Origin of the sequence: Alkalitalea saponilacus (assembly GCF_900168165.1) — a bacterium.
Taxonomy (GTDB): Bacteria; Bacteroidota; Bacteroidia; order Bacteroidales; family Marinilabiliaceae; genus Natronoflexus; species Natronoflexus saponilacus.
The window spans coordinates 57,672-115,342 of the sequence record NZ_FUYV01000014.1 but is presented as its reverse complement, the minus strand read 5'-3'; the positions used below and the strand labels follow the sequence as shown (position 1 = coordinate 115,342).

Sequence of the window (57,671 nt, the reverse complement as noted above, 5' to 3'; positions counted from 1 at the left end):
TTGAACTTAGAAAAAAGGGGCCAAAGAGTCGTAGGATTTTTGTGAGTTGTGTCAATAAGGATAAGGGAGCTCCCGCAAAGAAAGCTTGTGCAGTGGCATGTATCGGATGTTCAAAATGTTTCAAGGTATGTCCGCATGATGCCATCGAAATGAAGGACAATCTTGCTTATATTGATTATGAAAAATGTAAGTTGTGTCGCAAGTGTGTTCCTGAATGTCCTACAAAAGCCATTCATGAGTTAAATTTTCCGCCGCCAAAACCAAAGGTGAAGAAGGAAGAACCGGAAACAACACCGGCAGAGTAATATTAGATTAGCGAACATAGAAAATTAAAATGAACTGGTGACAAAAGGTTGGATTATTTTCCGACATAACCTGTTCAGACAAAAATAAGGAGGATTCATCGTGTTAAAGACATTCTCACTTGGAGGCGTTCACCCGGCAGAGAATAAGTTATCTGCCGCAAAAGCCACAGAGATTTTGCCGGTTCCCGCAGAAGTGGTGATCCCAATCAGCCAGCACATCGGCGCACCCGGTACGCCGGTTGTGAAGAAAGGGGACGAAGTAAAGGTAGGTCAGGTTATTGCCCAATCTTCAGGGTTTGTATCTGCCAACATTCATTCACCGGTATCGGGAAAGGTGTTTAAAATTGATGACATTCTGGATGCATCAGGGTATAAGCGGCAAGCCATTATTATAAAAACCGAAGGAGATGAGTGGATGGCCGATATTGATAGATCTGACTCTATAAGAAAAGGAATAACACTTTCGGCGGAAGAAATTGTTAAGCGCATTGGAGAGGCCGGTATTGTTGGTTTGGGAGGTGCAACATTCCCTGCTCACGTAAAATTGTCGCCTCCGCCCGGGAAAACCTGCGAGGTCTTAATCATAAATGGTGTTGAATGTGAGCCTTATCTCACCAGCGATCATCGCCTTATGCTTGAAAAGGGAGAAGAGATGCTGGTTGGTGTTAGCCTGCTGATGAAAGCTCTTTCTGTAGATCGTGCCATTATTGGAATTGAAAACAATAAAAAGGATGCCATTGAGCATATCCGAAGACTCGTTTCAGGATATAATGGAATTTCCGTTCAACCATTAAAAGTTCAGTACCCTCAGGGAGGTGAAAAACAGCTGATCGATGCTTGTATTGGCCGTCAGGTTCCTTCAGGGAAACTGCCCATTGAAGTAGGCGCTGTGGTTCATAATGTTGGAACTGCATATGCTGTTTATGAAGCGGTGCAGAAAAGTAAACCCTTGATTGAGCGAATTGTAACCGTAACCGGATTGTCGGTAAAGAATCCCGGGAATTTTCTCGTAAGAATCGGAACTCCCATTTCTGCTCTGATAGAGGCAGCTGGTGGACTACCGGAAGACACAGGTAAGGTGATAGCTGGTGGTCCAATGATGGGTAAAGCTTTGGCATCATTGGATGTTCCTGTAACCAAAGGGACTTCAGGTGTGTTGATTGTTCCTGAAAAAATTGCAGGTAGAGGAAAAACTGAGTATTGTATCCGTTGTTCAAAGTGCGTATCTGCTTGTCCCATGGGGTTGTCGCCATATTTATTGATGACACTGGCAGAAAAAGAGATTCATGACCGGGCTGAAGAGGAAAAAATTATGGATTGTATTGAATGTGGATCATGCAGTTTTACATGTCCATCTAATCGTCCTTTACTGGATTATATTCGATTGGGTAAGGGAAAGGTAGGACAGATTATGAGAAGCAGAATCAAATAATCTTTATCAAGAAAACGCCAAATACTGCGTTTTACTCGTCAGAAAAATACTCGTTTACACAAGTTAAACTCCGTTTTTTCTGACTTCGCAGGCCTTGTCTTTGACGCCTTCTTAATATAGATTTCCGATTTGCAGATTTTTTATAATAACGAAATAGAAACAGGGGTTTCCCGATAATTGATATATCTGTTATGAAGAGACTAATCGTATCGCCATCACCACATGTTCATAGTGGCGATTCCGTAAAAAAGAATATGTATGGGGTGGTTATTGCAATGATTCCTGCTCTGGCTGCTTCTGTATGGTTTTTCGGAATTGGTGCATTGGTTGTAACACTTACATCCGTGTTGGCATGTGTGTTGTTCGAGCATCTGATCCAACGATTTATACTAAAAAAGCCAACAACCATTACCGATGGGTCAGCCATTGTAACTGGTATTTTATTGGCTTTTAACCTGCCAACCAATATTCCGTTGGCTTTAATCATAATTGGAGCTGCGGTTGCTATCGGAATGGGAAAAATGTCTTTCGGAGGACTGGGACAGAACCCTTTTAATCCGGCTCTGGTTGGCCGGGTGTTTTTGCTGATATCTTATCCTGTTCAAATGACCAGCTGGCCAAAGCCAATCGATTCGCGTTTCAGCTATCTGGATGCAGAAACTGGCGCCACACCATTATCAATCATGAAAGAAGGACTGATTACCGGAAAGCCTTTCTCTGAAGTATTGGCTGAAGTCCCATCTTATCTTGAATTGTTTTTAGGTGTGATGGGAGGTTCAGCCGGAGAAATTGCCGGTGTGGCTCTCGTGATAGGATTGATATATATGTTGGTGAAAAAGATAATTACCTGGCATATTCCGGTGGCTGTGGTCGGTTCTGTTTTGGTGTTTACCGGGATTCTTCACCTTGCAGACTCTGATGCTTATGCATCACCAATGTTCCACATGTTAACCGGAGGTTTGCTTTTGGGTGCCATTTTTATGGCCACCGATTATTCCAGCTCTCCCATGGCCACAGGTGGAATGATTTTGTATGGAGTGGGAATTGGAGTAATAACCGTCTTGATTCGTGTATGGGGTGCCTACCCTGAAGGAATATCATTTGCCATACTGATTATGAATGCATTTGTTCCTTTAATTGATAAATACATGAAACCCAAACATTTTGGAGAAAAGGTAGCAGCAAAAAAAGCGTAAAACTAAAAAAATAACAGTAAAAATGAGCAAACGCGCATCTACATTACCCAACATGGTACTTACGCTTATACTGATTACGTCGGTTGCGGCAGGTTCACTTGGGTTCATATACGAGGCTACAAAAGCACCCATTGAGGCGTCTGCTGTGGCCAAACAGCAATCGGCGATTAAACTGGTTGTACCCGGATTCGATAACGACCCGGCTGCCGAAATGTACGAATTGGAGTCGGCCGAAGGATTTACCTTAAAGGTTTTTCCTGCAAAAAAAGGAGATGAGTTAATAGGAGTAGCCATTGAGACCATGACCAACCGCGGTTTTAGCGGTGATATTAAAGTTATGGTTGGCATGGAGACGGATGGAACCATCATCAATTACGAAGTTTTGGAGCACAGGGAAACTCCGGGCTTAGGTACAAAAATGTACGACTGGTTTAAACCAGCCGACGATGCCGAAGGCGAGGGTGAAGTTGGGGCCGTGAGAGCTTTTTTCAACAGATTATTCGGAATATCACAGGATGATGGCGACGACAGCAAAAATATTCTTGGAAAGAACCCGGGAACTTCAACTCTTCTTGTAAAACAGGATGGAGGAGAGGTGGATGCCATTACCGCGGCAACCATAACGGCACGTGCATTTTTGCACGCCATTGAAGTGGCTTACACAACATATACTCAAAATACTGATGCAGCAAGTTCTGCAACGACACAAAACGAAAATTGGGAAGGAGACGAACAATGAACCAACTGAACAATTTTACCAAAGGATTTTTCAAGGAAAACCCTGTATTTATTCTTCTATTAGGACTCTGTCCGGCATTGGGAGTAACTTCCTCGGCCGTTAACGGCCTTGGAATGGGTTTGGCCACCACTTTTGTACTGGTAATGGCAAATATCGTTGTATCGCTGATTAAGGGTTTTATTCCTGATAAGGTAAGGATTCCTTCTTTTATAGTGGTTATTGCTACATTCGTTACCATCGTTGAGATGGTTATGGAAGCCTATATTCCTGCACTTTTTGATGCATTGGGACTGTTTATTCCTTTGATTGTGGTAAACTGTCTTGTGTTGGGACGTGCGGAGGCTTTTGCTTCAAAAAACAATCTGATTTCGTCTATTATCGACGGCGCCGGGATGGGACTTGGGTTTTCCATGGCTTTAACCATGCTTGGAGGCTTGCGTGAACTTTTGGGAAGCGGGATGCTATTTGGGTTAAGTATTTACCCGGAAGATTACGGAATGCTTGTGTTTGTTCTTGCTCCCGGAGCATTTATCGGATTGGGATACCTCATTGCCATTCTTAACAGGGTTAATAAAGCATAAAAATTTAGAACTATGACCAGCTATTTTTTGATTATAATAGGAGCCATTTTTGTAAATAATATAGTTCTGGCTCAGTTTCTTGGGATTTGTCCATTTTTAGGAGTTTCCAAAAGAATTTCGACCGGTGTGGGCATGACCGGGGCTGTTACTTTTGTAATGGTTATTGCTACCATTGTTACTTATTTTATCCAGAATTTGATTCTGATTCCGTTCAACATTGGGTTTATGCAAACCATATCCTATATTTTGGTTATTGCATCCCTGGTGCAGCTGGTGGAAATCGTGCTAAAAAAAGTGAGTCCTCCTTTGTATCAGGCTCTTGGTGTTTTTCTGCCATTAATCACAACCAACTGTGCCATTCTTGGTGTAGCCATTATGACTGTAAGTAACAATTACAATATAGTTGAGGCTGTTGTATTCTCTATTGCTTCGGCGGTTGGATTTGGAATAGCTTTGGTTTCTTTCGCTGGAATTCGCGAACAACTTGATTTGATGAACGTGCCTGAAGGCATGAAAGGAGCTCCCATTGCTCTTGTTGTTGCCGGAATTATGGCATTGGCATTTATGGGCTTTGCCGGAATGGTGTAAATGTAGGAGACATGAGAACAGAACCCGGAGGTTGGAATGTAAATCGATTGATGTACATTTTTGTTAAGAAAACTGCTTCTGATGTTTATTTTTACGTCTGAAAGTAAAAAATAGGAGTTTTAATAAGAAGCTAAATCGAGGAGTTTTATCATAAGACAAGCCGTGAAAGGTATGATCAAACCGGGATGAACATAATTAGTTTTCCCGGTTTTTTATTGTGTTTTTGTAGGCTTTTGGTGAATTGCCAAATTTTGCTTTAAAACTTTTCGAAAAACTTGAAAGGCTTGTAAAACCAATAGAGTACATGATTTCAGAGATGTTTCCTTCGTTGTTTTCAAGCATGTGTGCAGCCTTTTGCAGCCTATAGTTTATGATGATCTCTTTTGTTGAGTATCCCGTTGATTCCTTAAGTTTTCGATATAGGTGAGTGGCACTCATGTTCATTTGAGAACTGATGTCTTCGACTGAAAAAGAAGGGTTAGCCAAATTATATTGAATGATTGCCATAACTTTTTTAAGGAATGCCTGTTCACTGTTATTTTTTGGTTCTGAGGTATCTGCAGGTTTTAGCTTTAATTGTGTTTCAATGTGCCGTGCCACTTGTTGCTCCCGTCTAAAGATGCTTGAGATACACGATTTCAGGTAAAATATATCGAATGGTTTGGTTATGTAAAAGTCGGCACCTTTGCTCATGCCCTCAGTTTTATGAATATCTAAATCTCGGGCAGTTAAAAGAATAATTGGGATATGAGCCGTTACTTTGTTCTTCCTTAAATTCTCACATAGAGAAATGCCGTCCATTACCGGCATCATTACATCTGAAATGATAAGATGGGGTTGCACTGTTTTTACAAGTTCAAGTGCTTCCTGACCATTTAATGCATTATATAGATGGTATTCATTTCTGAGATTGATTTCAATAAAATCAAGAATGTCGGGATTATCGTCTACCAATAAAAGGCGTTTAGCATTTTGTGGTATTGAGCTGTTTATATCCTGTTTTCCATTGTCGTTGTTGTTTCCTTTCGCGAAAGAGAAGAGAGATTGCTCTATTGAAAATTCAATTTCGCAACTATTTTCATGTGGTATGGAAAGTGTGAAGCAACTCCCATTGCCTGGTTTGCTTAAAAGCGTGATTGTACCGTTATGTAGTTTGGCATATTCCTGTGCTAACGTGAGGCCAATGCCAGACCCGGCTTTTTTAATCGAATGATTGGTTTGGTAAAAGTGTTGAAAAATTTGTTTTTGCTCTCTTTCAGGTATTCCTGGCCCTGTGTCTTTAACAGATATAATTATATATTTCTGATGATTAATAGATCTATTTTTTACCGTTGCTTTTATCACACCTTTGTATGGTGTAAATTTAAAGGCGTTTGAAAGTAAATTAAACAGGATTGTTTCAATCTTTTCACAATCTATATCTACAATGATTTCATCCCGATCCGAATGAAAAGAATAATCAATTTCATGTCGGGCCGCCATATCATCAAAGGAGTTGAAGATTCCTTTACTGAAACTTACGATGTTGACTTTCGATTTTTGTATTTGTAGTTTAGATGACTCTATTTTTCTGAAATCTAATAGCTGATTAACCAATTTGTATAACCTAATGGCATTCTTATTGGCCAGTTTAAGCATTTTCTCATGGCTAGGATTTATTTGTCCGTTTCTAAGCAATTCCTGGATGGGTGGAATAATTAAACTTAAGGGGGTTCTGAATTCATGGCTGATATTTGTAAAGAAACCGATTTTAGTCTGTGCCAGTTTTTCGCTGTGCTCTTTTTCAAGTTTTACAATTTGAAGTTCGTTCTTTAGCCTCTGTCTGAAATGATAAACCTTAAAGATGACATAAGTTAAAGAAAGAGCTATCAATACATATAGGAATAGGAAACTGTTACTGAGCCAGATTGACGGTGTTATTTGAAAATCAAGGCTTTTTGTTTCGCTCCAGGTTCCAAATCGATTTGTTCCTTTTAACTCCAGGGTATATCGACCGGGTTTTAGATTTGAAAATACGGCAAAGTTTTTATCGCCTGATGTGGTTATGTGATTGTCTTGTATAGGTAATAACCTGTAGCTATAACTGCTGGCTTTTGGAAATAGATAATCAAGGGTGGTAAAGTCGAATGTTATAGAATTCTGATTATGCTTAAGGTTTATATTTTTATTGAAGGAGATGTCCTTTTTTAAGATTTCAACTGTGTCGTTTGGGAGAACTGGTTGATGATTTACGTATAAACCGGATATATATATATCCGGTTTTTTCTCAGCATTTTTTATTCGATTGGGTTCAATGGCTATAAAGCCATTGTCACCTCCAAAAAGGATATTCCCTTCATGCGTAATGTCTGCACAATATGCATAAAAACCTTTTAGCGGAGAACCTTCCATGATTGGGATTGATAATATCTGAGAAGTGTTTGGATTAAATCTGATTATTGAATTTATAGTCGTTGCCCAAATATTACCTTTACTATCTTCTACAATATTGATTATTTTTTGCGGTCGTCCTGCCTTAATGTCTATGGATTTAATTGAATCATTTGATGGATTATAGCGAAAAAGAGAATTGTCAGAGCCTATCCATACTGATCCGTCATCTGCAGCCATCAACGCGGAAATCTGCCTGTTGAATATTCTATTGTTCACAGCTATTACTGGTCTTTTTTCAAAGGTTTTGTGGTCAATTATCCATAATTGGTTTGATGTTCCGTAGTAAATATTGTTTTTGGTTGTTATTAGCCGGCCATCCCCATCGGGATCAATTAGGATGAAGCGGGCGTTTTCCGGATTATTGTTATCCTGTATCATTTTAAAAACGCCTCCCTCCCAGGCAGAGATCCATATGGTTCCATCATTAAACTGAGCAAATCCACTGATGTAGTTTGATAAAAGACCATTCTGCTGATTTGCAGTAATGGCATACATTTTTTCTTCTATGGGATCCCAGATGTTTATACCTCCCGCAGTTCCAATCCAGATTCTGTTTTGGTTATCTTCCATTAAAGCGTAAACATTATCGAGAAGTATTTTTTTGTTGTCAGCAGAGGTTGTTGAAAAAAAAGTTTTATGCGGGGAAGCAATATTTTCACTGCGTTTTATTACTCCATGAATCGTAGCCAACCAAATATCATTGTTTCGAGTCACCAGTATATCTTTAACCTGGTTTCCTATACGAGGATTTTCAGTTGAAAAATACTCTTCATAAAAAGTATAATATGACTGGCTAACATCTGTAACACTTACTCCATTTGATGTGATCAGCCATAATCGATTCTGCAAATCATTATAAATCTCCCAAATAACGTTGCTTGAAACCGTATGATTAATAAGTGGATCGTGATAAAAGGTCTCAATTTCTTTGGTTTTGGTGTTGAACAAATTCAGCCCAAAATCAGTTCCAAGCCACAGTGTTGAATCATTTTGCCTATAAATACACTTAATTACTTCGTTGCTCAGTTTTGTGTTTTCTGAATTGTATAGTTCAAAATCTCCATTGAATGTATTAAAAAGAGCCAGACCTGTTTCAGTTCCTATCCATAACAAGGAGTCACTATATTCAGAGAACCTTTCAATGTAACATATTAAATTGTTTTCCAATAGAGGTTTGTAATCTCCTTTGAGATTGAATTGCTTAAAAACGCCGTCTCTGTATCTGTTCAGCCCGTTGTAAGTACCAATCCAGATATCTCCGGAATCGGACTGATAAAAACTTCTTATGGTGTTATGTGAAAGGTTGCTATTGGAGGAGTTATAGTGTATGAATTTATTTTCCTGTGAGTTGTAAATCAAAATTCCACTGGCGGTTCCAATCCAAATTAATCCGGAATTGTCGCGAAAAAGTGTTCTAATAACCCTAATCGTTCCTGTGTTTATTCTTTGAACTTTATAAGTATGAATGTTTATGACATTAAGTCCATCCCAGGTTCCTATCCAGATGTGGTCATCATCCAGAAGGAGGGAGCTTATATTGTTGGATGATAATGAGGCGGGATGGTTTTCGTTCTGAAAATAGGTCATTTTATAGCCATCGAATCTGCACAAGCCTTCTTGCGTTCCTATCCAAATAAATCCATATTCATCCTGAACAATTGAGTTGGTCATATTGGAACTTAAACCGTCCTCAATGTTGAGATTAGTGAAGAACATATTTTTCTCATTTACAGATGCTTTTATGTTGCCGGAAAACAATAAAGACAACCCTAAACAGAAACAGACAAGGATAAACTTGGTGTTATTAATCACGGTTGAGTGTTTAATGTTATTATGGTTAAAAATAGTAAAATATTATGGTTTAAAATGGGTATGTAGAATTTAAACAATAAAATGTATGTTTTATGCAATGTTTTAAGTTAAAGATAAACAGGATTATAAAAGTTAATTTATGTGATTTGTAAGAAATGGACAAAACGTGGTATTAAAATGAAAAGCGTAGTTATTATTGTTTGTTTACATTTGAATTGATTTATTAAATAATATTGAAACTATGAGAAAAGCAGGAATTTTCGTGATGTTGATTTTTGGAGTTTTATCAATGGTTTTATCACAAGCATGCTCTGATGATAAAAAAAAATTGGTGGATGTTATTGATGATGAAAATGAAAATGATAATTCTTCCAAGGAATTTATGATGGGAGTTGATCTTTCTTATGTCAATCAGATAGAGGATAACGGAGGCGTTTATTTGGAGAATGGAATAGCTACAGATCCTTATGAAGTATTTAAAAAACATGGAGCCAATTATGTCCGATTAAGATTATGGCATAACCCCGACTGGGTTTTTGATTTGTATGATAATAACCCGCCTTTATATAGTGGATTTTATGATGTAATGAGAAGCATCCAGAGAGCTAAAGATGCAGGAATGTCTGTTCTTTTGGATTTTCATTATTCAGATACATGGGCAGACCCCGGACATCAGGACGTTCCAAAAGCCTGGCAAGACATTACCAGTATTGAAGTTTTGTCTGATTCTGTTTACAACTATACCTATCATATTCTGAACCGATTACATAGTAAAGGACTTTTACCGGAAATGATTCAGGTTGGAAATGAAACCAATTGTGGAATGATGTTCACCAACACAAAACCCGGATTCCCTTCATTAAATGTTTGTCAGGGTAACTGGAGCCATTTTGGACAGGTCATAAATTCTGCCATTAAAGCCATCAGAGATATAGACTCACGTGTCGGACAAGAGACCATTGTTGCTTTGCATGTTGCCGATCCGGCAACCATGCAGTGGTGGTTACCCGATGTAATCCAAAAAGGAGGCGTAATGGATTTTGATGTGATGGGGTTCTCATATTATCATATCTGGCATACTACTATAAGTTTTAACCAGATTTCCGGAGTGATTGAAGATTTAATTAATCGATTTAATAAAGATATCGTTTTGCTTGAAACAGCCTATCCTTTTACTACCGCTAACAATGACAATTATCCGAATATTTTTTACACGCAAAATGTTGTACCAGGATTTCCATACACCGTTGAAGGACAAAAGAATTTTATGATCTCTTTGGTACAAAACTTAAAAAATGCCGGAGCAATTGGAGCATTCTATTGGGAACCGGCTTGGATTACATCAGATATGAGGGACTTGTGGGGAACTGGTTCATCTTGGGAGAACTGTGCTTTTTTTAATTTTTCCGGTAACCTAACTGAGGTTGTGGAATATTTCAAATATGAATACGAATAATAAAGATATTATTTTATGAGGACATTTTTAGGATTGATTTTAACGATATCTGTTTTGTGGTCATGCAAAAATGGAGAAACCTCGCATTATTCAAATAGAGAGAATTTGTTTAATGACGGTTGGGAGTTTGTTAAAGATGTGGAAGAGGAGGATTTATGGCAGAATAGAGTGGAGTGGGAAAGTGTAAATTTACCTCATACTGCACACGTTGAGCCCTTGGTAATAAAAGGACGTCAATGGATGGGGACAAGCTATTACAGAAAAAGGTTTACAGTCCCTTCCGAACTTTTCGGAAAGCATCTTGCATTACATTTCGAAGGAGCCATGCATCTTTCAGATATCTATATTAATGGAAATAGAGTTAAGACATCGTACAGTGGTTATCTTCCTTTTTATGTAGAGTTGACCGAACATTTAAAATATGGGGAAGAAAATACAGTTCTTTTAAGAGTCAATAATGAGGATAATCCACAGGTTCCTCCCGGGAAACCTGTGGATGAGTTGGATTTCAATTATTTTAGTGGAATATATAGAAATGTATGGTTTCTCGTTAAAGATAGGCTTCATATATCAGATCCCATTGGAGCCAAACGTGTTGCCGGAGGTGGGGTTTTGGTGACTTACAGTGATGTGTCAATTGACAAGGCAACAGTGAATGTTCAGGTGGATGTAAACAACGAATACACAGAAGAAAAAAGTGCTCAGATACGTTTGAAATTGCGCAACGAAAACAACAGGATAATTAAGGATGTAACATCTGATGTTGAAATCATTTCCGCAGAGGGAAATGGGTTATTTGAATTATCATTTGATGTTGAAAATCCTGATTTATGGTCTCCCTCTTCTCCTAGTTTATATCATTTGCACGTCTCCTTAATCAAAGATAATCAATTGATTGATAAAGTTAGTGAGCGCATTGGCATCAGAACTTTCACTTTTTCGACTGATGGCTTTGAATTAAATGGTGAACCATTATTTTTGAGAGGAACAAACCGTCATCAAGAGTATCCTTATGTTGGTTATGCTATTTCGGATAATGCAAATTACCGGGATGCTTACAAAATTCGAAAAGCCGGATTTAATTTTGTGCGCCTATCACACTATCCGCATACAAAATCTTTTATAGATGCTTGTGATGAAATTGGTCTGCTTGTAATGAATGCGATTCCTGGCTGGCAGTTTTTTGGGGATGATGTTTTTTATGCCAACTCCATAAATGATGTTCGAAAAATGGTTCGTCGCGATAGAAACCATCCATCAATTGTGCTATGGGAGGCTTCTCTCAACGAGTCCGAAATGCCAAAGCAATATATTTTGGATGCTCATAATGCAGTTTATGAGGAGTTGCCATCCAGCGACCTTTATACATGCAGTTGGTATGAAGACATTTTTGATGTTTTTATTCCTGCCCGTCAACATGGTTATCCACCTCATTATTGGAATCATTATGACAAGAAACCTATTTTAATAGCAGAGTATGGAGATTGGGAGTACTATGCGCACAATGCGGGTTTCAATCAAACAGCATTTGAAGATTTAACTTCGGAGGAGCGCAATTCTCGTCAATTGAGAGGATTTGGTCAGAGAAGACTGGCTCAACAGGCTTTGAATTATCAGGAAGCTCATAATAGTAATCTTATAGGGAGTCCTGCAGGTGATGCAAATTGGTTAATGTTTGATTATAACCGCGGTTATGCTCCAGATCTGGAAGCTTCAGGAATTATGGATATATTCCGGCTACCAAAATTTGCATTTTATTTTTATAAAAGTCAGGCAGCTATTGGCGAATTTCCTCAGAAGGAGTTTAATGAGCCATTTGTATACATTGCTAACTATTATAATGACCCTTCTTTTTTAGAAGCAAAAATATACAGCAATTGCGAAGAGATTGAACTATTTGTAAATGGCCAATCCCTCGGAAGACAACTTCCCGATGAAGATGCAAACAGCACTCACCTAAATCAGCCACCATTTACGTTCATCCTTAGTAGTTTTTCTCCCGGAGAGCTAAAGGCGGTTGGATACATAAATGAAAAGGCGGTGGTTGAATCAATAAGAAGAACTCCGGGTAATCCAAAAGAGGTTAAACTTTGGATAGATGAAAGCAACCGGCCATTGACTAAAAATGTAAATGATCTTGTTTTTCTCTACGCAGCGATTGTTGATGATTATGGCGTCATCATTCCGGAAGCTGTCAATTCTGTGGAATTTAATGTGTCTGGCGATGCAAGTTTAATTGGAATGAATCCTATTGAGGCAGAGGCTGGTATTGCCACCATTTTATTACAAGCCGGACAAAAAGGAGGAGTTTTGAACTTAACTGCCACTTCCAATGGTCTTTTAAAAGGTGAACTTTCCTTGGAAGTAAGATAGATTTGAGAATTATAGAGTATTCTGTTTTTATGAATTAACCAAAAAGTCTAATGAAGCAATCAAGAAGAATTAAATTAAAGTGGCTGGGACTGCTATTTCTTTTATGGGGAGTTGTTTTCCCTGTTATATCCCAGCAACGTACCGTTACTGGTTTGGTGGTTGATTCTCAATCTGGAGAATCAATTCCCGGAGCTACAGTGATGGTTCAGGGCACCCAACGAGGAACCGTAACCTCTACAGATGGAGACTTTTCTATTTTGGCTACCAATGAAGATGTTTTGAGAATATCTTATATTGGTTATGAATCTCGTTTTGTGAGTGTTGGAGAGAGATCCCATCTGATAATTGAATTGAAACTCGAAACTTTTAGTTTCGATGAAGTGGTGGTCATTGGATATGGCCAGGTAAGAAGGGACGATGCAACCGGGGCATTGGTTTCTGTGAGTTCCCGGGACTTTAACCGGGGAGCCATTACATCACCTCAGGAGTTAATTGCCGGTCGGGTTTCAGGTGTGCAAATCACCAGCGCCGGGGGAGCTCCTGGAAGTGGTGCGGCCATTCGAATCAGAGGGGGATCATCACTATCGGCAAGCAATGAGCCTTTGATCGTAATTGATGGGGTTCCCGTTGACAATGATGGCGTTTCAGGAATGCGAAATCCTCTTAGCACCATTAACCCAAGTGATATTGAGAGTTTCACAGTCTTGAAAGATGCTTCTGCAACCGCTATCTATGGATCAAGAGCTTCAAATGGTGTGATTATTATTACAACACGCTCAGGCCAACATGGCAAAATTCGTTTTAACTATGATGCCAATGTTTCAGTTGGAATAAAAACCAATCAAATTGAAGTGTTTGATGCTGAGGAATATCGCCAGGTTATTTATGATCGGTTTGGGGAGAATTCCAATGCTGCAAACCTTCTTGGAAATTCCAGGACTAACTGGCAGGATGAGATTTTTCAGACAGCAATTGGTCATGACCATAACTTTAGCATGGCAGGAGCATATATGGATGTTCCATATCGTTTCTCTGTTGGTTATTCCGATCAGTCAGGTTTGTTAAAAACCTCAGACATGAAACGCTATACAGCCTCAATGAACCTCACTCCAACTTTTTTTGACGATCATCTTAAAGTTACTTTAAGTTTGAGAGGAATGTTTAACGAAAATCGTTTTGCACCTACCGGTGCAATTGGAAACGCAATTTTATACGATCCTACCAAACCTGTTTTCGATGAGAATAGTCCTTACGGAGGTTATACAACCTGGATGGATGGAGACAGACCTGCTTCTTTTTCTCCCGTCAACCCTGTTGCACAACTAAATCAAAGAGACGACACTTCAGAGGTGTTTCGTAGCATTGGTAGCGCAAAGTTTGATTATCGATTCCATTTTTTACCTGAATTGGTCGCAACGCTAAATTTGGGGTATGATTATTCCAATACCGATGGGACTGTAGTAATCCCGGAAAATGCAGCTTTTGCATACAGGAGAGCCGCAGACGGAACAGACATCAGCGGAGAACATCGTGTGTATACCCAGGACAGAAAGAATCAGTTATTAGATTTTTATCTGAATTACAATCGTGATTTACCAACCATTCAAAGTCGTATTGATCTAATGGGTGGTTATTCATGGCAGCATTTTTGGCGTGAAGATTATGTACATGCTACCAGCATTAACAGGCAATACCTTATTGCTCCCGAAAGAACCATTCCAACGGAGAATTATCTTGTATCTTTCTTTGGACGTATGAACTATTCTTTGATGGAAAGATATTTGTTAACGCTAACAGTGAGACATGATGGGACTTCTCGTTTCTCTAAGGATAATCGTTTTGGAACTTTCCCTTCATTGGCTGCTGCCTGGAGAATTAATCAGGAATCTTTTCTACAAAACTCTTCAGTAGTTTCAAATCTTCGTTTGAGATTGGGATATGGAGTTACAGGTCAGCAATATATTACCAGCGATAACTATCCATACCTGGCAAGATACAGTTTAAGCCAGTCAACTGCCCGTTATCGGTTCGGAGACGATTGGGTTACCATGGCACGTCCATCTGGATATGATGCAAATTTGAAATGGGAAGAAACTACCACATACAATGTGGGGGTTGACTTTGGTTTTTACAATGAAAGAATCAACGGTTCTATTGAACTCTATCATCGGGAGACAACTGATTTAATCAATGAAATTCCTGTGGCTGCCGGAACCAATTTTACAAATATCCTTTTAACAAATGTGGGTAGTCTCGAAAATCGTGGGGTAGAGTTTAATCTGAATCTGCGTCCGGTTGTTACCAGCGACCTGTTTTGGGAGACAGGGTTCAACTTTACTTATAACAAGAATGAAATTACAAAACTTACTGTTGTCGATGATCCCGGATATCAGGGCGCATATACCGGAGTAATTTCCGGTGGAACTGGAAATTATGCCAAAATCCACAGCGTAGGCAAGCCAGCTAATTCATTTTTTGTCTATCAGCAGGTATATGATGAAAATAAGATGCCGATTGCAGGCCTTTACGGTGATCGCAACGGGGATGGCGAAATTACCATAGATGATCGATATCATTTCCATTCCTCAGCACCAAAATTCCTGCTTGGTTTATCTTCAAGAGTTGAATATAAGGATTGGGATTTTTCTTTTGCAGGAAGAGCAAGCATTGGAAACTTTGTTTACAACGATTTTGCTGCCAGCAATGCCAATTACAGGTACACATATAGCAATACCTACATTCAGAATTTACCCAAAAGTGTACTGGATACCAATTTTGAATCACAAGAATTATTATCTGATTTCTATGTAAGAGATGCCTCTTTTTTCAGAATGGATAACATCTCGCTTGGATACCGTTTTGCAGATTTGATAAATCAGAATTCAAGCCTGCGACTATCAATTACGGTACAGAATGTTTTTGTAATTACCGATTATGAAGGGTTGGATCCTGAGGTTTTTAATGGAATGGACATAAATGTTTACCCCCGACCAACCACATTCTTGTTGGGTGTAAACCTGGAATTTTAAAACCATGTTAGTATGAAGAATTATAATTATATAGCAGCATTGTTGTTTGGCGGAATTTTATTGTTTAATTCCTGCATAAACGACTTGGATACCGTTCCTCTGGATGAGAATGTTATCACTTCTTTTACAATTTATGAAGATCCCGCTGCCTATCGGAACGTGTTAGCGAAAATCTATGGAGGGTTATCATTAACCGGGCAGGTAGGTCCCGATGGAGATCAGGATGTATTGGGAATTGACGAAGGAACTTCCAGTTATCTGAGAACATATTGGTATATGCAGGATGGAACTACCGAGATGGCTTTATGGATTTGGAATGATCCGGGAATTCCTGAACTCCAAACGAATTCATGGACTCCTTCCAATGAAATTAATATGGGAATGTATTCAAGAATTTTTTATCAGATTACACTTGCAAATGAATTCATTCGAGAATCAGCACCCGGCAGGCTTCAGGATAGAGGCTTTAATCAGACCCAGCAAAACGAAATAGCTCTTTACAGAGCGGAGGCACGTTTTTTAAGAGCTCTTAGCTATTACCATGCAATGGATTTTTATAGAAGTGTCCCCTTTGTAACAGAAGACGATTTGGTAGGTGCTTTTTTACCTGATCAAATTTCAACTCAGGATTTATTTGATTACATCGAATCTGAATTGCTTGAGCTTGAAGATTTACTGGTTGAGCCACTGCAAAATGTCTATGGCAGAATAGATAAAGCTGCGGTGTGGATGTTGTTGGCCAAACTTTACCTGAATGCTGAAGTTTATATCGGAACGGCGAAATATACAGAAACCATTACTTACGCCAAGAAGGTAATAGACTCCCCTTACGAGTTGGAATCAAATTATGAGAGACTTTTTATGGCTGATAACGATCAGGCGAAGGGAATAATTTTCCCTGTTGTGGCAGACGGTATTAATGCTCAAACATGGGGTGGAGTTACAATGATAGCATGTTCATCATGGGCTTCGGATATGAACGCACAAGCATTTGGGATTAATCCCTGGGGAGGTAATAGAGCACGACGTCAATTAATTGAGAAATTTCCCGATTACTCAGGAGAAACAGATCAAAGAGCAATGTTCTTTACTCAGGATAGAATTATGTCTGCCGAAGTCATAGCTGAATTCAGCAACGGATTTTCTGTGATGAAGTATAAGAACATCGACATCAACGGAATTCCAGGATCCAATATTGAGCATTTAGATATTGATTTCCCTTTGTTTCGAATCGCAGATGCATATCTGATGTTGGCAGAAGCAGTTCTCAGAGGCGGCTCCGGTGCCTCTTCCTCCGATGCTCTTGCTGCTGTTAATGCTATTCGAGACCGAGCTTTCGGTGATGAATCAGGACGAATTTTGGCTTCTGAATTGACTCTTGAATTCATTCTTGACGAAAGAGCACGTGAATTCTATTGGGAAGCTTACCGAAGAACCGATCTGGTTAGATTTGGTAAATACACCAGTGCAGATTATTTATGGGAGTGGAAAGGTGGAATCTATGAGGGACGTGAGTTGCCAAATCATTTCAATTGGTTTCCAATTCCAGCTTCTGACATGGCTGCAAATCCCAATCTGAGACAATCAGGATATTAACATTTGAATTCAAACAATAAGCTCATGAAGTATAAAGTATTATCTATAGCATTGTTAACCTTTGTGTTAACATCATGTTACGATCGTGAGTATTTTCAGCTTGCCGAAACAGTCCAACCTGTTCTTTCAAGCAGTGAAAGTATTTCTGATGTCGTAATTGAGGAAGATGCACTTGACCAGAATTTTACCGTATTTAGCTGGACAGCCGCTAGTTTCGGCGATGGCTTGCCCGATGCCGAATATGCATTAAGGATGGATTTGGCAGGAAATAATTTTCAAAACCCAATTTCATTGGGCAGGACAAAATCCTTAAGTATTTCTGTTTTAAACTCTCGTATGAACCAGAATTTGCTTTCAATCGGCATAGAGCCTGGAAATCCTGCCAGTATAGAGTTTCAGTTACATGCATCCATAAATCCTGATGTGTCAACAATCTCAAATATTGTAACTTCAACCGTAACTCCTTTGGAGGTTGTAATTGAATATCCCACGATTTATCTCGCGGGTGATCATAATGGTTGGAGTTTTAACGATCAGCTCTACTCCATGCGTAGTGACGAAATATATGAAGGCTTCATATATATGGACAATGGAGATAATTGGATTGGTTTTAAAATGTCATATGAACCTGATTGGATTGAAGATCTTGTAATTGGTGATCCTGATGATAGCGGTACCTCGGGAACTTTGCAAGTTGGTAATTGGGGTGGAAGTAATATTTATGCCACCGAAGGACCGGGTTATTACCGAATCAGAGCCAATCTTGTAAACAATACCATCTCTATTTTGAAAACAGAATGGGCAATTACAGGAGATTTTAATGGTTGGTCTTTTACGCCTTTGGTTTATGATACCGATGACAAGGTTTGGTCTGCAACAATTGATATGACAGCAGGTGGATTTAAATTTATTGCAAACGAAGATTGGTCTTTGGTCTTTGGTGATGATGATTTAAACGGTGTTCTCGATCCCGGACGTGACGACAATAACATTCAGATCACTGAAGATGGGAACTACACCATTATCATGGATTTAAGCGGAGCACCTTATGTTTATTCAATTGTAAAGAATTAGATTTTTGATTTTTATGTGTGTGGTGATACCTCCATTTGGAGGGCAGTTGGCAGCATTGCTGCCAACTGCTTAAATTCTGCTTCTCCAAAATTTGGAGTGAGATTTATTATAAACAGTTTATTCATTTACAATGCGAAGAATTATTTTAGCTATTATAGGTTTACTTACAACATTTTGTTTGGTGGGAAATGAGGCAAATATTAATCGTTCCTATGTTGACGACGAGGGTGTTTTAAGATGGAGTGCCGATGACAGTGAAATCACGGGATTTGGAGTGAATTACTCACTTCCCTTTGCTCACGCCTACCGCATGGCAAATAGATTAGGGATTACACACGAAGAGGCCATTAAACAAGATGTTTACCATTTTGCCCGACTTGGATTGGATTTATACAGAGTACATATTTGGGATGTTGAAATTTCTGATGTGGAAGGAAATCTATTGCAAAATGAGCATCTTAGATTATTTGATTTTGCAGTTTCCGAAATGAAAAAGCGGGGAATGAAATTCGTCATTACGCCCATCGCTTTTTGGGGTAATGGGTGGCCAGAACCCGATTTTGATACCCCAGGCTTTGCCACAAAATATGGGAAGGAGGGATGTTTAACTCACCCGGACGCAATAAAAGCACAAGAAAACTATTTGTATCAGTTTTTAAATCACATAAACCCCTACACAGGATTAGCTTATAAAGACGATCCTGACATTATAGCTTTTGAAGTTAGCAATGAACCGCACCACGATGGAACGGTAGATGAGGTTATCAATTATATAAACCGATTGGTTGGTTCTATGCGAAAAACAGGAACCCAAACACCTATTTTCTACAACATGAGTCATAGCATTCATCTTGTGGATGCCTATTTGAATGCCGACGTTCAGGGAGGCACTTTTCAATGGTATCCGGCTGGTCTTGTCGCAAATCGCCAAATTAACGGCAATTTTCTGCCGCATGTTGGAGAGTATTATATTCCATTTGCAGATCATCCTCTGTTTAAAAAAATGGCAAAAATCGTTTATGAGTTTGATCCTGCCGATGTTGGAGGGAATTACATGTATCCTGCAATGGCTCGCAGTTTTCGTGAGGCTGGCATCCAGTTAGCCACACATTTCGATTATGATGCCATGTTTTTGGCTCCTTATAATACCAACTACGGTACTCACTATATGTCATTGCCTTATGCGCCTCAAAAAGCTTTAAGCCTGAAAATTGCTTCAGCCGTATTTCACGAAGTTCCAAGATATTCCAATTACGGTGGCTATCCTAATAATAACCATTTTGAAGATTTCAGAATTGATTATGAAAACGATTTGGTGGAGTGGGTTACCAATGAGACTTTTCTTTATTCAAATAATACAACTTCAACACCTGATAATCCTGCTCTCCTAAAAAAAATTGCCGGATACGGTAATTCTCCTTTGATTAATTATGATGGTAAAGGTGCCTATTTTCTTGACAGAATTGGTAAAGACTCATGGAGATTAGAAGTGATGCCTGATGCGCATTGGATTGATGATCCCTATGGTAGGGTTAGTTTAGAAAACCAGGTGGCGGCTGTTAGTTATAACATTCGAGAAATGAAGGTGGATTTGTCGTGCCTGGGAACAGATTTTACCATAGCGGCCATAAATGATGGCAATGATTATAATACCGAAGCAAAAGAAGGGACATTTGCAATTGTTCCCGGCGTTTTTATTCTTCAGAATAAAAACAGTGTTCTGGAATTTTCTCCCTATCAAACATTAGGCAATATCCGCATGAACGAGTTTGTAGCACCTGAAGCCGATTTGTCTGAGATCATGATAAAAAACAATACCGTATCTCAGGCTTGCGCAGGAACTAGAACATCGATTCATTTCGAGGTAATATCTCCTGAACCCCCACAAAAAGTGGAAGTTATTATGTACGGAAACGGAGGCAGCTCGAGATCTGAGGCTGTTTATATGGGAGCAGATATTTACAAAGTTGATATATATAAAAATCATCTGGTTCATGGAATATTAAACTATTACATCGTATTAACTTTTAATGAGAAAATTAAAAGCTTTCCTGCTGGTTTGGAAGGACAACCAGGCGATTGGGACTTTTATGATCACTCGTTGTATACCATTAAATTTATTCCTGATGGAGAGCCTGTTCTTGTTTGGTCTGCCTTAGATGATTGGAGCGAAACTCTACGCATCTGGCACCCGGGAGTTTCACTAAAGCCATTGGGAAATAGAAATGCTGCGTTGCATTTGAAAATGGATGAATTACCGGATCGCAATTTGAAAAAGGGAAGCCGAAAAGATTATTCATTCAAATTCTTCTTCGGTGATTTGTTGTCAGGCAGGAGTTCCCGAATTGCAAATTCAAAAAATTTGGTATTGAAGGCATATACCCAATTAAACGATTCTCAGCCAATTATTGTGGGATTGGTTGATGTCAATGGTATTGCTTATTCTGTTGAAGTGGATATCATCCCAGGAAAGTTAATTTATAATATTTCGTTGGACAGTTTGATTCAATCAGAATTTGCTGTCACGCCTGGAGCATATCCCGAATATCTGCCACATTTTCAATCCTCAGAATATCAATTTCAGTTCAAACCGGAAAAGGTGGAATCTGTTCAGGTCTCTATACGTCAAGGTAAACTTGATGAAGTGGATTTATGGATTGAATCCATCTGGATGGAGTAAATGGCTGGAAGCCAGTTGTAAAAAATGAATAAGTAATCTCTGTTTTTAATCATTCAAACAAAAAAAATGCGTCAGTTTATATACATTTCATTATTGTTATTAATCTCCGGATTTGTTTCAGCACAAACATTTTATAGAGGCAATGATCTTTCATATGTTAATCAAATGGAGGATTGTGGTGCTGTTTTTAAGGAAGATGGAATACCCAAAGACCCTTTCCGGATTTTTGCTGATCAGGGAACCAACTTGGTTCGTGTACGTCTTTGGCATAATCCTGATTGGCAAAACCGGTTGTCGCAACCCGAAGGGGTAAAATCGCAATACAGCGATTTTGAGGATGTAAAACTCACCATTATGCGTGCAAAGGCTGAGGGAATGAAGGTTATGCTCGATTTTCATTTGTCCGATTTTTGGGCCGATCCGGGACAACAATTAATCCCGTCGGCATGGCTTAGTGTAGCAAACAATGTTGATTTGTTGGCCGATTCGGTTTATAATTATGTTTCAAAGGTTTTGTTGGCTTTGGATGAAGATGATTTAATGCCTGAAATTGTTAAAATTGGAAATGAAAATAACGCCGGTATTTTACGTCATACCACGTTGTCGGATAATTTTCAGGTATCAGGTTCGGTTTCTGATAATTGGTCGCGTCATGCCAGGCTCTTTAATGCAGGCATCCGAGCCGTGAGAGATGTTGGTGCTGATGCTTCAGTCAATCCCCGGGTTGCACTGCATTTTTCCAACATCCGAAATTCAATAAACTGGTATCAGCGACTGATAGATAACGGCGTAACTGATTTTGATATCATTGGCTTGTCTTATTATTACGCCTGGCATGGATTTAGCATAGCCGATCTTGGTAATACCATCAGGTCCATGCGAAATCGATGGTCCCAATACGATGTGATGGTAGTTGAAACCGGATATTTATGGACTACTGAAAATTTTGATAGTCTGGGTAACATCATTAACACTCCCGACCCTGAATACCTTCCTGTTACTCCATTAAAACAACTTGAGTACATGGTGGATTATACCCGTGAGGTTAAACGTTCAGGAGGGATAGGAGTCATTTTCTGGGAGCCTGCATGGGTATCCACTCCCTGCAGAACGCCATGGGGAGTTGGTTCTTCTCATGACCATGTGGTGTTTTTCGATCCTTTAGAAAATAATTTCATGGAGAATGGGGGCGGTCGATGGACCAATGCTGAATTTTATGAAAATGTATCAAATTCCCGTAAAGTAACATTTAAGGTAGATATGGAGGAACGAGATACCGAAGGAGGCGTTTATTTATCGGGAAGCTGGGGCAATGGGGAACTTCTAAAAATGGAAAGTTTGGGAAATAATGTTTTCTGGACATTTGCTTATTTACCTGTGGGGAGTGAAGGAGGTTATTTCTTTGTAGATGGAAATGATATCAGTAATCGTGAGACGATTCCTGAAGGTTGTGCAAATTGGGAAGGTATTGACCGCAAATATCAAGTTGGCAATAGTAATGTTATTTATGAATTTGTTTTTGGCTCCTGTGCTGTAATCACCAAAATTAATCCTACTGTTACCTTTATGGTTGATATGAGCGGGCAGGATGTGTCACGGGGAGTTTTTATTACGGGAGAAATAACTCAGCCGGAATGGACCATAGAGGAAATGTCTCATTTAGGTGATGGAATCTATTCCTGGACTACCCAATTAACCCCGGGTGATGATGTACTTGCATACTATTTCATGACCAACAGCAATTGGGATAATCTAAGTGCTTACAGAGAAGTTGTTCCGGCCGAATGTCATGGAAAGTGGAGTGATCGAGGTATCGTTGTGGGTAGAAATGACACCATAGTCAGAAATGTTTGGAGCAGTTGTGAAACGTTTGGTTTAACATCTGCTGCTGAATTAAATCAGATTAATGATCAATTAGCCATTGTAACCAATTCGGGAAACTTTAAAGAAATTCACATTCACCTGCAATCATTACATCCATATTTTGACATAGTAGTGTATAACAGTCTGGGAACAAAACTTTATAAAAGAAAAGTATATGATGGAATTGTTGATGTTCATGTTGCAATAAACTCTTCAGGATTACATTTTGTACATGTGTCGAACGGAATTAACACCGAGGTACACAAGGTGATTTTGCGTTGATTTATACATCCCTTTATATTAATTTATTTTAACCTAAAATTATTGTCTTATGAAAAATCTTTACTCCACATTTAGTTGGAAATCAGTATTCACGACTCTATGTATTGCCTTTTTAACTTTATCTGTTAGTGCAACAACTACTGTTACTTTAAGGGTTGATATGACTGGTCAAGATGTTTCTGAAGCTTTTGTTAGCGGTACTTTTACCGACAATGGTGGTTGGTCCATACTGCCAATGACAAGAGAAGGAGAGACCGATGTGTATTTTATTGAACTGGAACTAACACCTGGCGTGCTTGAAACTTACTATTTTTTAAGTGCCAATGACTGGAACTCACGTGAGAGTGTTCCTGAAGCTTGCTGGACAGGAGAATGGGATAACCATAGAGGTTTTACTGTTCCTGATGAACCTGAAACATACGGATATATGTTTGGTGGATGCGATCCTGTTGGATCAGAAGCTCCAGATCCTGTCGTAAAATTTGATATAACATTTAGAGTTGATATGACTGGACAGGATATATCTAATGGGGTGTTTGTTACCGGCAACTTTACGGCACCTGGTGGTGGCGATTGGTATTTTGTTGAGCTGGATCAGGAAGGAGAAACGGATATATTCATTACCACTGTATCACTGCCAGAAGGAAGTTATACTTATGCGTTCTGGCGAAACAACAACTGGGAGGAAGTATATCGTGAAACGGTACCTGAAGAATGTGCACTTTCTGGAACTGTCTTTGACTGGGATACGGATCGCTTGTTAGTGGTAACAGACTCAGATAAAACTGTAGAGGTTTTATTCGGAAGTTGCGACCCAATTGGAACACCTGTGTCTATAAAAAATAGAAAAGTTCTAAATGTGGAATTATATCCTGTTCCGGCAAGTGAGTTTTTGAATATAGCATGGACGGGTGCGCATGGTTCTGCCATCGTTACCATTTATAATGTAAATGGAGAAAAAGTTGTTTCTCAAATTAATTCCTTTTCAGGTGATGGGATTTTATTGAATGTTTCAACACTTCCAGTCGGTGTTTATCTTGTTGAAATAGAATTGGATGACCAACGAGTAGTAAAGAGGATTACCATAAAGTAATTCATATTCAATTATTGATGTGAGATATTGATGGTTAATTTTAAAACAAACTGATAATAATAGATTATAATCTATTATTATCAGTTTGTTATGTTTTTGGTGACTGGGATGTTTCTTTGTTTTAAAAATTGCATTTGTTAGATTGCAATCTGATTTTGTGAAGTATTTAATGTTTTAAAACATTTTTAACATATTTGCGGTTTCGGATTATTATGTCTTTTTTTGTGATGGGTTTTCAAGGATTCCAAATCGCTTAATTAATATTGTTATTCTTCTTTTATGAAAAGTATCTGGTTGCTATATGTAGGGTTGAGTTTTATTGGCATTGCAATTGTTTTAAGGGTGTTGGCGTTTGATACTACTTTAACAAGTGTCTTATTCTCTGTTGGCGGGCTTATTAAAATATTATACCTTTTTTTTATGTACCGGGAAGCTAAATTGTGGCCTGGTAAAGAGATGTTATTAATTCTTGCCGGAATTACATTGATAATAGCAGGGGCTCAATTGAGAGGAAATCTTACACAAGGTATTATGGCATTGCCTATCACCATCGCCGGAATAGCGTTTAAAATTTCATTTATTGTCGTTGCAGTTAGAAAAGTACGTGCTGCAAGAGTAAAATTAAACGATACCGGTCAGTAATAAAAAACATCCGAAAGAATCTAATTTTGTAGGTTCATTCGGATGCGTATTAAGAGACTGTTTATATTTATATATAATCTGTTTTAAAGATTTTTATCCCGATTCTATCGGGACAGAACGATAGACATAAACGGAAAATAAGATCTATCTAATCATCTATATCAACTACTCTATCTGTCTAGAATCTAATCCCGATTTTATCGGGATGCATCTATAACATGTTTTCGAAACTAAATTTAAACAGCTACTAAATCTTCAATATAAGCTAATTAGTCTCTTAGTTTTTGATATCGGTTATAGGTGAATAAATCAATGGCTCTTCTAATTGATCCAGAGTCTTTCGCAGATATTCTTTAAACTCCTGTAAGGTTGTAATTCCATCAGGTTCCTGTTCCCATGCGGCCAAAAAGTAGTATTCAACTTCTTTTAATGGTTTTTCAAATACCACAAGATGACTTAATGCATCACGGGTTACTCTGCCGTTCTGGCTTGAAGGGTACAAAACAGCAAGCCCCATATCATCTCCGGCCAAACTTTGTTGTCCCCATGATGCTATGGCCTTCCATTCGCCATTCTCGCTACTCACTTCGAACATGTCGATTCCATTTTCAATAATGAATCCGGTACAAACATTCTCCTGAGGATTTTCAAATTTCAGAAACTCACGGGTCATTCTGCTATCGGCGTCAATGGTTTTCAATGAAATCAGATTGTTTTTAGTGTCGCCGGTTTCCCATCCATAATACCACAATTTAACCTGTGAGCGAATCAAGCCATCGGCTTCAATTTTGCACATCACGCTGTCGGTGGTTTCAACTCGTATGGCCTTTTCGCCATCAAACCAACCGATGGAACCTATTCCCAATGATCTTCCTACTTTCAAAACATCCATACCCCAATCATCCATGTGATGGTACGATTCAAATCCATCTACTCCAACATCCTGTAAAACCATATCTGTTACTTTCTTGCCAAAGACATCATTGGCATTTCTCCAGTCCAGATACATTCTGTATCCAACCCTGTCAGACTCCCATCCTGGACCTTCATATTTTATAAAATAGGTATGGTCGGTGAATCCGTCGGGAACTCTTAAAGAATCAAATCTGAAAAAGTTGCCACCACCACGGTATCTGCCATCACGCCAATTCCCGGTTGTTCGATGCCAAAGCTCGGCTTGGGTTTTTTTCTCAAAGTCGATGATCGCATCTTCTGGCGCTTCAAAAACCGAAACAATGACACTACTACCTGCCGGAATGTTTGATTGAAAAACCGCTACATTCGTTATTCCATCAGCATTATTGTCTGATAGTTCAAATGGACTAAGTTCGTCATTGATTTTTGCGAAAAGCATCCCAGTGGAATTCGTCAGAACCCTTTTTTGATCAGGGGTGAGGATTATTTCATGCACTCCGGAAATGGAACTTTTCGATGGGTTTTCAACTTCAAAGTAGAACAACTGGTTACTCTTTCGTATTAATTGATTTTCCGACGAATGAGAACAACTTGCAACAAACAATGCCGCAAGAAAAAATAGGAAAAGTTTTTTCATAGTTGGATAATTTAGTGATGATTATGATTCAATCTATATTTGGTTCTTAGCATGATAAGTAGTCGCTTTATCATGGTTGACTCCGCAAGTTGACTGCTTTTTTTATCATTAGATTTTGTAACTGTTTAAATTTTGTTTCTTTAGAATTCAATAGATGATAGATCTATTGAATTTAGACAGATAGAATAGATTAGAAAGATGATTAGACACAACTTGGTCTCTATTTTGTCTTGTCTATCGGTCTAAAAATCTATTATCTAGAGATCTTTTTTATCAATTCAATATAAATTTAATCAGTCTCTTAAACTATTCTGATGATCGATTTCCATGAGTTTTTGATGAGTCTGAAACGAGTCTGTTCAGCTCGTTCAGCTCCTTTGTAGTCAGGTTTCTCCATTTTCCCACAGGTAAATCCAGTTGAATGTTCATAATTCTTACTCTTTTCAGCGCAGTTACATTGTAACCTAAGTATTCGCACATTCTTCTGATTTGCCGGTTTAGCCCCTGGGTAAGGATGATTTTAAACGATTGAGAATTAATTTGCTCTACATAACACTTTCGTGTTATGGTATCCAAAATAGGCACACCTTCGCTCATTCGTCTTAAAAACTCCCTGGTTATGGGCTTATTAACTGTAACAACGTATTCTTTCTCGTGATTATTGCGGGCACGCAATATTTTGTTTACAATATCGCCATCGCTCGTTAAAAGAATTAGGCCCTGGCTGGGTTTATCAAGCCGTCCGATGGGGAAAATCCTTTGCGGATGCTTAATGAAATCGACTATGTTGTTTTTTTCTCGCTTTGTATCGGTGGTGCAGACAATTCCTATGGGTTTATTAAATGCAATATACACATGCTTCTTTCCCGAATCGGTGATAAGTTTGCCATTAACCCTCACTTCATCACCGGGGTTAACTTTGGTTCCCTTTTCCGGAACTTTCCCGTTTATGGTTATTCTTCCTGCTTCAATAAGTTCATCGGCTTTCCGTCGGGAACAAAAGCCTGTTTCGCTCAGATATTTATTTATTCTTACTGGTTCCAAAATTGACATTTATGTTTATTTACAAGTTGTTGAGCCGAGTTTGTCAAAGGCAAAAATATACTTAAAATTCTTTTGTCTGAATATTTGGCAAAATTACTAATTTTCCTGTAGCTTTGGGTTGGTTTGCAAATGATAGTGATATAGCCAAAAATCGAATTACTTCTTTTTTTGTAACCTCCTTGTTATCCTGGCGTACCAATTAAAGTTATTGAGAGATAAGAATTGTGTTTAGAAATTATTGGATTTATTTATTGTATGAGTAAGAGAATTGAGTTTCCGGTGCTGAAGGTTCTATCCGTTTCCACATCAGTGATTGCCATAGTTTTAGTCTTTAATCTTTTTGTTCAGTCCTCGCCTCCGGTTAATATGCCAATTGGAGATGATGTTGAACTGAGTCTTTTTAAACAGAACTACAGTATTCATGCTTTGCCCATTCCGGACTCCCTCTATCTTGCAGGAGAGCGCGTTCCTTTGGAACGCTCTTACGTAAGAGAGAGTTACGACAGGGAGTTGCTTGTGAATACCTATTGGCAATCGCAAACATTGCTATTAATTAAAAGAGCCAACCGCTATTTCCCGGTCATCGAACCAATACTCGAAGCGGAAGGTGTGCCCGATGATTTTAAATACCTGGCGTTAATAGAGAGTGGCTTTCTTGAGCGTGCTGTATCTCCTGCCGGCGCAGTGGGTATTTGGCAGTTTTTGGCCGGCACAGCCCGTGATTACGGGCTGGAAGTAAACCGGGAAGTGGATGAGCGTTATCATCTTGAAAAAAGCACTGTTGCTGCTGCACGGTACTTGAAAGATTCCTATAAGCGATTTGATTCATGGACACTGGCGGCAGCAGCTTACAATGCCGGAAACCGTGGAATCACCAGACAAATGACTCGCCAAAAAGCCGATTGTTATTATGATCTTTTACTGGTTGAAGAAACAGCCCGCTACGTTTTTCGGATTCTTGCCATTAAAGAGATTTTGTCAAAACCACACGAGTTTGGTTTTCATTTGGGTGAAGATGATTTATATTATCCCATTGAGACTTATGACTTTGAAGTGAATGGAGCAATCGCCGATTTTGCCGATTTTGCCAAAGAACATAATACCACATATAAAGAACTTAAAGATTTAAACCCCTGGTTAAGAGAGACTTTTCTCACCAACAGTTCAGGCAAAAAATATACACTAAAACTTCCAAAGCCGGGTGCATTTATTTTTGGAGTTTTGGAGGAGTAAACTTTCTCTGGGTGCAGGTATGTTTATTGATGCAGGCTCGCCCTTTATAGCGATGCTGATGCCAATGATTATTCGCAATAATTAATCCTCTTATTTTCCCGATATCCCTGAAAACCTTAATAACCCAAAATATGCAGCCGAGAAAGAAAACCTTTGATGAGATTTACGAGACGCTTGTTCCTGTATTGGATTCATTAGAGGAGGTAAGAAAAAAAAGATTTAAAAAATATCGGTTATTTATAATTTTGAGTATTGTATCAATTGGTCTTTTTATAATTGGGTTATTGTGTGAAATATATTTATTTATCTTCTTTTTAACATTGCCAGTTCTATTTATCAGGCTTTATATTGAAGACATGGATGCAGCAGTAAAGGAATTGCGACCCAGATTTAAAAATGAGATAGTATTGAGATTATTGGAATACTTTTATGATGATTTAAGGTATGTTCCAAATCAGAGAGTAAATATTAACCTTCTTCGAAAAAGCCTGCTCTTTAGAAAATATGTGTATTGGCATTCTGGTGAAGACTTTGTTAGTTGTAAAGTGAACAATATTGATGTATGTTTTTCAGAAATTAAGGCATATAATTTAAACGATCAAAGTCCAATTTTTAAAGGTGTTTTTGTCGCTGTAATGTTCAATAAGAAATTTAGTACAAAAACAGTTGTGATAAATCGCCGTGAAAGAACATTATTTAGAAAGGCTCGATTAAATTTATTTAAGGCGATGGATAATGCTGCTTATATCAAGCTGGAAAATATTGAGTTTAATAACAAGTTTCTGGTAATTGGAGAAGATCAAATTGATGCACGCTATAAGCTTACTCCCGCACTTATGGAAAGAATGTTGCACTATAAGAAAAAACTTAACACCCCTGTCTCTTTCTCTTTTATAGATAATTATGTTTATGTGGCAATCCCTTCTGGCGTTAATCTTTTTGAACCAAGAATCCTAAGTCCAATAAATGATAGACAGTTTATAGAGCATGATTACATTTATCTTGATCTCTTAACAGGCATCGTAAAAGATTTAGATTTGAATACGCGAATTTGGGCATAAGTGTGGGCATCATTATTATTCTTGTTCTTCCATAAAACACTTTCACATAAAACAAAAAACGCTTTAAAATCCTTATCTTTGCAGATTGATTTTTTTAGACGAACAAAATATGCAAAAGGACGGATCTGCAGTATCTCAAACAGTTGTACCCGACGCTGATAGAATAGATGTATTAGGTGCCAGGGTGCACAATCTCAAAAATATAGATGTTTCAATTCCACGCAACGAACTGGTCGTAATTACCGGTTTAAGTGGAAGCGGTAAATCATCCCTTGCATTTGATACCATATATGCAGAAGGTCAGCGTCGCTACATCGAAACCTTTTCGGCCTATGCACGCCAGTTTCTTGGTGGCATGGAAAGGCCGGATGTGGATAAAATTACCGGTTTGAGTCCGGTAATCTCCATTGAACAAAAAACCACAGGTAAAAATCCACGCTCCACCGTCGGCACCATAACGGAAATCTATGATTTCCTTAGGCTTTTGTATGCCAGGGCAGGGGAGGCTTTTTCGCATTTATCGGGAGAGAAAATGGTGAAATACACCGATCAGCAAATTCTTGATTTAATATTATCAAAGTTTGAAGGGAAAAATGTTTACATCCTTTCACCCATGGTGAAAGGCCGCAAGGGGCATTACAAAGAGCTGTTTGAGCAGATTCGGAAAAAAGGTTTTCTGCACGTTAGAGTCGATGGCGAAATCAAAGAGATTCGCCATGGAATGAAGGTTGATCGCTACAAAAACCACTTCATAGAAGTGGTTGTGGATAAGCTCAGGGTTGAGCCGAAAGACCGCAAGCGCCTGGAAGAATCGGTAAAACTGGCCATGAAACAAGGTCGTAATACCATGATGGTGGTAGAGAAAGACGGGGAGGAGCCCCGTTATTTCAGCCGATTATTGATGTGTCCTGTTACCGGGATCGCTTATAACGAGCCTGCACCGCACTCGTTCTCCTTCAATTCCCCGCAAGGAGCCTGTTCAAAATGTAAAGGATTGGGCATGGTGGATGAAGCAGATATGCAGAAAATCATTCCCGACCCCAAATTGAGTATCTATCGTGGAGGAATTGACGCATTGGGTAAATACAGAAACTCTTTAATATTCTGGCAATTGGAGGCCATAGCCGAAAAATATGACTTTACCCTTAAAACATCCATTGAAAACATACCGGAAGATGGCCTGGAAGCCATTCTCTACGGAACAAACGAACCGCTAACACTAAAGAACACTCCACTTGGAACCACTTCTAACTATTTTCTGAGTTTCGACGGGGTTATTAAATACATTCTTGAACAACAATCAAACGATAATTCTGCCAAAGCCAAACGCTGGGCAAACCAATACATTGCTCATAAAAAATGTCCTGAATGCAATGGATTGCGATTGAATAAAGAGGCTTTGCACTTCCGGATTGATGGTAAAAATATTGCCGAACTTTCGCAAATGGATCTCTCACTATTAAAAGAGTGGTTCAATAATCTTGAGGAGAGATTATCATCCAAACAAAAGCTTATTGCAACAGAAATTTTAAAGGAGATTCGCTCACGGCTTGGTTTTATGGTGGATGTGGGATTGGATTATCTCGCACTGGACAGAGGAGCCATGACGCTTTCTGGTGGAGAGAGTCAGCGCATCCGTCTGGCCACGCAAATTGGGTCTCAATTGGTAAATGTTCTTTATATACTTGATGAACCATCCATTGGGCTTCATCAACGTGATAACCACAGGCTGATAGATTCGCTTAAACAATTGCGCGATACCGGAAACTCCGTTTTGGTGGTGGAGCACGACCGGGATATGATGATGGCTGCTGACCATGTGATTGATATGGGGCCGCGAGCCGGACGTTTTGGCGGCGAAGTCGTGGCACAGGGAACGCCATTGCAGATTCTTAATTCCAAATCGCTGACTGCCGATTTCCTCACAGGACGAAAAAGCATCCTGATGCCTTCAAATAGGAGAGAAGGCAATGGGAAATCTGTTGTCATAAAAGGAGCAACAGGTAATAATCTTAAGAATATTGATGTTGCTTTTCCTTTGGGGAAGTTTATATGCGTGACGGGGGTGTCCGGAAGCGGCAAATCCACTTTGGTAAACGAAACGCTTTATCCTATTCTTAATAAGCACGTTTACAATGGCGTTAAGGAACCTTTGACTTTTCAGTCGGTTAAAGGGCTTGAGCATGTGGATAAAGTTGTGGATGTTGATCAGTCGCCGCTTGGCAGAACGCCAAGATCCAATCCGGCAACTTATACAAAGATTTTTGATGAAATCAGAAAACTATTTGCGGATTTACCCGAAGCAAAAATAAGAGCTTATAAACCGGGTCGTTTTTCGTTTAATGTGGCAGGGGGACGATGCGAAACATGCAAAGGTGGAGGGGTTCAGGTGATTGAGATGAATTTTCTGCCCGATGTGATGGTGGAGTGTCCCGATTGTAGCGGGAAACGCTACAATCGAGAAACTCTGGAGATTCGTTTTAAGGGAAAATCCATCAGCGATGTGTTGAATTTGACCATCAACCAGGCAGTGGAGTTCTTCGAAAATATCCCATCCTTACAAAATAAAGTTAAGATGCTGCAAAAGGTTGGGCTGGGATACATTAAGCTGGGGCAATCCTCCACAACACTGTCCGGTGGCGAATCTCAGCGGGTTAAGCTCTCATCGGAACTGGCAAAAAAGGATACAGGAAAAACCATTTACATACTTGACGAACCAACCACCGGTCTTCATTTTGAGGACATCAGGGTTCTGCTGGATGTACTCAATCAGTTGGTGGACAGAGGGAATACCGTTATCGTTATTGAACACAACATGGATGTGGTAAAAGCAGCAGATCACATCATAGATATTGGCCCGGAAGGTGGAAGTATGGGCGGGGAACTCCTTTTTAGCGGAACTCCGGAAGAACTTATCAAGATCAAAAACAGCTATACGGGAGAGTTCCTGCTTCAGGAGCCGGAATTTCAACTTCAGAAAAAAAGATAGGTTTGGTTTTGGAGAATTGGCTTCAAATCGGTAATTTGAGGTGTTACTATCCCATGAACGACATAAACTAATTATTATCGGATGGATTGGATTTCATTGATTTCTGAAAACCCATTTTATGAGTTTGCAATAATATTGGCTTTGGCGGCATTGCTCGGAGCATTAGGCCAGCTACTTAAACAGCCTTTAATTGTTGTGTTTATAGCGCTTGGAATAATCGTTGGCCCATCCGCTCTTGACATTGTCTCTTCGAAGGAGAATATTAATCTGTTGGCGGAAATTGGTATTGCAGTTCTTCTGTTTATCGTGGGGCTAAAACTTGACCTTCGCATTATAAAATCTGTTGGTAAAGTGGCCTTGCTTACAGGAATGGGACAGGTTTTATTTACTTCTCTTTTTGGGTATTTCATAGGGCTTGCATTGGGCTTTTCCTCTTTGCACAGCTTTTATATCGCGGTAGCACTTACTTTCTCCAGTACAATAATCATTGTTAAACTGCTGTCTGACAAAAAGGAGATTGATTCATTACACGGACAAATAGCCATAGGTTTTCTCATTGTTCAGGACATCGTCGTTATTCTGGTTATGATTATACTTTCGGCAATGGGCAGGAGTGAGGAGGCTTCCCTTACAAAAGATGTTATAAGAACATTTTTTTCCGGTATTGGCCTGTTGGTCGTTACCGTTGTAGCCATGAAATGGATTATTCCATGGTTAAGTGCATTTCTTGCCAAATCACAGGAATTACTTACTCTTTTTGCCATTGCGTGGGCTGTTGCTTTTACTACAGCAGGTGAGTTAATTGGCTTCAGCGGAGAGGTTGGAGCTTTTTTGGCAGGCGTGAGTTTGGCTTCGTCACCGTTTAAGGATGTTATCAGCAGTCGGCTGGTAAGTCTTCGGGACTTTCTGCTGCTATTCTTTTTTGTCCTATTGGGTTTGGAACTGGATATGTCGGTCATCAGCAGCCAGATTTCTCCGGCTCTGATTTTTTCAGTGTTTGTATTGGTAGGCAATCCCATCATTGTTCTTATTATTATGGGGATTATGGGGTACCGCAAACGTACATCCTTTTTGGCCGGATTGACAGTGGCTCAAATCAGCGAATTTTCGCTGATTTTCGCCGGATTGGGGCTATATGTGGGACATATTACCGAAGAAATTGTTGGACTAATTACTTTGGTAGGGTTGATAACCATAGGTTTATCAACCTATTTAATATTATATTCCCATCAAATATATGGTTTTATTTCACCCATATTAAGCATCTTTGAGAGAAGTAATCCGTTTCGGGAAAATGAAGAGATTTCTTCAATGCAAAAGAAATACGATTTAATTCTTATCGGGTTGGGGCGTTTTGGTAAGAAACTTGCGGAGAATCTTGATGAACACCCGGAGTTTAATTATCTGGTTGTCGATTTTGATCCCGAGGTGGTAAAAAGGGAGCAGAAAAGAGGTCGTGATATCATCTATGGGGATATGGAAGACCCTGATTTGCTGCAACAGATTCCACATAAACAAGCACGTATTATTGTTAGTTCGGTAGCCGATTATCAACATTCAGTTCAACTGATGAAATCATTAAGGCATGAAAAATTCGAAGGGAGAGTTTATTTAACTGCTGCCAGTGACGAAAGTTATAAATTGCTGAGTGTATGCGGTGCCGAGCAGATACTACGTCCTCATTACATGGCTGCCAATAATTTTTATCAGGATTATCTTAAGAAACTTATATAGCATTTTTTTTGAAGAAGTTTATAAATGATCTGATTGATCAATATCAAATAAAGCGATACAGACTATGAATAAAAAAGAGATAAAGATTAAGTGTTTAAATAATGATAAGGTAATCGTGGTGCCAAGAGGCACCACTTTGCTTGAAGCTGCTGAAAAGCTTGATGTGAATTTATCAAATCCCATTTTGGGTGCGATGGTAAACAACCGTCTGCGTAATGCAGGTTATGAGTTTTTTCAACCCAAAACAGTTCGTTTTATAGATGTGACTCATGTGGATGGGATGAGGATGTATATCCGAAGTCTCTCTTTTGTACTTTATGCCGCAGTTCAGGAAATGCTCCCGGGAGCAAGGTTGCGTATCGAGCATTCGGTGAGTAAAGGGTTTTATTGTGAACTTGATAATTTGGAGCGTGAATTGACTGTCCAAATGACCATTGATTTGGCTGAAAAAATGCGGGAAATTGTGGCCAAAGACATCCCGATTGAAAAGTATAAGGAGGAGACTGATGAGGTTATCAAGCTCTTTGATGCGCACAGTCTATGCGATAAAATTGACCTCATTAAGCATCGTGGTCAAAACTATACTTCATACTATAAGATGGGGAAGCACATTGGTGTTTTTTACGGTTTTATGGTTCCATCAACAGGGTATTTACCCGTATTCGACCTGAACAAATACTACAACGGGATGTTGCTTCGCTTACCTAAGGCCTCGAAACCCGATACTGTTGAGGATTTAATAATTCAAAATAAACTGTTTGAGATTTTCCGGGAGTTTAGCCAATGGAACAAAATTTTGAATGTTACTAAAATTAGTGATCTGAATAAGGCTGCCGGCAATGGAAAATCTGAAACTCTTATAAAAGTGACAGAGGCGCTTCATGAAAAGAAAATCTCCCAAATTGCCGATCGCATTGCAGCACGAAAAAATAAGATTAAAATAGTTTTGATCAGTGGCCCCTCCTCAAGTGGTAAAACCACATTCGGAAAGCGTTTGGCAGTACAGCTGCTTGTTGCCGGAATTAAACCTTTAAATCTTTCACTGGATAATTATTTCGTTAATCGGGATAATACTCCTCTTGATGAAAATGGAGACTTTGATTTTGAAGCTTTGGAGGCCATCGATTTGAAATTGTTCAATGAGCACTTGGTTGCTCTTTTAGATGGTAAGGAGGTTGAGATTCCCCGCTTTTCTTTTGAGACCGGTGAACGGTTTTATAACGGTGAAAAATTGAAAATGGGCAGTGAAAATATTCTGATCATAGAAGGAATTCATGGGCTGAATCCTGCACTGACACCTTCTGTTGCCGATGAAGCAAAATATAAGGTTTATGTTTCAGCTCTAACTGGCATTAATATTGATGACCACACCAGGATTCCAACAACTGACAATCGTTTAATCCGACGAATCGTCCGCGATTACAAATACCGGAAATATTCAGCACAGGATACCATTTCAAGATGGGCAAGCGTCCGCCGCGGCGAGGAAAAGCATATTTTTCCATACCAGGAAGAGGCCGATGTGATGTTTAACACGGCACTATTGTATGAGTTTGCCGTGCTTAAGCCTTTTGCTGAGCCTATATTACTTGAGGTACAGCCTAATCAGCCGGAATATTCTGAAGCTACGCGGTTACTTAAGTTTTTCAGTTATTTTAAACCCATGCAGCCAAACGGAATTCCACCAACATCCATTTTAAGAGAATTTCTTGGTGGTAGCAGTTTTACGTATTAATATGAAGAAAATGAGTGACATAAGTCAACCGATATTTTGATCGACTAAAGATTTAATAAAAAATATATCGCATGCGATATATTTTTTATATATTTGTATCGAGAACGATATAAACGTGAACGATATAATATGGACATGGAATCATTATTTTATAATTTTAATGTTCTTTCCTTACAAGGTAAGGAAATCAGTATGGATGAGTATAAAGGAAAAACTGTTTTGGTTGTGAATACAGCCAGTAATTGCGGTCTTACGCCACAATTTGAGGGATTGGAGAACCTCTATCAAAAATACAAGGATAAAGGATTGGTGATTTTGGGTTTTCCTTGTAATCAATTTGGAAATCAGGAGCCCGGTGATGAAAAATCCATATCTGAGGGGTGTATACTGAATTATGGAGTTACTTTTCCAATGTTTTCAAAAGTTGAGGTAAATGGCGACAATGCTCATCCATTGTATCGTTTTTTGAAAATGAAGTTAGGAGGAGTTTTTGGAAGTAAAATCAAATGGAATTTTACTAAATTTTTGGTTGATAAAAACGGAAAACCGGTGAAACGGTTTTCACCTTTTACCAAGCCTGAAAAGATTAACAAATATCTGTCAGAAATTCTAAAATAATTATGCTGGAATACGATCAACTCAAACTCGAGAACCAACTTTGCTTCCCTGTTTATGCCGCGTCACGTCTTATCATCAGGGAATATCAGCCGTTTCTGTATAAATTGGGGATTACATATCCCCAATATCTGGTTTTAATGGTTTTGTGGGAAACAGATGGAATTACTGTAAACGAAATTTCCGGAAAACTGATTCTCAACACCAATACCGTTACACCTCTATTAAAAAGAATGGAGGGAATGGGGTTGATCAAAAGGGTTCGTTCCACTTGCGACGAGCGGAAGGTTCTGATAAGCCTTTCCGATAAAGGCAAAATAATGCGTGAAAAAGCTGCGCTAATACCTCTTCAACTGGTAGAGAAAATCAATGATGAAAGCATTGATTTGAATAAACTCATGGAATTAAAAGAGACTTTGAACAGGCTTATCGGACTTTTGACTAAATCCGACCGGTACTAGTTGTTTTTTTTATAAACATAGTCAGGTGAATAATACCTTTCTTGTTATATTTTCCACTAAGCAAAATTGTGGAATTGCTTAAGTTCCAAATTTGGCGTTGGCTAAGCTTCGATTCAAAGTTGCGAAAATTCGAAATGCTGAAACTATTTCATGTTCAAAACCCACGATTGGTATAGAAGGTGTGCAACAAATATCGAGAATTCAGACGAAACCATTGGTATATGCTTATAAATATCCTCGAGGAATAGCTATGAGCTATCCGAATATGTTTTTGTATTTAGGAGTTTATTAGAAAGTCCTAAAGAGACCAAAAAGATTGGCTTCTGAATATTCGAAAAGTCCACTCTCAAAAAAGGTATTTGCCATTTCTAACGCATCACCATTCGATTTTTTATCTGCTCGAATGATATAGTGATGAATTTCAGTATCTTGCTTTAATATTTCCACCTCATTTTTTTTTATTAATTCCATCAATTGATCGTGTGTTGTATTGCTCTTTAGTTTGCAGATAAAAACATCTGTAATCCCAAATGTGAAGCTTTCCTTCGTCATGAGGAATTTATTGCAATTACTAACTCTAGAATCCTTCTTGATAGAGTTAAAAATCTCATCGGTTTCAAAACAATTTTTCGAATCAATGGATATTGTATAATGCCTACTGTTATATGGAGATGAAAGAATTTCAACCTCTGGGTGATTTTCTAATATTTCATTGATTATCTCTGGTGAAAGTATATCGTAGAATGAAATAGACCCCATATTAGATATTTCTGTGAGAAAGACTTTCTCAGTTCCATAGTAATAATAGCGAGTTCCACATTCAATATATAAATCATTTTCTAAGTCGTTTTTATCACAACCTATAAACATTTGAGCAGCTGCTATAAGAGCAATTGAAAATCGTTGCATGATGTTATCACTTATTTTTTGATAGATGATTGAGTCATCATTTGGTTGCGTAAAATTTTTCAATATGAGAAACTTCGTTTTGCGGACAGTTAAAACCCAAAATTGTTATATTTGTTAGAGAGTTAACCAAATTATAAAAAAAACCAGACTCATGAAACGAGAAATGGATAAATTTGACAGGATAAACCGGCGTCAGTTTATGCAAACCGGTGCCAAGGTTGCCGCTGGGGCATTATTTGCCACTTTGGGGGCTTCGAAATTATTTGGGAGTGCTAAAATACCCGCATTAACGCCGGTAAATAGTGTCGTTCTGAACAATGGATTAAAGATGCCGGTTCTCGGTTTTGGAACTCTTTATCTGGGTGGCTCTGAAGGTGAAAAGTGCGTTGCTGAAGCAATATCTGTGGGGTACAGACTTATTGACACAGCTACTATATACAACAATGAGGATGCCGTGGGTGCAGGTATCAGGCGCAGTGGAATAGATCGTGAGAAGTTATTTGTTACTTCAAAAGTTTGGGTTGATGATTCCGGTTATGAAAAAACAAAAAAAGCTTTCGATACATCATTGAATAAGTTGGGCTTGGATTATTTGGATTTATACCTGATACATCGCCCCAGAGGGGATGTTAAGGGATCCTGGAAGGCGATGGAGGAGCTTTACAAGGAAGGCAAAATCAGAGCCATTGGAGTCAGCAATTTTGAGCCTCATCAATTAAGAGACTTGATGGAATCAGGCGAGATTATGCCAACGGTCAATCAAATAGAGGCGCACGCATTTTTTCATCAGCCTGAATCTCTCGAATTCCTGAAAAAAAACAACATACAAATGGAAGCCTGGTCGCCTTTTGCACAGGGGCGCAATGAGCTTTTTTATAACGATGTTCTGGCCGAAATTGGAAAGAAATACAACAAAACCAATGCGCAGGTAAGCTTAAGATGGCATTATCAGCGGGGAATTGTAACCATTCCCAGAACCTCTCAGAAAGCGCACATGGTTGAAAATCTGAATATTTTCGATTTTGAACTCAGCGATGAAGATATGAGACTGATCACAAAATTAGATCTCAACACTACTCAATTCCCTGAATGGGATTGATGGTTTAATAAAATCGATTTTTAATTTCTCCCTCATAATGCCGCACTCAAAACGTAATATGTTTTGAGTACGGCATAGGATGGTAATTTTTGTCTTGACATTAATAATTCTTATTGATATTTTTAATCCCGATATTATCTTAATGTATTAACCCAAAATTCAAGTTATGTTAAAACTTATTTTGTCAGGTGCTTTGGGCAATGATGCCGAAGTAAAAGAGGTTGGTGGTAGCAAAGTAATCAATTTCAGTGTTGCAGTTTCAATGGATTATAAGGACAAGGACGGCAAGCGGGTTGAGAAAACAGAGTGGGTCAAAGCTGTTATGTGGCGTGACCAGAGCTCAAAAATTGCCGACTACCTGAAGAAAGGTAAAAAGGTTTTGATTGAAGGCGTACCCGAAAGCGAAGGGTACCAGAGCAAGGATGGTGACATACGTTCTGCTCTAACCGTAAAAGTGAAGGAGGTAGAGTTTTTGAACTAATATAGCTTTGTTTATTGTTAAATGGTTCATTAACATTAACCCTTTAGCCATTAAGAGTGTAAAGCATTTAAAAGACATACCGTGTGAGGAGTTATTTCTTATATCTTTGTCTTTGCTTTATTTTCTTAATGGCTTTTTTATGCCGGATTATAAAGAATCAGAATCTTTATTCATAATCTAACTTTGCGTCTTAGCGTCTCTGCGTTCATTTTTAATAATGACAAACTACCGTGAAATATTAAAGAAATACTGGGGGTACGATGATTTTCGTCCCATGCAGGAGGATATTATCAAATCGGTAGGAGAAGGAAAAGATACTTTGGGACTTCTTCCAACTGGGGGCGGGAAATCCATTACATTTCAGGTTCCGGCCATGGCTAAGCCCGGTATTTGTTTGGTGGTTACGCCTCTCATTGCTTTGATGAAAGATCAGGTGGAAAACCTTAAAAAGAAAGGCATCAAAGCTTACGCAGTCCATTCCGGATTAACCGGAATGGAGATTCAGATTGCGTATGATAATTGTATTTACGGGGGCGTAAAGTTTCTGTATCTCTCCCCGGAAAGGTTATCTACCCCGGTTTTTCTTGAAAAACTGCAACATCTGAAGGTAAACTTACTGGCCATAGATGAAGCACACTGTATTTCTCAATGGGGGTATGATTTTAGACCCGGTTATCTAAAAATTGCAGATGTAAGGGAACATTTGCCTAACGTGCCTGTGCTGGCTCTTACTGCCACAGCTACTCCGCGGGTTGTGGACGATATTCAGGAGCAACTCCGATTTGAGAAAAAAAACGTTTTTCAAAAAAGTTTTGAGCGGACAAACCTTGCTTACGTGGTAAGGAAATGTGAGGACAAAGAGGGGCAATTGGTTAAAATACTTTCTTCGGTGCAGGGAACGGCTGTGGTGTATGTCCGAAACCGAAAGAAAACACGGGAATATGCAGAGCATCTTCAAAAGAATGGAATAAGTGCAGATTATTTCCATGCCGGTTTGACACAAAAAGTGAAGGATTTTCGTCAGCAGCAATGGAAGAGTGGGGCATGCCGGGTAATAGTTTCCACCAATGCCTTTGGTATGGGCATTGACAAACCTGATGTTCGCATCGTGGTGCATATGGATGCACCCGACTCTCTGGAGGCTTACTTTCAGGAAGCGGGTCGTGCCGGTCGTGATGAGAAAAAAGCATACGCAGTCATGCTTTTTTCACCTGCCGATAAAATGCAACTGAACAAAAGCGTAACGACATCTTTCCCCGAAAAGGAAGTAATTCATAAGGTTTACGATTCGTTGTGTAATTTTTTCCAGGTGGCCGTTGGGCATGGTGAAGGATTGGTTCTTGATTTTAACATTGGTAAATTTTGCACAGCTTTCGGGTTTAATATACTCTCGGTGTTTAACAGTCTGAAAATTCTGCAACGCGCCGGTTATCTGTATTATACCGAAGATTCCGATATTCCGTCGAAAGTGATGATGCAGATGAGTGATTTTGAATTGTATAAGTATCAGGTGGCCAATGCAAAACTGGATCCCTTCATCAAAGTATTGCTCAGGAGTTATACCGGGTTGTTTACCGAATATGCTTCCATCGACGAGGATTTGTTAGCTCAGCGGTTAAAGGTCACACGTGACGATGTTTATCAGGCTCTGTTGACGCTTTCGAGGGCTAAGGTTTTGCATTACATTCCTCAACGAAGAACCCCATTGATTACTTTTTTACATCGCAGGGAAGAGTTGAGGCACATTGTTTTAGCTCCCGAAATTTATGAACAGCGTCAAAAGGAATACCGGCAAAGGGTGGATGCTGTGCTTGAATATGCAACCACCACGCACATTTGTAGAAGCAGATTGCTGCTTCATTATTTCGGACAGGGAAACAGCAACAACTGTGGCCATTGTGATGTGTGTCTCGACAGGAAAAAGCAGAACCTCACTGACGATGAGTTTTCTAAAATAGAAGAGGCCATTTATAATACTTTAAATGCGGAGCCAATCTCAGCGGAATCTCTCACAGAAAAGCTTTCGTTCGCTCAGGATAAAACGTGGAAAGTCATTCACTGGTTAGAGGATGTGGGGGCTGTTAGTGAGAATCAGGATGGAGTGATGGAATGGATTGGAAAACGATAGTTTGTTGTAGTTACGAGCTTTTTTATATCTTTGTGTAATTAAAGAACATAAGATTGGTTTACTCGTGATATTTCAGGTAAATGGAAGATAGTTTTGAGCACCCGGTGTATTCACCAAATGTTATTGAATTTGTGACGGTTAGCCGTGAGTTTTGCAATTGGCTGGAGGGTTCAACAGAACAAACTCCAAAGGAGTTTGTGAATACTGCATTAAAAATTCTTCCGCTTTTATATCTGAAAGCAAGTATGTTACCCCGGTCAGAAACCATGTTGGACGATTTTGTCGAAACCTTTGTTTCGGAAGAGGAGTACGAAGCTGTTCGTTATCAGGTAAAAAGCCTGATGGGGCGATTTGATGATTACCTGGAAGTGTTTACTGCCGATATGGAGAGAAGTGACCTTCCTCTGACCTCAACCGTTTCAGAGAACATGGCCGACATTTACCAGGATTTAAAGGATTTCCTGATGAACTATCGTTCTGCTGTTACAGAAATTATGAACGATTCCATGGTTGAAATGACCAGCCATTTTGAAAGTTATTGGGGACAACGATTGGTAAATGTTTTACGGGCTTTGCATCAGGTTTATTATTCCGGCGAAAATCTGGATGCAATTGATGACGAGCCGGAGCAAGATCCGGAGGAGAGAAAAACTGATCACTGGTTCATTTCAAGACGACAAAAGGACTGGGATGATGGTTCTAAAAAATCCGGAATAAATGAATAAATTCGAATGGATAGCACAATTAGCAAAGAGGCCATAGGAGAATTACCTTTGTGTCAGTTTCAGGGTACCATTACCGTAGTGGAAGATCCGGAAAGGGTCGACGAAATTGTTGAAGAACTTCTTTCTGAGAAGGTCATTGGTTTCGATACCGAAACCAAACCCTCGTTTAAAAAAGGAGCTCTAAATGAAATCTCACTTTTACAGCTTTCGACCTCCGATAAAGCATATCTTTTCAGACTCAATAAAACCGGATTTAACGGCTCTTTGGTTAAGTTGCTCGAAAACTCAGCCATCATTAAGGTTGGGGTTGGTATTCGCGATGACCTTCGTGGATTGAGACGACTGGCTAATTTTAAGCCATCCCGGTTTGTGGAAATTCAGGACATGGTGAAATCCTTTGGAATTGATGTATTCAGCCTGAAAGCTTTGGCCGGATTGGTCTTAAGTGTTAGGGTATCAAAACGTCAGAGGTTAAGCAACTGGGAGTCGGACAATTTAACTCCTGCGCAGGTAGATTACGCTGCCACGGATGCCTGGATTGCGTTCCGTATTTTTGAGGAATTGATGCTGCTTGAGCCTGCCTATAAAGTTAAAAGTCTTCATTTTAAAAATTAGTACCACCGCAATATATGCAGTTACCTGTAGTTTATTTGAAACCCGTTAAGGAACAAAGCCTGAAGCGTTTTCATCCCTGGATTTTTTCGGGAGCCATTAAAAATGTAAATGCCGAACTGGAGGAGGGAGATTTGGTGCGTGTGCATGATTCGCACGACAATTTTCTGGCCATTGGACACTACCAAATAGGCTCCATAGCTGTTCGTGTGCTCTCGTTTAAAGATGAAACCATCGACGACGCTTTTTGGCAAAGAAAAATCCGAGTTGCCTACGAAATTCGTGCTGCCATGGGTTTAACATCATCCGAAACCACCAATGCATTCCGTTTGGTTCATGGCGAAGGAGACGGACTTCCGGGATTGATTGTGGATGTGTATGACCAGACTGCCGTGGTGCAAATGCACACCGTGGGGATGTACAGGTGCAGAAATGTGCTGGCTGATGCTCTGAAAGATGTTTTCGGGGATAAATTAACAGCCATTTACGATAAATCTGAAGGAACATTGCCTTTTAAGGCCAATGTTCAGCCTGAAAATGGTTTCCTATGGGGTAAGAGTACTTCTCACATCGCCAAGGAGAATGGATTGCTATTTCAGGCAGACTGGGAGAAGGGACAGAAAACCGGTTTTTTTGTTGACCAGCGTGAAAACCGTGCACTTCTTGAAAAGTACAGTGCAAACCGTAAGGTGCTAAACATGTTTTGTTACACCGGAGGTTTTTCTTTTTATGCCATGCGGGGAGGCGCAAAAATGGTTCATTCAGTGGATAGCTCCGAAAGAGCCGTTGAACTGACCAACCAAAATGTGGAATTGAATTTTCCGGGTGACATACGCCATAGCTCTTTTGCAGTGGATGCATTCAAGTTTATGGAGTCGGCCAAGGAAAAATATGACTTAATGGTGCTGGATCCGCCGGCTTTTGCCAAACACCTGAAGGTGATAAAAAATGCGCTTCAGGGATATAAAAGATTGAACGCGAAAGCCATTGAAATGATTGCTCCGGGAGGAATTTTGTTTACCTTCTCCTGTTCGCAAGTGATTTCAAAGGAGGCTTTCAGAACCATGGTGTTTTCTGCTGCTGCACGCAGCGGAAGAAATGTACGGATATTGCATCAGCTGGATCAGCCGGCTGATCATCCGGTGAGTATTTACCATCCCGAAGGCGAATACCTGAAGGGGTTGGTACTTTATGTAGAATAGAATCATTCATTAATTTATTACAACTTGAAATTTACAGAGTTTGGATTTAATGCCGAAATCCTGGAAGGATTAGAGGCAATGCGTTTTGAAGAAGCAACTCCCGTTCAGCAGGAGACCATCCCGGTTATCATGACCGGAAACGACATCATTGCATGCGCGCAAACCGGCACCGGTAAAACCGCTGCCTATCTTTTACCGGTTCTCAATGAGCTTATCGAAACCAAAGATACGACCACCACTACCCTGATTTTGGTTCCCACAAGGGAACTGGCCATACAAATTGACCAACAAATGCAGGGGTTTTCATATTTTCTGCCGGTAACTTCTGTTGCTGTTTATGGCGGAAATGATGCCGGATTGTGGGATCAGCAAAGAAAGGCACTCACAACTGGAGCCAATGTTGTTGTAGCAACTCCGGGACGACTGATTCAGCATTTGACCATGGAATACTTTAAGTTTTCAAACTTAAAGCATCTTATTTTAGATGAAGCCGATAGGATGCTGGATATGGGTTTTCATGATGACATTATGCAAATTGTGAAATCAATGCCGCAAAAGCGTCAAACGCTTTTGTTTTCGGCCACCATGCCTCCAAAAATCAGGGAGCTTTCAAGAAAGCTCCTTTCCAATCCCAAAGAGGTGAGCATAGCCATATCAAAGCCTGCTGAAGGAATTCTTCAGGCTGCTTATCTGGTTTACGATACACAGAAAATTCCACTCATCAACTCTTTGTTGAAAGACAAAGAGATGAACAGCGTGATTATTTTCTCTTCAACAAAGCTAAAAGTGAAAGAGATACACCGTGCACTGCTTAAGGAGGGATTTGCTGCTGAAGCCATTCATTCCGATTTGGAACAGGCTGAGCGTGAAAAAGTGATGTTGGGTTTCCGAAACCGACGGGTGAAAATCCTTGTGGCCACCGATATCATAGCACGTGGTATTGATGTGGATGGTATTGACCTGGTTATCAACTATGATGTGCCGGGCGATGCAGAAGATTATGTACACCGCGTGGGAAGAACAGCCAGAGCTAAGTCAACCGGCGTGGCACTGACTTTTATTAACGATATGGAGCAGGAGAAGTTCTCGTACATTGAGAAGTTAATTGAAAAGGAGATTTTTAAATCTCCTTTGCCTGACGGTTTTGAGCAGGGGCCTGAGTACAATCCCGATGCACCTCCTCGAAAGCGTTTCTTCAAAAAGGGGCATCCTCCCAAAAAAAAGTTTAATAAGGGGAAAAGGCCTGGTAACAGGGCGCAGATGGGGTAGTTCTAAATTGAGACTTCATATTTTAAATTAAACGAGAAAAAGTTCCCGTTTTGGGAATTTGTTTTATATCTTTGCATTAATCATCAAAGGTAATGGAAAGAGTTTTTGCGAAAAGCACTTTGAGAGAGTTTTGGGAGAGACATCCTGATTCGGAACAATATCTGAAAACATGGTACAACACGGCTATGAACAGTGATTGGAAGAATCCCAATGAAGTGAAAAAGAGTTATGCCAATGCCAGTGTATTGAAAGAGAGCAGAATTGTATTCAATATCAAAGGAAACTCTTATCGACTAATTGCAAAATTCAACTTTGAGAAGCAATGGGTTTTTGTCAGATTTATAGGGACTCATGTGGATTATGACAAGATTGACGCGAATACAATTTAAACTATAAAAATGGAACTAAGACCAATAAAAACAGATGCTGATTTACAAAATGCGCTAAAAAGACTTGAGGAGATTTTTGACGCACCAATTGGTTCTTCTGAAAGTGATGAAGCTGATGTATTGGGGCTCTTAATTGACGAATACGAAAAGAAACATTACCCAATTGAGGCCCCGGATCCAATTGAAGCAATCAAGATTCGGATGGAGGAAATGCAACTCAAACAGGTTGATTTGGTTGCTGAAATTGGAGGAAAAAGCAGGGTCTCTGAAATACTAAGAAAAAAGAGGAAATTGACTTTAGAAATGATTCGAAATCTCACAAAAAAACTAAATCTTTCACCAGAATTGTTGATTTCAGATTACCAGCTTTTACGGTAGGTGGTTTTTATTGGCTTTATTAGCTGTAGCTAATGATGTGGCATCAATGACATTCTCAAATTCTGATTCCGAATTATTAATAGCCAAATTTTATATTGATTCCTATGTTAAGTGAGTTGGTGTTTATAAATTAAGAAGTTTGTATTAATGTTAAGGTTCTGTATTTGCAATAGAGTGTTTAAATATTAAACTAAATAATCACTTACCATTCCTATGTTTTCAAAATTAATTTCCACCGCTTTAAATATTTCTAATCAACAAGTTTCTAATACTCTGGCTCTTCTTGACGAAGGAGCCACCATCCCTTTTATCAGTCGTTACCGGAAAGAGATGACCGGAAGTCTTGATGAGGTGGTTCTTGGTGAAATAAAGGAAAAGTACGAGAAGTTTCAGGAGATTGAGAAACGTAGGCAAACCATTTTAAATACCATTGAAGAGCAGGGCCTATTGACCGATGAGCTTCGCAAGCGCATCGAGGCTTCATGGGATGCCACTGAACTGGAAGATATTTATCTGCCTTATAAACCAAAACGAAAAACCAGAGCCGTTAAAGCGCGGGAGAAGGGATTGGAGCCTTTGGCAGAGATTCTTATGAACCAGCAGGAACGCGATGTGGAAGGCAAGGCGGTTGAATTTTTGAACGATGAGGTGCCCGATGTGGAGGAGGCATTGCAGGGTGCAAGGGATATTATTGCAGAATGGGTGAGCGAGGACATTAGAGCGCGCGAAACCATTCGGAATATTTTTGAAAGACAGTCTGTTATCACCTCAAAGCTGGTTAAAGGAAAAGAGGAAGAAGCGGCCAAATATCAGGACTACTTTGAATTCTCAGAACCATTGAACCGGTGCCGTTCGCACCGTTTACTGGCCATGCGAAGAGGCGAAAAGGAGGGTTTTCTAAAGGTTTCCATTGCTCCTGAATCGGATGTTGCCATTGAACGGCTGCAACGAATATTTGTGAAGGGACGCAACGAAGCCGCACATCAGGTTGAAATGGCCGTTGAAGATAGTTATAAACGCTTACTGGCACCTTCCATTGAAAACGAAACCGCTTCGCTTTATCGAGAAAAGGCCGAAGAGGAGGCCATTCAGGTGTTCACCGCAAATTTGAGACAACTCCTGTTGGCCCCGCCGCTTGGTCAAAAGAGGGTGCTTGCCATTGATCCGGGTTACCGAACCGGTTGCAAGGTGGTTTGTTTGGATGCGCAAGGTAATTTACTTCACAATGAGACCATTTATCCACATCCTCCTCAAAACGAGCAAAAACAGGCATACCGCAAAATCGACACGCTGGTAGAAGCTTATAAAATAGAAGCCATTGCCATAGGTAATGGAACAGCATCACGCGAAACTGAGACCTTTATCCGCAACATGCGACTGAAGCAGGAGGTATTGGTTTTTGTTGTGAGTGAAGATGGAGCATCGGTTTACAGCGCCAGTAAAGTGGCGCGCGATGAGTTTCCCGATTATGACGTAACTGTGCGAGGAGCTGTCTCCATCGGACGAAGATTAATGGATCCGCTTGCAGAGCTGGTTAAAATTGATCCAAAATCCATTGGCGTGGGTCAGTACCAACACGATGTAGATCAGACAAAACTTAAGAACTCCCTCGATCAGGTGGTGGAGTCGTCTGTGAATATGGTTGGAGTTGAGCTTAATACCGCAAGCCATCACTTACTCACTTACGTTTCGGGTCTTGGTTCCCAACTGGCTAAAAATATAGTTGAATACCGTACCGAAAACGGAACCTTCAAATCACGTAACGAACTTAAAAAAGTGCCCCGACTTGGTGCTAAAGCATTTGAGCAATGTGCCGGATTTTTACGAATTGGTGGAGCTGGTAATCCTCTTGATAATTCAGCTGTCCACCCCGAATCGTATGGTGTGGTTGAAAAAATGGCTGCTGATCTTAATTGCGATGTCGCCGATTTAATGAAGGATTCCGCATTGCGAAAAAATATTGATCTAAAAAAATATGTGACCGATAAAACCGGGATGCCAACATTAACAGACATCATGTCTGAGCTGGAAAAACCGGGACGTGATCCCCGACAGCAAATAAAGGTTTTTGAGTTTTCGGCCGATGTACGAACCATCGAAGACCTCAAGCAGGGCATGGAACTTCCGGGAATCGTAACCAATATAACCAATTTTGGAGCTTTTGTAGATGTTGGGGTGAAGCAGGACGGATTGGTGCACATCAGTCAGATGGCCGATAAGTTTATTTCTGACCCAAATGAAGTGGTATCACTTCATCAACATGTTAAGGTTAAAGTGCTTGAGGTTGATATAGCGAGAAAACGAATTCAGTTAACTATGAGATTATAATCTCATGGATGAGGAAGACTGGAAAATATTGACTTTTTTTTATAATTTGCGGAATATTTTAATGTCGTCATGACATTGAAACTTAATTAGGAGACTATTAGTTATATTTTGAGACAGCTAATCATACATTTGTAAATAAGATATATAGGTAGAAAAGCATGCAACTTTTTTGATACCCGGGAATCTTTTTATAAACTGCAGGACTGACTTATTTTGTAATTAAAATGGCCTGATGCTAAAAAAACACTCAAATAATACCTCATTCCAAAGTGTTACTGAATGGTTTCATTAAGCGACAGAGAACTAAGTTCAGGATTTAAAGAGCATTTAATAGAGTTGGTTAACCAGAAACTTGGCTTAAAGCTTGTTATTGGAATTCTTGTTCTTCTTTATTTTGCCTGGTCTGATATTTATGAGCTTAATAACATTCACGCATTTTATACCCGGTTGGCGCCATTGGGGTTGATGTTAATACTCCTTTTCTTAGTATGGCTAAACCGGCCAACTCATGCAGCTTTTCGAAAGGTTTTATACAATGTAATGCTTGCCTCACTGGCGGTTATGATGTATGCAAAATGCCTGGTTCATTTAAATTGTGATCATCTTGCTGCGCATGCCACGGGAACCATCCTGATTATTTTTTTAATCTCCATGGAGATTAAAACCACCATTATTAAATCGGCTCTTTTATATTTTATACCACTTATAGTTTTTACCTGGCTGTGGAAAATGGTTTTCAAAGCGGGTAGCGACCAGTATTTGGTGCTTGTCAATATTTATCCCATCGTAATTATTGGGTTTTTTATTAATACCATTCAGCAGGAGTTAAGATTAAAAGCCTTTAAATCCGGAATGCTGCTTGAAAAGGAGAAAGAGACTACGGATAAGCTATATCATCAGGCAGAAATTCGTAACCGGCATTTGAATGAGGTAAATGAGAAATTGACACGATCTGAAGACGAATTAAAGAATGTAGTTAGGCTACGGGACAGGTTCTTGTCTATTGTAGCACACGATTTGCGAAGTCCGTTTACTGGTCTTTTAGGATTGAGCGAGGTGATGATGAGAGATGGAGATAATTTCAGTCGTGAGGAGATCAAGAATTACATTGGAGAAATATATGAGTCATCCAATTCACTGTTAAGTTTAACAGATAATTTATTGTCATGGGCAATGAATCAATCGGGTGAGCTGAAAGTTAATCCAACCCATGTTGAGGTAAAGAATCTGGCAGATAACGTGTTTAAAGTATTGCAGGTAAATACCATTCATAAATCTCTGGTGTTGGTGAATGAAGTTGAAGATGATGCATCTGTTTTTGCCGATTCTTCCATGCTTTCTGTCATCGTGCGAAATCTTGTATGTAACGCCATGAAATTTTCGCATCCGGGAGGAACGGTTACCGTTAAAAGTGAACCATTTGGAGAGAGAATAAAATTGTCTGTCAGGGATGAGGGTATCGGGATCAGCTCTCAAAAAATCAGAGTGATTTTTAATCTTGAACGAAATTTATCAGCTCAAGGAACCGCAGAGGAAACCGGTTCGGGATTGGGGCTGATTGTATGTAAAGAATTTGTTGAAAAAAATGGGGGTGAAATTGAAATAGAGAGCAAAGTGGGAAAAGGAACCTCTGTCAATGTATTTTTACCAACAGGAAATTCTATAGATAATAATGACACAGGAGAAACTCAGGAGGGAGATCGGGGTTTGGGGACTTAGCGCCAATCTTATAAACATCATTGTAGGAGCCGGCATTTTTGTATTGCCGGCCATTGTTGCAGCCGGCTTAGGCGCTGCAAGTATTTTGGCATACCTGTTTTGTGGTGTGTTGATATTGCTAATCATGCTTTGTTTTGCCGAAGTTGGAAGCAAAGTTACCAACAGCGGAGGGGCTTACACATACATTGAAGTCGCATTTGGCAAGTATGCCGGTTTTTTAACAGCCATACTCTTCCTTAGTTCCTGCATTGCCGCCGATGCGGCTGTTGCAAATGCGCTGGTTGGCATATTGGCGTCTGTCTCCCCGTTTTTTGGTGAAGAGATGGTTCGGATTATGTTTTTTCTGTTGGTGTTTGGCGGATTGGCTTTTGTTAACGTACTCGGGGTAAAACAGGGGATTGGCCTCATTAAGTTTATTACCATAGCTAAACTGGCACCATTGGTTTTATTGGTTGTTATGGGTTGGGGAGAGGTGTCATTAGAGAATTTAAAATGGGAGTTTACCCCCGGAATCAGGAGCATTGGAGAGATGGCTTTGATCCTGTTCTTTGCATTTCAGGGGGGAGAATCAGGGCTTGCCGTCAGTGGCGAGGTAAAGAATCCATCAAAAACGGTTCCACGTGGCATATTTGTAGGCATATTGGGCGTTCTTCTGTTGTATATGCTTATTCAAGTGGTTTCCCAAGGGGTGTTGGGAGCAGAATTGGTAACAAACCCTGAAGCGCCGTTGGCACAAGTAGCATACCAGATCATTGGCCCATGGGGCTTCACCATCATGACAATTGGTGCAGCCGTATCCATGTTCGGAAATTTGAGTGGTGAAGTTCTGAGCATGCCGCGGGTTTTATTTGGTGCTGCCAGAGACAAGGTCATTCCATCGGGGTGGCTTTCTAAAATTCATTCAAGATATTCAACACCGCACATTGCCATTGTGGTTTACGCAGCCATTGGATTTACCCTGGCGGTTCTTGGAGGCTTTAGGCAACTGGCCATTATCTCAGGAGCCTCTATATTACTGGTGTATCTGGGCGTGGCACTTTCTGTGATAAAGCTGAGAATGAACAACAATGGAAATGTAAGAAGAGCCAGATTTGTAATACCCGGTGGGTACACTGTGCCGGTTCTTTCTGTAGCCATCATTGTATGGTTTTTGTCTAATCTTGATTTCAATGAAAAGGTCGGAATGTTGCTTTTCTTAGCAACATTAACAATCATATACTATTTAATGCGTTTCATAAAGAGATCAAATAAATAAATTCAATGATTGATGACAGAGCCGGAAAATCAATTTAAACCATTACTATCTGTTGTTATTGTTACTTATAATTCAATTCCTTTTATTGGATTAACACTGGCTTCTTTATTGAAGAAGCCACATCCCCGTTGTGAAATTATTGTTGTGGATAACAACAGTACCGATGGTACTGTTGAATATATTAAATCATCATTTCCACAGATTACAGTAATCCAAAATCATCATAATCCCGGCTTTGGAATAGCGTGCAATCAAGGTATGGCTGAGGCAAGGGGAGCGTTTTTTCTGATGCTCAACCCCGATACCATCGTTCCTGAAGATGTGGTGGAGAAGATTCTTGATTTCATGACGCTTCATCCCGGTTGTGGAGCCATGGGGGTAAAAATGATTGATGGAAACGGCCGGTACTTGCCTGAATCAAAACGTGGATTGCCCACATTTTCAAGATCTGCATTCCGGATGTTGGGATTGGCAAAATGGTTTCCTTCTTCACATCGATTTTCCGGATATTACCTAGGGCATCTACCGGTTGACAAGATAAATAAGATTGAAATTCTATCCGGAGCCTTTATGGTGTTGACCAGAACAGCCATCGAAAAGTGCGGTGGTTTTGATGAACGCTTCTTTATGTATGGGGAAGATATCGATCTTTCATGGAGAATTAAAGAAGCCGGCTTTGATGTGTATTATAACCCTGACATCACCATCATCCATTTTAAGGGTGAAAGTACCACCCGCGATGTCAGATATCTTGGAGTCTTTTATGAAGCCATGGAGATTTTCTACGATATTCATTTTGGTAAAAAGCGAAAACCTTTTTTCAAGGTTTTGGTGAGACTTCTTATCTTGGTTACCAAACTTTTGTCAACTTTACGTTTGCTTATTTCCCAAAACCTTACAAAACAGAAAACCATCTTTCCTTTAAAGGGGAAGTTCATGGTTTTCTCAACAACAAAAAATATCTCAAGCATTATTCCGAAACAAATTCTTGCTGATGACGAACCTCAAATTGTTAATGCTCCAATCCAAATGGAAAATTATCTTTCGGGCAACATGTTGTTTGACTTCTCTTCATTTTCAGCAGATTTTGTGATCAGAACCATTGAGAAAAATGAGTATGACAGGGATGTTATGATGCTGACCCACGATCGCTGCTACTTACTTTATCCTGTCTCTGCATCACGAAGAACTTATGTGTTTTCGTTGATCGACTTCAAAGTTGAAAGCTAAATGATAGTTATTTTGCAATAAAAACTTATTTTTGTTGGAGAAAGAGCCTGGGTGCTTATAAAATTCAGTTCTTTTCTGGTTTGAAATAACAATTTCTGAATTTTCTGGTTTTATTTAGAGAAACCAGAATTTGATTTTCCAGATTTCGGGAAAACTCCTTTGATGTAGTTCAATTTTATTAGTGTTTGTAGATATTCGCCAACCTGTTCGTATTATGATTTAATCGACCTATTATGCAAAAACTTAACGATTTTTTATCCATTCTTGATTCCTATATTGGCGGGGGACAATGGTTTGTTTTCCTTCTGCTTGGTACCGGTCTGTTTTTTACTATATATCTTGTTTTCCCTCAAATCCGTTTTTTCAAATACGCCATAAAAATGGTGAAGGGAAAATTTGACAGAGAGGGAGATGAAGGTGATACCAGTCATTTTCAGGCATTGACAACCGCACTGTCTGGTACCGTTGGTACCGGAAATATTGCCGGGGTAGCTCTGGCTGTTCATCTTGGAGGGCCGGCTGCCTTGTTTTGGATGCTTGTGACAGCACTAATTGGGATGACGACTAAATTTGTGGAGGTTACTTTATCACATAAACACCGTGAAAAAGCCGAAGATGGAACCATCGCCGGAGGACCGATGTATTATATGAAAAAACGGCTCAACATAAAACTTCCTTCCGGTAAATGGCTCAATTTTGGTAAATGGATGGCCATTATTTTTGCTGTTGCCACCGTTTTTTCATCTTTTGGAACCGGCAGTTTACCCCAAATCAACAGCATATCCAACTCCCTTTGGGAAACTTTCTCCATTCCACATATGCTTACTGGTGCCGTTTTGGCTGTTTTGCTGGCTTTTGTAATTGTAGGAGGGATCAAGCGAATTGCGAAAGTTACCCAAACTCTGGTTCCGGTGATGGCGATCATCTATTTTCTGGGAGCCTTTCTGGTTATTATCTATAACTACGAAAATATTTGGCCATCCATGGTGGCTATTTTTGCCGATCTGTTTACCGGTTCATCGGCAACAGGAGGATTTTTGGGAGCCTCTGTTGCTTTTGCATTTAACCGTGGAGTAAACCGAGGATTATTTTCCAACGAGGCTGGTCAGGGTTCTGCACCCATTGCACATGCTGCTGCACGTGCACATGAGCCTGTGTCAGAGGGGATGGTGGCTTTGTTGGAACCATTTATCGACACCATCATCATCTGCATGTTAACCGGAATGACACTTCTGGCGTCCGGGGTGTGGCAGGAGAAACATGAGAATCTTTTCCAAATGGCCGATTTGGCTGTGGTTGAAGGTCTTTATGATGATGGAATTGAATCTGACAGGCAATCGCTCGGCGCACATGTTAATGGTAAAAAGTCGTTGCCACTGTTTACAGGAAACTTGAAAGTTACTGAGGGACAAATTACTGATGAAATATCCATTATTCATGCGCGCTCATTGGCTGAGAATGTTTTCTTGATTCAAGGCAACATGCCATGGACTGGTGAGGTTCCTGTCGTTCGGGGGCGCATGTCACCACCTGAAGGCGTCAGGGTATTTGGTGAGTCGCTCATTCATAGCGCACCACTAACAACCATTGCATTCTCCCGCAGCTGGCTGGGCGAATATGGCAAATATATAGTGTCGATAGGATTATTGTTGTTTGCCTTCTCTACGGCCATCTCGTGGAGTTATTATGGCGAAAGAGCAATGATATACCTGTTTGGAATGAATTCTGTTATCTGGTATAAACTGGTTTATGTTGTAGGTTTCTTTGTAGCTTCGTTTGTTGATACTTCCATTGTTTGGGTGTTTTCCGGAATAACCATCGCTTTAATGACCATTCCAAACTTAATCGGAATTCTTATATTGCACCGGGAAGTAAAGAGTGAGGTGAAGAGCTTCTGGAAGGAATACGCAGAACGGTTTCCCGATGAAAAAGCCCCAAAATATTAATGGTTGAATTTCATAGCAAGCGAGTCAGATGCTGAATCTGTTTCTTTGGAGATTATCAATGTCTGGAATACCAATGGATTTCGGTATGAGACATTGGTGATTGCCATGATTGAAGAGTTTTGAGTTGAGGTTTGTTCCTTAATTGATGGAGTTGTGTTTTGGTAATCATTTATTTCTCCATTTTGCTGAAATTTTGCTATCCCGCCTATAATTGCTAAATATGCAAAAAGTTTAATGAACTTGATCATGGTATAAGGTTTTTGTTTATGACTATAAATATACGATGATGGTCATAGCAAAGGTTGCGCCAAAAAGTTGTAATCTTTTAAAAAAAACTTTAATTCAATTTTGGTTTGTGTTTGATAGTATCTTGATATTATGAGTGTTGTAATAGTAATCGGGTTGTTTCTGATTGGGTTGATTGCCGGTCGGTTTTTTAAATCATATTCAATAGTGAGGAAAAGAGCCTCGCTTTTTATGATGTGGTCTGTCTATCTGCTGCTGTTTTTTCTTGGAATCTCTGTGGGAAATAACCCCGATGTTATAGAGAATATTCCACAACTGGGATGGCAGGCGTTTCTGTTGTCTTTGGGAGCAGTAATGGGGAGTGTGGTGTTTGTTGCATTATTGATGCTTTTATTTCACAGAAACAACCGCCTTTCTTAATTAATAAAAGAGTTTCCATAAATAGACTATAAACGATACTTGTGGTTACGGTTTACACCGAGATTCAGTTAAAAACGGATTATTATTGAGATGAGAAGCAGCATCATCATTCTATCATTTTTTGCATTGGGCATTGGATTGGCATTATCCGGTTTACTTCCTCAGTGGATGCTTAATGAATCTCTTTCAACCTATGCACTTTATTTACTGATGTTGATTGTTGGAATCAGTGTTGGTAGTGATAACTCCATGAGTGAAATTTTTCGTCGTATGAAATTGGTGCATTTGCTTGTTCCTATTGGTGTTATTCTTGGGAGTTTAGCTGGTGCAGTGATAATCTCTCTCTTTATCCATCAAATCAGCCACGGAACAGCCATGGCCATTGGTGCAGGTTTTGGATACTATAGCCTATCTGCAATTTTGATAAGTGGCATTCGTGGCGATGAGGCCGGGGTTGTTGCCCTTCTGGCAAACATATTTCGAGAGGTATTCACTCTGGTTATGGCTCCTTTTTTGGTGAAACTGTTCGGTCGTTTCTCCATTATTGCTTCCGGAGGTGCCACAGCAATGGACACAACTTTACCTGTTATAGTCCGATTTTCCGGTAAGGAGATGACCGTTATTGCCATACTCAGTGGCATTGTATTAAGCCTTTTGGTTCCTGTTTTAGTTCCTTTTCTGCTTATTTTCTTTTCATGACTGATGGTTTTTTCCTAAATTGAGGATAAAAATTCTCATTTATGGAAAAATATCATCTTGACACACATTTTCAGGTCAAGCCTGGTTCTCGTGTCAAAGTCAGTGACTTTGATACTTCTTATTCAGCAGGGTTTTATAATAAATCCGATGCAGAGAGTGAAGTTCTTTCCAATATTCAAACCATGCGTGAATTGCAGGATAAACTCTATGCCGGAAGCAAATATTCAGTGTTAATTATTTTTCAGGCCATGGATGCTGCCGGAAAAGATGGTACCATTAAGCACGTCATTTCGGGGGTTAATCCACAGGGAACGCAGGTTTCAAGTTTTAAATCGCCAACGGAACTCGAATTGAAGCACGATTTTCTATGGCGAATATATAAGAAGCTACCTGCCAAAGGGTACATTGGAATTTTTAATCGTTCATATTATGAGGAGGTTTTGGTGGTAAGAGTGCACCCGCAATTTTTGCTCAGACAAAATTTGCCCGGCATTGATCAGGTTGAAGATGTGTCCGATCAATTTTGGCAAAATCGATTCCATCAAATCAATAACCTCGAGAAGCATTTAACTGATAGCGGGACAATGGTGCTGAAATTTTTTCTTAATGTTTCAAGAGATGAACAAAAAAAACGCTTTATGAAGCGCATTGAAGACCCTGCGCGCAACTGGAAATTTTCTATGTCTGATGCTGAGGAACGCAAACATTGGGATAGATATATGCATGCATATTCCGAGATGCTTTCGGCAACTAGTAACAGTTACGCTCCGTGGTATGTCGTTCCTGCCGACAAAAAATGGTTTATGCGCATGGTGGTGAGTAATATTATAACTAATAAACTGGCACAATTACCTCTAAAGTATCCTCAAATAGGTGACAAAGAGCGAGCCCGATTGGAAGATGCACGTAAGTGCCTGGAAAGTGAGTAAATAAAATGTAAATAGTAAGTTAATTAGCATCTGAAAGTCTTAATTTCTAAATCACTAACAATCTGTTTACAGTTTGTAAAGTGCCTGCTGGATATCATCAATAATATCA

Annotated in this window: 45 protein-coding genes (2 of these 45 cut by a window edge); 39 read left to right on the top strand and 6 right to left on the bottom strand. The window is 39.6% G+C overall.

What is annotated here, in order from left to right; translation table 11 throughout:
* The 6 genes from B5X70_RS12020 to B5X70_RS11995 form a co-directional block, all read left to right on the top strand.
* Nucleotides 1–305: the 3' end of a Fe-S cluster domain-containing protein gene (locus B5X70_RS12020; RefSeq protein ID WP_079558149.1), read on the top strand. Its footprint begins 562 nt before the window's first position; only the last 305 of its 867 coding nucleotides appear in the window; its start codon lies beyond the left edge, outside the window; its stop codon occupies nucleotides 303–305.
* A gap of 100 nt (nucleotides 306–405) precedes the next feature.
* Nucleotides 406–1,737, top strand: coding sequence for an electron transport complex subunit RsxC (gene rsxC, locus B5X70_RS12015; RefSeq protein ID WP_079558148.1), 1,332 nt, complete (start codon nucleotides 406–408; stop codon nucleotides 1,735–1,737).
* Between the two features lie 191 nt (nucleotides 1,738–1,928).
* Nucleotides 1,929–2,933 (top strand): RnfABCDGE type electron transport complex subunit D, encoded by a 1,005-nt coding sequence (locus tag B5X70_RS12010; RefSeq protein ID WP_079558147.1) that lies wholly within the window; start codon nucleotides 1,929–1,931, stop codon nucleotides 2,931–2,933.
* Nucleotides 2,934–2,955: 22 nt separating this feature from the next.
* A complete protein-coding gene (locus tag B5X70_RS12005) occupies nucleotides 2,956–3,672 on the top strand; it encodes an RnfABCDGE type electron transport complex subunit G (protein ID WP_079558146.1) in 717 nt (238 codons plus the stop codon).
* Entirely contained in the window at nucleotides 3,669–4,253 is a 585-nt protein-coding gene (gene rsxE / locus B5X70_RS12000) for an electron transport complex subunit RsxE (protein ID WP_079558145.1), read from the top strand. Before B5X70_RS12005 ends, rsxE begins: the two co-directional genes overlap by 4 nt.
* A gap of 12 nt (nucleotides 4,254–4,265) precedes the next feature.
* On the top strand, nucleotides 4,266–4,841 hold the full coding sequence (locus B5X70_RS11995) for an electron transport complex protein RnfA (protein WP_079558144.1): 576 nt from the start codon (nucleotides 4,266–4,268) through the stop codon (nucleotides 4,839–4,841).
* 195 nt (nucleotides 4,842–5,036) lie between these two features.
* Here the strand turns inward: B5X70_RS11995 and B5X70_RS11990 are convergent, their stop codons facing one another.
* On the bottom strand, nucleotides 5,037–9,086 hold the full coding sequence (locus B5X70_RS11990; RefSeq protein ID WP_234995082.1) for a hybrid sensor histidine kinase/response regulator transcription factor: 4,050 nt from the start codon (nucleotides 9,084–9,086) through the stop codon (nucleotides 5,037–5,039).
* A 241-nt stretch (nucleotides 9,087–9,327) separates the two neighbouring features.
* Here B5X70_RS11990 and B5X70_RS11985 point away from each other — a divergent pair, with 241 nt between their 5' ends.
* The 9 genes from B5X70_RS11985 (at nucleotide 9,328) to B5X70_RS11945 (ending at nucleotide 25,174) form a co-directional block, all read left to right on the top strand.
* On the top strand, nucleotides 9,328–10,542 hold the full coding sequence (locus tag B5X70_RS11985; protein ID WP_079558143.1) for a glycoside hydrolase family 53 protein: 1,215 nt from the start codon (nucleotides 9,328–9,330) through the stop codon (nucleotides 10,540–10,542).
* A 15-nt stretch (nucleotides 10,543–10,557) separates the two neighbouring features.
* Nucleotides 10,558–12,915 (top strand): glycoside hydrolase family 2 TIM barrel-domain containing protein, encoded by a 2,358-nt coding sequence (locus B5X70_RS11980; RefSeq protein WP_079558142.1) that lies wholly within the window; start codon nucleotides 10,558–10,560, stop codon nucleotides 12,913–12,915.
* Between the two features lie 50 nt (nucleotides 12,916–12,965).
* Nucleotides 12,966–15,944 (top strand): SusC/RagA family TonB-linked outer membrane protein, encoded by a 2,979-nt coding sequence (locus B5X70_RS11975; protein ID WP_079558141.1) that lies wholly within the window; start codon nucleotides 12,966–12,968, stop codon nucleotides 15,942–15,944.
* 12 nt (nucleotides 15,945–15,956) lie between these two features.
* Complete coding sequence (locus B5X70_RS11970; RefSeq protein ID WP_079558140.1) at nucleotides 15,957–17,540, top strand: RagB/SusD family nutrient uptake outer membrane protein; 1,584 nt, start codon at nucleotides 15,957–15,959, stop codon at nucleotides 17,538–17,540.
* Between the two features lie 24 nt (nucleotides 17,541–17,564).
* Nucleotides 17,565–18,614, top strand: a complete 1,050-nt coding sequence (locus B5X70_RS11965) for a SusE domain-containing protein (protein WP_079558139.1) — start codon at nucleotides 17,565–17,567, stop codon at nucleotides 18,612–18,614.
* Between the two features lie 130 nt (nucleotides 18,615–18,744).
* Nucleotides 18,745–21,294 (top strand): glycoside hydrolase 5 family protein, encoded by a 2,550-nt coding sequence (locus B5X70_RS11960; RefSeq protein ID WP_079558138.1) that lies wholly within the window; start codon nucleotides 18,745–18,747, stop codon nucleotides 21,292–21,294.
* A gap of 66 nt (nucleotides 21,295–21,360) precedes the next feature.
* Nucleotides 21,361–23,439 carry a glycoside hydrolase family 53 protein gene (locus tag B5X70_RS11955; RefSeq protein ID WP_079558137.1) on the top strand — a complete coding sequence of 693 codons (2,079 nt, stop codon included), beginning with the start codon at nucleotides 21,361–21,363 and terminating at the stop codon, nucleotides 23,437–23,439.
* Between the two features lie 49 nt (nucleotides 23,440–23,488).
* Complete coding sequence (locus tag B5X70_RS11950; RefSeq protein WP_079558136.1) at nucleotides 23,489–24,532, top strand: T9SS type A sorting domain-containing protein; 1,044 nt, start codon at nucleotides 23,489–23,491, stop codon at nucleotides 24,530–24,532.
* 279 nt (nucleotides 24,533–24,811) lie between these two features.
* Nucleotides 24,812–25,174, top strand: coding sequence for a hypothetical protein (locus tag B5X70_RS11945; RefSeq protein ID WP_079558135.1), 363 nt, complete (start codon nucleotides 24,812–24,814; stop codon nucleotides 25,172–25,174).
* A 277-nt stretch (nucleotides 25,175–25,451) separates the two neighbouring features.
* Here B5X70_RS11945 and B5X70_RS11940 read toward each other — a convergent pair whose 3' ends face one another.
* Nucleotides 25,452–26,726 (bottom strand): DUF4861 family protein, encoded by a 1,275-nt coding sequence (locus B5X70_RS11940; RefSeq protein ID WP_079558134.1) that lies wholly within the window; start codon nucleotides 26,724–26,726, stop codon nucleotides 25,452–25,454.
* Between the two features lie 306 nt (nucleotides 26,727–27,032).
* Nucleotides 27,033–27,779 (bottom strand): 23S rRNA pseudouridine(2604) synthase RluF, encoded by a 747-nt coding sequence (rluF, locus tag B5X70_RS11935; protein WP_198314202.1) that lies wholly within the window; start codon nucleotides 27,777–27,779, stop codon nucleotides 27,033–27,035.
* 246 nt (nucleotides 27,780–28,025) lie between these two features.
* Between rluF and B5X70_RS11930 the strand changes: the two genes are divergently transcribed.
* The 7 genes from B5X70_RS11930 to B5X70_RS11900 all read left to right on the top strand — a co-directional run bounded on the left by B5X70_RS11930 (nucleotide 28,026) and on the right by B5X70_RS11900 (nucleotide 37,598).
* Nucleotides 28,026–29,003 (top strand): lytic transglycosylase domain-containing protein, encoded by a 978-nt coding sequence (locus B5X70_RS11930; RefSeq protein ID WP_079558133.1) that lies wholly within the window; start codon nucleotides 28,026–28,028, stop codon nucleotides 29,001–29,003.
* 131 nt (nucleotides 29,004–29,134) lie between these two features.
* Nucleotides 29,135–30,064, top strand: coding sequence for a DUF3137 domain-containing protein (locus B5X70_RS11925; RefSeq protein WP_079558132.1), 930 nt, complete (start codon nucleotides 29,135–29,137; stop codon nucleotides 30,062–30,064).
* 109 nt (nucleotides 30,065–30,173) lie between these two features.
* Complete coding sequence (uvrA, locus tag B5X70_RS11920) at nucleotides 30,174–33,053, top strand: excinuclease ABC subunit UvrA (RefSeq protein WP_079558131.1); 2,880 nt, start codon at nucleotides 30,174–30,176, stop codon at nucleotides 33,051–33,053.
* An 81-nt stretch (nucleotides 33,054–33,134) separates the two neighbouring features.
* Nucleotides 33,135–34,787: a cation:proton antiporter gene (locus B5X70_RS11915; protein ID WP_079558130.1), complete on the top strand. Its 1,653-nt coding sequence runs from the start codon at nucleotides 33,135–33,137 to the stop codon at nucleotides 34,785–34,787.
* A gap of 64 nt (nucleotides 34,788–34,851) precedes the next feature.
* A complete protein-coding gene (locus B5X70_RS11910) occupies nucleotides 34,852–36,522 on the top strand; it encodes a nucleoside kinase (protein WP_079558129.1) in 1,671 nt (556 codons plus the stop codon).
* Nucleotides 36,523–36,657: 135 nt separating this feature from the next.
* Nucleotides 36,658–37,140, top strand: a complete 483-nt coding sequence (locus B5X70_RS11905) for a glutathione peroxidase (protein ID WP_079558163.1) — start codon at nucleotides 36,658–36,660, stop codon at nucleotides 37,138–37,140.
* 2 nt (nucleotides 37,141–37,142) lie between these two features.
* Nucleotides 37,143–37,598, top strand: a complete 456-nt coding sequence (locus tag B5X70_RS11900; protein WP_079558128.1) for a MarR family winged helix-turn-helix transcriptional regulator — start codon at nucleotides 37,143–37,145, stop codon at nucleotides 37,596–37,598.
* Nucleotides 37,599–37,886: 288 nt separating this feature from the next.
* Here B5X70_RS11900 and B5X70_RS11895 read toward each other — a convergent pair whose 3' ends face one another.
* Nucleotides 37,887–38,570, bottom strand: coding sequence for a hypothetical protein (locus B5X70_RS11895; protein WP_234995081.1), 684 nt, complete (start codon nucleotides 38,568–38,570; stop codon nucleotides 37,887–37,889).
* Nucleotides 38,571–38,658: 88 nt separating this feature from the next.
* Between B5X70_RS11895 and B5X70_RS11890 the strand changes: the two genes are divergently transcribed.
* From B5X70_RS11890 to B5X70_RS11825, 14 genes are all read left to right on the top strand, one after another.
* Nucleotides 38,659–39,606, top strand: coding sequence for an aldo/keto reductase (locus tag B5X70_RS11890; protein WP_079558126.1), 948 nt, complete (start codon nucleotides 38,659–38,661; stop codon nucleotides 39,604–39,606).
* 166 nt (nucleotides 39,607–39,772) lie between these two features.
* Nucleotides 39,773–40,087 carry a single-stranded DNA-binding protein gene (locus B5X70_RS11885; protein ID WP_079558125.1) on the top strand — a complete coding sequence of 105 codons (315 nt, stop codon included), beginning with the start codon at nucleotides 39,773–39,775 and terminating at the stop codon, nucleotides 40,085–40,087.
* Between the two features lie 217 nt (nucleotides 40,088–40,304).
* Nucleotides 40,305–42,215: a RecQ family ATP-dependent DNA helicase gene (locus B5X70_RS11880; RefSeq protein WP_079558124.1), complete on the top strand. Its 1,911-nt coding sequence runs from the start codon at nucleotides 40,305–40,307 to the stop codon at nucleotides 42,213–42,215.
* 80 nt (nucleotides 42,216–42,295) lie between these two features.
* Nucleotides 42,296–42,940, top strand: coding sequence for a DUF5063 domain-containing protein (locus B5X70_RS11875; RefSeq protein ID WP_079558123.1), 645 nt, complete (start codon nucleotides 42,296–42,298; stop codon nucleotides 42,938–42,940).
* A 6-nt stretch (nucleotides 42,941–42,946) separates the two neighbouring features.
* Nucleotides 42,947–43,555 carry a 3'-5' exonuclease gene (locus B5X70_RS11870; RefSeq protein WP_079558122.1) on the top strand — a complete coding sequence of 203 codons (609 nt, stop codon included), beginning with the start codon at nucleotides 42,947–42,949 and terminating at the stop codon, nucleotides 43,553–43,555.
* A gap of 14 nt (nucleotides 43,556–43,569) precedes the next feature.
* Nucleotides 43,570–44,754 carry a class I SAM-dependent rRNA methyltransferase gene (locus B5X70_RS11865; protein WP_079558121.1) on the top strand — a complete coding sequence of 395 codons (1,185 nt, stop codon included), beginning with the start codon at nucleotides 43,570–43,572 and terminating at the stop codon, nucleotides 44,752–44,754.
* 24 nt (nucleotides 44,755–44,778) lie between these two features.
* Complete coding sequence (locus B5X70_RS11860; protein WP_079558120.1) at nucleotides 44,779–46,023, top strand: DEAD/DEAH box helicase; 1,245 nt, start codon at nucleotides 44,779–44,781, stop codon at nucleotides 46,021–46,023.
* Between the two features lie 92 nt (nucleotides 46,024–46,115).
* A complete protein-coding gene (locus tag B5X70_RS11855; protein ID WP_079558119.1) occupies nucleotides 46,116–46,412 on the top strand; it encodes a type II toxin-antitoxin system HigB family toxin in 297 nt (98 codons plus the stop codon).
* A 9-nt stretch (nucleotides 46,413–46,421) separates the two neighbouring features.
* Complete coding sequence (locus B5X70_RS11850) at nucleotides 46,422–46,790, top strand: helix-turn-helix domain-containing protein (RefSeq protein ID WP_079558118.1); 369 nt, start codon at nucleotides 46,422–46,424, stop codon at nucleotides 46,788–46,790.
* 213 nt (nucleotides 46,791–47,003) lie between these two features.
* Complete coding sequence (locus B5X70_RS11845) at nucleotides 47,004–49,118, top strand: Tex family protein (RefSeq protein ID WP_198314201.1); 2,115 nt, start codon at nucleotides 47,004–47,006, stop codon at nucleotides 49,116–49,118.
* Between the two features lie 279 nt (nucleotides 49,119–49,397).
* On the top strand, nucleotides 49,398–50,837 hold the full coding sequence (locus tag B5X70_RS11840) for a sensor histidine kinase (protein WP_079558116.1): 1,440 nt from the start codon (nucleotides 49,398–49,400) through the stop codon (nucleotides 50,835–50,837).
* Entirely contained in the window at nucleotides 50,791–52,092 is a 1,302-nt protein-coding gene (locus B5X70_RS11835) for an APC family permease (protein ID WP_079558115.1), read from the top strand. Before B5X70_RS11840 ends, B5X70_RS11835 begins: the two co-directional genes overlap by 47 nt.
* A 12-nt stretch (nucleotides 52,093–52,104) precedes the next feature.
* Nucleotides 52,105–53,322 carry a glycosyltransferase family 2 protein gene (locus B5X70_RS11830; protein ID WP_079558114.1) on the top strand — a complete coding sequence of 406 codons (1,218 nt, stop codon included), beginning with the start codon at nucleotides 52,105–52,107 and terminating at the stop codon, nucleotides 53,320–53,322.
* Nucleotides 53,323–53,555: 233 nt separating this feature from the next.
* Nucleotides 53,556–55,268 carry an alanine/glycine:cation symporter family protein gene (locus B5X70_RS11825; protein ID WP_079558113.1) on the top strand — a complete coding sequence of 571 codons (1,713 nt, stop codon included), beginning with the start codon at nucleotides 53,556–53,558 and terminating at the stop codon, nucleotides 55,266–55,268.
* On the opposite strand, the gene B5X70_RS11820 is transcribed toward B5X70_RS11825, so the two are convergent.
* Nucleotides 55,265–55,516, bottom strand: coding sequence for a hypothetical protein (locus B5X70_RS11820; RefSeq protein WP_079558112.1), 252 nt, complete (start codon nucleotides 55,514–55,516; stop codon nucleotides 55,265–55,267). The two genes, B5X70_RS11825 and B5X70_RS11820, sit on opposite strands and share 4 nt — an antisense overlap.
* A 130-nt stretch (nucleotides 55,517–55,646) precedes the next feature.
* On the opposite strand from B5X70_RS11820, the gene B5X70_RS18350 reads away from it, so the two are divergent.
* The 3 genes from B5X70_RS18350 (at nucleotide 55,647) to B5X70_RS11810 (ending at nucleotide 57,562) form a co-directional block, all read left to right on the top strand.
* Nucleotides 55,647–55,934: a LysO family transporter gene (locus B5X70_RS18350; RefSeq protein ID WP_232468365.1), complete on the top strand. Its 288-nt coding sequence runs from the start codon at nucleotides 55,647–55,649 to the stop codon at nucleotides 55,932–55,934.
* A gap of 90 nt (nucleotides 55,935–56,024) precedes the next feature.
* Nucleotides 56,025–56,633: a LysO family transporter gene (locus B5X70_RS18345; protein ID WP_232468364.1), complete on the top strand. Its 609-nt coding sequence runs from the start codon at nucleotides 56,025–56,027 to the stop codon at nucleotides 56,631–56,633.
* Nucleotides 56,634–56,674: 41 nt separating this feature from the next.
* A complete protein-coding gene (locus B5X70_RS11810; protein ID WP_079558111.1) occupies nucleotides 56,675–57,562 on the top strand; it encodes a polyphosphate kinase 2 family protein in 888 nt (295 codons plus the stop codon).
* Nucleotides 57,563–57,628: 66 nt separating this feature from the next.
* On the opposite strand, the gene B5X70_RS11805 is transcribed toward B5X70_RS11810, so the two are convergent.
* Nucleotides 57,629–57,671, bottom strand: the 3' portion of a protein-coding gene (locus tag B5X70_RS11805) for a PLP-dependent transferase (RefSeq protein WP_079558110.1). Its footprint extends 1,193 nt past the window's final position; the window shows 43 of its 1,236 coding nt (coding positions 1,194–1,236); the start codon falls outside the window, past its right edge; its stop codon occupies nucleotides 57,629–57,631.

What these genes read in the sequence shown, in the direction of transcription:
- B5X70_RS12010 (WP_079558147.1), top strand. Translation starts at nt 1,929, where the DNA reads ATGAAGAGACTAATCGTATCGCCATCACCACATGTTCATAGTGGCGAT.
- B5X70_RS12005 (WP_079558146.1), top strand. Translation starts at nt 2,956, where the DNA reads ATGAGCAAACGCGCATCTACATTACCCAACATGGTACTTACGCTTATA.
- rsxE (WP_079558145.1), top strand. Translation starts at nt 3,669, where the DNA reads ATGAACCAACTGAACAATTTTACCAAAGGATTTTTCAAGGAAAACCCT.
- B5X70_RS11995 (WP_079558144.1), top strand. Translation starts at nt 4,266, where the DNA reads ATGACCAGCTATTTTTTGATTATAATAGGAGCCATTTTTGTAAATAAT.
- B5X70_RS11985 (WP_079558143.1), top strand. Translation starts at nt 9,328, where the DNA reads ATGAGAAAAGCAGGAATTTTCGTGATGTTGATTTTTGGAGTTTTATCA.
- B5X70_RS11980 (WP_079558142.1), top strand. Translation starts at nt 10,558, where the DNA reads ATGAGGACATTTTTAGGATTGATTTTAACGATATCTGTTTTGTGGTCA.
- B5X70_RS11975 (WP_079558141.1), top strand. Translation starts at nt 12,966, where the DNA reads ATGAAGCAATCAAGAAGAATTAAATTAAAGTGGCTGGGACTGCTATTT.
- B5X70_RS11970 (WP_079558140.1), top strand. Translation starts at nt 15,957, where the DNA reads ATGAAGAATTATAATTATATAGCAGCATTGTTGTTTGGCGGAATTTTA.
- B5X70_RS11965 (WP_079558139.1), top strand. Translation starts at nt 17,565, where the DNA reads ATGAAGTATAAAGTATTATCTATAGCATTGTTAACCTTTGTGTTAACA.
- B5X70_RS11960 (WP_079558138.1), top strand. Translation starts at nt 18,745, where the DNA reads ATGCGAAGAATTATTTTAGCTATTATAGGTTTACTTACAACATTTTGT.
- B5X70_RS11955 (WP_079558137.1), top strand. Translation starts at nt 21,361, where the DNA reads ATGCGTCAGTTTATATACATTTCATTATTGTTATTAATCTCCGGATTT.
- B5X70_RS11950 (WP_079558136.1), top strand. Translation starts at nt 23,489, where the DNA reads ATGAAAAATCTTTACTCCACATTTAGTTGGAAATCAGTATTCACGACT.
- B5X70_RS11945 (WP_079558135.1), top strand. Translation starts at nt 24,812, where the DNA reads ATGAAAAGTATCTGGTTGCTATATGTAGGGTTGAGTTTTATTGGCATT.
- B5X70_RS11940 (WP_079558134.1), bottom strand. Translation starts at nt 26,726, where the DNA reads ATGAAAAAACTTTTCCTATTTTTTCTTGCGGCATTGTTTGTTGCAAGT.
- rluF (WP_198314202.1), bottom strand. Translation starts at nt 27,779, where the DNA reads ATGTCAATTTTGGAACCAGTAAGAATAAATAAATATCTGAGCGAAACA.
- B5X70_RS11930 (WP_079558133.1), top strand. Translation starts at nt 28,026, where the DNA reads ATGAGTAAGAGAATTGAGTTTCCGGTGCTGAAGGTTCTATCCGTTTCC.
- B5X70_RS11925 (WP_079558132.1), top strand. Translation starts at nt 29,135, where the DNA reads ATGCAGCCGAGAAAGAAAACCTTTGATGAGATTTACGAGACGCTTGTT.
- uvrA (WP_079558131.1), top strand. Translation starts at nt 30,174, where the DNA reads ATGCAAAAGGACGGATCTGCAGTATCTCAAACAGTTGTACCCGACGCT.
- B5X70_RS11915 (WP_079558130.1), top strand. Translation starts at nt 33,135, where the DNA reads ATGGATTGGATTTCATTGATTTCTGAAAACCCATTTTATGAGTTTGCA.
- B5X70_RS11910 (WP_079558129.1), top strand. Translation starts at nt 34,852, where the DNA reads ATGAATAAAAAAGAGATAAAGATTAAGTGTTTAAATAATGATAAGGTA.
- B5X70_RS11905 (WP_079558163.1), top strand. Translation starts at nt 36,658, where the DNA reads ATGGAATCATTATTTTATAATTTTAATGTTCTTTCCTTACAAGGTAAG.
- B5X70_RS11900 (WP_079558128.1), top strand. Translation starts at nt 37,143, where the DNA reads ATGCTGGAATACGATCAACTCAAACTCGAGAACCAACTTTGCTTCCCT.
- B5X70_RS11890 (WP_079558126.1), top strand. Translation starts at nt 38,659, where the DNA reads ATGAAACGAGAAATGGATAAATTTGACAGGATAAACCGGCGTCAGTTT.
- B5X70_RS11885 (WP_079558125.1), top strand. Translation starts at nt 39,773, where the DNA reads ATGTTAAAACTTATTTTGTCAGGTGCTTTGGGCAATGATGCCGAAGTA.
- B5X70_RS11880 (WP_079558124.1), top strand. Translation starts at nt 40,305, where the DNA reads ATGACAAACTACCGTGAAATATTAAAGAAATACTGGGGGTACGATGAT.
- B5X70_RS11875 (WP_079558123.1), top strand. Translation starts at nt 42,296, where the DNA reads ATGGAAGATAGTTTTGAGCACCCGGTGTATTCACCAAATGTTATTGAA.
- B5X70_RS11870 (WP_079558122.1), top strand. Translation starts at nt 42,947, where the DNA reads ATGGATAGCACAATTAGCAAAGAGGCCATAGGAGAATTACCTTTGTGT.
- B5X70_RS11865 (WP_079558121.1), top strand. Translation starts at nt 43,570, where the DNA reads ATGCAGTTACCTGTAGTTTATTTGAAACCCGTTAAGGAACAAAGCCTG.
- B5X70_RS11855 (WP_079558119.1), top strand. Translation starts at nt 46,116, where the DNA reads ATGGAAAGAGTTTTTGCGAAAAGCACTTTGAGAGAGTTTTGGGAGAGA.
- B5X70_RS11850 (WP_079558118.1), top strand. Translation starts at nt 46,422, where the DNA reads ATGGAACTAAGACCAATAAAAACAGATGCTGATTTACAAAATGCGCTA.
- B5X70_RS11845 (WP_198314201.1), top strand. Translation starts at nt 47,004, where the DNA reads ATGTTTTCAAAATTAATTTCCACCGCTTTAAATATTTCTAATCAACAA.
- B5X70_RS11840 (WP_079558116.1), top strand. Translation starts at nt 49,398, where the DNA reads ATGGTTTCATTAAGCGACAGAGAACTAAGTTCAGGATTTAAAGAGCAT.
- B5X70_RS11835 (WP_079558115.1), top strand. Translation starts at nt 50,791, where the DNA reads ATGACACAGGAGAAACTCAGGAGGGAGATCGGGGTTTGGGGACTTAGC.
- B5X70_RS11830 (WP_079558114.1), top strand. Translation starts at nt 52,105, where the DNA reads ATGACAGAGCCGGAAAATCAATTTAAACCATTACTATCTGTTGTTATT.
- B5X70_RS11825 (WP_079558113.1), top strand. Translation starts at nt 53,556, where the DNA reads ATGCAAAAACTTAACGATTTTTTATCCATTCTTGATTCCTATATTGGC.
- B5X70_RS11820 (WP_079558112.1), bottom strand. Translation starts at nt 55,516, where the DNA reads ATGATCAAGTTCATTAAACTTTTTGCATATTTAGCAATTATAGGCGGG.
- B5X70_RS18350 (WP_232468365.1), top strand. Translation starts at nt 55,647, where the DNA reads ATGAGTGTTGTAATAGTAATCGGGTTGTTTCTGATTGGGTTGATTGCC.
- B5X70_RS18345 (WP_232468364.1), top strand. Translation starts at nt 56,025, where the DNA reads ATGAGAAGCAGCATCATCATTCTATCATTTTTTGCATTGGGCATTGGA.
- B5X70_RS11810 (WP_079558111.1), top strand. Translation starts at nt 56,675, where the DNA reads ATGGAAAAATATCATCTTGACACACATTTTCAGGTCAAGCCTGGTTCT.